This is a genomic window from Candidatus Pantoea multigeneris (genome assembly GCF_011752615.1).
GTDB lineage: Bacteria > Pseudomonadota > Gammaproteobacteria > Enterobacterales > Enterobacteriaceae > Pantoea > Pantoea multigeneris.
Genome location: NZ_VWXF01000004.1, coordinates 230,687 through 288,357, shown reverse-complemented (window position 1 = coordinate 288,357; position 57,671 = coordinate 230,687). Strand labels below are relative to the sequence as shown.

Here is a 57,671-nt window from a genome sequence, read left to right as displayed (position 1 = left end):
ACGTACGCCTTCACGGCCAGCGGCGCTGGTTCCGTTCTGCGCTTTGTTGATGTCGTAGGCATCGCCATCGGTTTTGTTGATGTTGCCGTACATACGCATCGTTAATACATCTTTGACCAGCGGACCGCTTAAGCTAAAGGTCGAGCGCTTAGTGGCACCTTCTTTGTCATCCTCGGGCTGGCTGGTAAACAGTGACAGTGAGCCATGCCAGTCATTGGTTGGGCGTTTGGTGACGATGTTGATTACGCCGCCCATCGCGCCTGAGCCGTAATGCGCCGCCGAAGGGCCGCGCAGAATGTCGATATGATCCACCATCTCCGGGGGTACCCAGTTGGTATCACCACGGGAATCACGCTCACCGGTCCAGGCATAGCGAACTGACGCACGCGACGTGACCGGTACGCCATCAATCAGAATCAGGGTATTTTCCGGACCCATGCCGCGAATATCGATCTGCCGATCGTTGCCGCGAGCACCGGTCCCGCCGTTACCGGTGTAGTTAATGCCGGGCATCTTGCGGATGATCTCGGACAGATCATTCACCGGAGGCTGTTTTTCAATATCCTGCTGGGTAATTAGCGATGCGCCCGCTTGCTGCTTGAGGGCTTCTTCAGGCTTTGCGGTAACCAGCAGCGTCCCTGCATCCTCTTCGATAAGCGCTTTTTTATTGTTTTTGTTGGTGTTGGTCGTGGTTTTTGCTGGCGCAGAATCCACCAGACTCAGTGTTTCGGCGGCAGGGGTGCCAAAAGATGATCCATACAAAACAACGCCAACCGCGACGGCCAGACTGGTTTTTACCGGTCTGGGGGTGAAGCAAACACGCATGAGGTATCCTTGAGTAAACGCTTTACAAGCAAATGAGAATCATTATTATCGCTTTGCACAGGGGCTAAAGATTGGACTTTTGTGCAGTCGTCAGTTGCCGCCAATTTGGGTAGGCTATTTAGCAGTCAATATTAAAAATAAAAATCATCATCAGAATGAATTGATGCCGTCTGGGGAAGGGAAATGATAAAAAGCAGTATTGATAATCTGGTGGAGTGGATTGAAGAACATAAACATCTGCCACTCAGAATAGATGACATCGCTTCACGTTCCGGTTATTCAAAGTGGTATTTGCAGCGCGTATTTACAGAAGTAACTGGGATTAATATTGCCACCTATTGCCGCCGTCGCAGGCTCGCACTGGCCGCGCAGGTGGTTAAATACTCTTCTATGCCGCTGGCTGAAATTGCCTCATGGTTTGACTATGACTCACAGCAAACGTTAAACAAAGAGTTCATGAAACACTTTCGATTAACGCCGGGGCAAATCAGACAGAACAGTACGATGAACTGGGAAATACTGTATCCCACGTTGCAAAAGTATGAGCCAGAATTTAATCATCCCGTCACGCTGACGTCAGTGCCTGTCGCCAACTTACAGGGGTTGTATCATAGCTATACGCTCAGTCCTGATGAGTTGGACAAGCACCCAGTGGCACAACGAAAAAGCAAATGGGACAATTTTCTGGCGCAGTTTTCGGTAAAGCCTGACAAAGTCTATTGCCTCACTGGACCAGAATTGTCAGGCTTTGAACTGTGTGGCGTAAAATATGGCTATATTACCTGTGTCTCTCCGGAGGCGATGGCGAGCTACACCGGTTCAGCCACCTCCGAAATTCCGCTGATCGTGGAGACCTGTTATGCGAAATTCACCTTTCATGGCCATTACTCGCGAGTGGAAAGCTTTATTAAGCATATTTACAATGTCAGATTACATGATATGCAATTAAATCGCGTCGATGGCATGGATATCGAAGAGTTTATTTTACAGGGCAGGGCGCGTTTCGGTGATGAGCAGGGGAACGTCGCGTTAAATTATTATGTACCGGTAAAAACCGTGTTGCAGGGCTAGCCTGTAACCGATGCGGAAGAATGATCCGCATCGGTTATCGGTGCATGCATTTTGACCCATATATTCTCGCCTTGGTGTTTATGACTTGCGCAGTGCCGCCATATCGATGCCCCATAAATTCAGCTTGTTATACAACGCGGTGCGTGAAATGCCCAATACCTGCGCGGATTGCCGTAAATTGCCCTGCATCTGGGCGATCACCGCGAGGATATGCTGACGCTCACTGTCTTGTAATGAGGTGAGGGTGTGTTCTGACGAGCTAACATGCCGGTGCTCGGTCATCTCTTCCGGCAAGTCCTGTAGCGTGATTTCCGTCTCCTGGCAAAGATTGACCATGCGTTCAATCAGGTTCTCCAGTTCACGTACGTTACCCGGCCAGTGCCACGCTTGCAGACACTGCATCGCTTCGGGGGACATCTGTGGCGGCATGCGCTTCAGGCGGGTACAAAGGGCATGAATAAAGGTATTCACCAGTGGCGCAATGTCCTCCTGGCGCGCGCGCAGCGGCGGAATTTCCAGCGAAATCACGTTGAGGCGATAGTAGAGATCGCGACGAAAAGCGCCTTTTTCCACGGCATCCAGCAGGTTGCAGTGGGTTGCGGCAATAATGCGTACGTTAACCGCAATGGGTGTCGCAGCACCGATGCGTAATACTTCGCTCTCCTGTAGCACACGCAACAGGCTGGTTTGTGCTTCCAGCGGCATTTCACCGATTTCATCAAGAAACAGCGTGCCACCATCGGCCAGCTCAAATTTCCCTGCGGCACCGCCGCGCCGTGAGCCGGTGAAAGCGCCATCAACGTAGCCAAACAGCTCACTCTGCACCAAATCACGTGGCAACGCGCCGCAGTTGAGCGCGATAAAGGGTTCGGCGTGACGTGCGCTGGCGTTGTGAATCGCCTGGGCGAACAGCTCTTTGCCCGTGCCGCTCTCTCCGTTCAGTAACACGGTACTGTCACTCCGGCTGCTGGCTCGCGCTTTCTGAATCGCCTGTAACAGCCGGGGGGCGATGCCCTGAATCATCTCAAAGGTATAGCTGGCACTTGAGCCCATCACTTTGCGGCTAATTGCCCGAATGCGCTGCACTTCGCGCAGAGAAAGAACCCGCCCACCGTCCGGTGCCGGGATCAACGAAATCAGGCAGGCAACCGGAGCCATGCCTTCCGGATGGAACAGCAGTTCGCGATCGTTGCAAAACGGCAGCGTAAGGAGAGAAGCATTTTGTGGCTTGAGCAGAACATCGATTGGCCCCGCTTGTGGGTCGAGGCCACCAAAGAGCTGACGGGCATAGCGGTTCAGGGTTTTGATCCTGCCGAGGCTATCACAGACAATCACGCCTTCATTCAGGGTTTCCAGAATCGACTGCTGCTCGGCCAGCAAACGGCGCAAGATGAGCTGCTGCCCAACAGCTTCAGCTGCCGCCTGCACGGTACCCAGAGTATGCGCATTAAAGTTATCTGGCGTAGCCGTCAGGGTTAGCACGCCAATCAGTTTCCCGTTGGCCGCACGCACGGGCGCGGCCGCACACTGGAAGTGACGTTTACGCAGATCGAGTTTCCAGTTTTCCCCGCTCAATACATAGACCAGCCGCTGTTCGATCAGGCAACGCGCGGTGCAGTTCGTTCCGAGCACATCTTCGCGCAAAATGCTGCCAACCGGGGTGAGATCAGCGCCGCAGTAGTGCAGCGTCACGCCTTGCGCATCCGTCAGATTAATATGGCCATCCGGGTTATAGGCCAGCAAATTTTCCATGATGCTGCGTGCCACCAGCACCAGCTCGGCGTTGTATTCCAGGATAGCTGCAAGCTCCTCGGCGGGCGGGGAGATGTAGCTAAAATGCGCCGGATCGATTTGTCTCTGCTGTGAACGTTGCCAGGAGTGGAGAATACTTTGTCGCATCCAGCCTGGGTGCTCACCCCGTTGGAAGCTTTGCCACCCCTGCCACAGCAGGCTGTGCCACTCCGCAGCCTCAGCGGAATCAGGCAGGCTGAAAATCGGATCGCTTTCATCTTTGACCGGAAGTCGAATTTGCGTCTGCATAACGGATCCCACTGGGCGAGATATGTTCATTATCTTTACATGTTAAGTTGACATGTAAAGTTTACTGCCAATCCCACCTCTGTTCCTGCGCCTCTCGTCACAGAAAACCCCGATATAAACCTGGCATCGGGTTTGCAATTTCATCTCCAGACAGGTGTTTAAGCCAACCTGAATGTGGACAACACCAACCCTACCGCTGCATAACGCTTAAATAACAAGGAGTAACGATGACATTATCTACTCAACCTGTTCGTGTTGGCCTGATTGGCGCGGGCCGAATGGGCAGCTTCCACGCAGAGAATCTGGCCTGGCGTATTCCCGGTGCAGTGTTAGCGGCTGTAGCCGATCCCGTTGCCGGTGCGGCGGAGAAACTGGCTCAGCGGCTTGGCGTAGCGAAGTTTTACAGCGATCTCCATGCGTTGTTGCAGGATGCCGATATTGATGCGGTGGTGATTGCGGCCCCGGCGCGTATCCACGCGGAATGGGTCATTGCCGCTGCACAGGCGGGCAAACATGTGTTTTGTGAAAAGCCAATGGCGGTGACGTTAGAGGAGGCGGACCGGGCAATTGCGGCGGCCAAACAGGCGGGGGTGGTGTTGCAAGTCGGTTTTAACCGTCGCTTCGACAGTGGTTTTGCTGCGGCTATCACCGCCATCAAGACCGGTGAAAATGGGACGACGCAGCTGAGCCGTTCATTGACGCGCGATCCTGGCCTGCGCGATCCGGCTCCGATCCCGCAGTGGACCATTTTCCTCGAAACCCTCATTCATGACTTCGATACTTTGCTGCACTTCAACCCCGGAGCCCGTCCAACGGAGGTCTATGTACTGGCCGATGCCTTAATTCGTCCAGACTTCAAAGATAAAGGGCTGCTTGATACTGCGGTTGTCACCCTGCGCTTTGACAACGGCGCGATCGCTATCGCGGAAGCCAGTTTCCAGGCGGTCTACGGTTATGACGTACGCGGTGAAGTGTTTGGTAGCAAAGGGATGTTGCAGGCGGGACATATCAATGCCAATCACTGTGTGCGCTATCACCAGGACGGTATTGCTATCGAAACCTCACGCCTCGATTCCGACCTGCTGCATGCGGCTTATGTCGCGGAGCTCACGGAGTTCGCACGCTGTATTCGCAGTGGCGAGGTGCCACGAGCAACCGGCGAAGATGCCCGCAATGCGCTGGAAATTGCCCTGGCCTGCATTGAATCAGCCCTCCAGCAGCAACCGATCAAGCTGGGAGAGCGCTAATGGCCAGCTATTCTCTTTCGGTTTGTGCCGAAATGGTGTTTCTCGATCTTCCGTTCGTCGAGCGGGTAAAACGTATTCACCAGCTCGGATTTGGCGTCGAAATCTGGGGATGGGCAAATAAAGACATTGATGCACTGGCAGCAACCGGGGCGCGCTTTACCTCAATGACGGGCTATCTCAGCGGCAATTTGACTGACGACGAGGAGATTGCACAGCTATTGCATAGCGCAGAAGCGTCACTGGCTGTGGCTGAACGTTTAAATTGTCCTGGCCTTAACCTGCATGGCACCGGGCTGAATGACAAAGGCTTGCCGGTGAAACCCGTAGAGGCCGTCACGGGTGCCATGTGGCTGAAAGCGGCTGAGACACTGCGTCAGGTTGCCAAACTGGGTGAAGCGGCGGGGCGCGTATTCACCCTGGAAAACCTCAACTTGCCGGTCGACCATCCGGGCACACCTTTTGCGCTGGCGGCGGATACCCTGGCGCTGGTGGAAGCCGTCAATAGCCCGGCACTCAAAATGAATCTGGATCTTTATCACGCACAGATTGGTGAAGGGAACCTGATTGAATTACTTCGCCGCGCGGGGTCGGCCATCGGAGAAATTCAGGTGGCGGATGTCCCAGGTCGCCAGCAGCCAGGGACAGGAGAAATTAACTACCGTGCCATCGCCCGAACCCTGAATGACATGGGTTACCAGGGCACGGTCGCGATGGAAGGCTGGGCCAGCGGGGACAGCACGGCTGCACTGGAGCAGTTCCGCGATCATTTTACGCTGTAAATCTGTGGCCGCCGGGTATTTGCCTGTTGCCAGGCGGACTGCATGGTATTGAAAAAAATAATATCTCACCCCTACAGGAATACCTTATGAAAACCAGAAATCTGATGATTTTGCTCTGTTCGCTGCTGCTTAGCTTGAGTGTGAGTGCCAAGACCTTCACCGTGGGTGTCGCACTGGCGAACTTTGATCTTAACTTTGTCTCTATTCTCCGTACCCAGATGGAGAAGGAGTTAAAAGACAACCAGCTCAACAGCCAGTTTGTTGATGCCAAGGGGGACGTTGCCGTTCAGGTTCAGCAAATAGACGATTTTATTAATCAGGGTGTGGATGCAATTATCCTCAACCCGGTGGATACCCAGGGTGTTCAGCCGATGATTGCTGCGGCAAAAAATGCCGGTATCCCGCTGGTGTTCGTGAACCGTAAACCTGAGGTGAAACTGCCAGAAAATATGGCGTATGTCGGCTCTGATTCTGCGCTGGGTGGTCAAATGCAGATGGAAGCCCTGGCGAAGAAAATGAATTACAAAGGTAATGTCGCGATTTTAATGGGAGCGCTGTCAAATGAGGAAGCCCGTGAACGTACCAAAGCGGTAGAGGCGGTTATCGCTAAGTATAAAGACATGAAAGTGATCGAAAAACAGAGCGCCAAATGGCAGCGCAACGAGGCGGTGGACGTGGTCTCTAGCTGGCTGTTGAATCAGCGCCCGATTGATGCGATTGCGGCCAATAATGATGAAATGGCGATCGGGGCCATCATGGCATTAAACCAGGCGAAGAATGAGAAGGTTCTTGTGGCAGGTATCGACGGCACGCCAGATGGTCAGCAGTTTGTGAAAAACGGCAAAATGACGCTAACCATTTTCCAGGATGCCAAAGGGCAGGCGACCGGGGCCGTGCAGGTGGTTAAGGACTTACTGGAGAAGAAAAAAGTGGAAACCTATAACTGGGTGCCTTATCAGACCATTACGCCAGAAAACTACACGCAGTTTGCGGCGAAAAATTAACAGCGCGTGCCTGGATGATAAAAACCCCCACTGCTGTGGGGGTTTTCTTTAGTCACGGCTGTGACTCTTCAGCATGACCTGCCCAGGGCTTCGCATGCGTGGCTGCTCGGGCTTTCGCAACGTCCTGCTCCGAAACCGCTGTGGCAGCATTACCCCAGCTATTGCGAATATAGGTCATTACATCAGCAACATTGCTGTCAGACAGCTTCCAGTCAAAGGCCGGCATCCCCGCAGCAGTCGGGTTAGCATGGGTTAACGGCCCTTCGCTGCCGTTAAGCACGACATTTAACAGGCTGGCTGGGTCTGGCGCATTGACCTGACTGTTTCCGGCGAGGGTCGGGATCATCTGGCGGATGCCTGAACCGTCTGAAACATGGCAGGCGCTACACTGTGATTCAAAGACCTTTTTACCCACCATCATCGGCTCGCTGGTGCTGGCGACGGCGGCTGGAACCGGCGTAGTCGACGCAGGCAGTGATTTGAGATAGCTGGCGATAGCGTGCAGATCGGCATCTGTCATGTATTGCGTCGAGTTCTCAATCGCCTCGGTCATCGGGCCAGAGGAGGCCGTTTCACGGTTGGTGCCAGAACGCAGATAGCTGACGACATCTTCATTACTCCACTTACCCAGACCCGTGTGTGGATTTGAGGTGAGATCTGGCGCATTCCAGCCCTGCAACGCACCACCCTGCAAGTAAGCGGAAGAGTCACCACCCAGCAGGTTCTTCGGCGTGTGGCATGAGGCGCAGTGACCTGGACCATCAACCAGATAAGCCCCACGATTGATCTCCGCCGTGGATAATTCCTGCGGCTGGAACACTTGATCGTGGAAGAACATCAGGTTCCAGCCTGCCAGCGTCCAGCGCTGGTTGAACGGGAACGGCAGCTGGTTTTCAACCACCTTATTCTTCACCGGGGCAATGGTGCGGATATAGGCCCAAAGATCGGCCAGATCCTGATCGGTCAGTTTGGCATAGGCATTGTAAGGCATGGCCGCATACAGATAACCGTGCGAGCCAACCCCATGGCGCACCGCGCGATCAAACTGCTCCTGATCCCAACCGCCAATCCCGGTCTCTTTGTCCGACGTAATGTTGGAGGACAAAATGTCACCAAACGGCGTATGTAAGGTATAGCCGCCGGCAAACGGTTTGCCGCCTTCCTGCGTGTGGCAGGCCGTACAGTCCGACAGACGGGCAACATATTCGCCCCGTTTAATTTGATCGGCTGAAGCCGTGTCAGCCACCTTAATGGACTGCGGATAGCTTTTGTGTAATCCGTACTCGACCAGCGCGGTGTAACCGAGGGCACCGGCCACCACTACCGCGCCAACCGCCAGAGCAGCGCTACGTAATTTAATCGCCATTTTTTTCTCCTCAGCTCACCATTGGACCTGGATTTTTCAGGTAGGTATTCACGATGGCGTGAGCCGTCCACAACGTCAGCGCGCTCAAGGTAATCGTCGGGTTATAACCGCCATTATTTGGGAACGATGAGGCACCCATGACAAACAGGTTGTGGGCATCCCAGTGTTGCTGATAGCGGTTCAACACGGACGTGGCAGGATCTTTACCCATTACGGCACCACCAATGGTGTGCGAGCTGTCGTAGGCGCGGAACGGAGAGTTATGTTTATCCGGGAAAGACTCAGTCTCCCACGAGGTCGCGCCAGATACCTTCGCAATATCTTCGATGCGATCGCGGATATAGCGCGCCATCAGGCGATCGTTCTCGTTGTAGTCAAAGGTCAGGCGCAATAATGGCTGGCCATTCTCGTCGCTGTAGTTAGGGTCAAGGGACAGATAGGAGTCACGGTGGGAGTAAGATGTTCCCTGGCCCTGGATCTTGGCGTAGTTCTGGTAGCTCTTCTGGAAGGTTTTTTTCCATTCTGAACCCCACATTTTGCTGCCAGGTGGCAGGCGATCGGTCATGCCCAATGGCGTTCCCTGATCGGACAGCGCCTGAATGCCAGCACCGCCCAGGAAGCCAAGGCCGGTGTGATCAAAGTTATCGCCGTTGAAATCATCAATCTGGGTGGAGAGCGCGCCGGTAGAAATGAACGGGTTCATCTGTTCATTTTCATAGTAGAGGTAGCCCATGGACATGGTCTGGTAGTTATAGGCGCGTCCCAGCGTCCCTTTACCGGTTGCGTGATCATACGCTTTACCAATTTTGGAGAGCAGCAGCAGACGGACGTTGTCCAACTGGTAAGCGGTGAGACAGACAATATCTGCCGGTTGGAAACCGGTATTGCCATCGGAATCCAGGAAGGTCACACCCGTGACGGTTTTACCGTCTTCAGCTTTATCGATATGCAATGCGGTGCATTCAGTCAGCAGGGTAAAATTGGTGCGATCCATCAGTGCCGGAACTACGCAGATGTTAGGTGATGATTTGGACCAGTTACCACAGCCGTAAAAACCGCAATAGCCACAGTAGGTGCAGGGGGCTAAATTAATTCCCAGTGGGTTGGTGTAGGCTGCGCCAATGGTGCCAGCCGGGATCGGGAAGGGGTGGTAACCCATTTTTTCGGTGATCTGGTGGAATTTGTCGTTCCAGTGGGAGCGAATTAACGGCGGTGTGGGGTATTCGCTGGTGCGGCTTCCTTCAAAGGGGTTTCCGCCATCTTGTTTCTCACCGTTGAGCACGCCTGCTTTACCTGAAATACCGGCAATTTTTTCGATGCGATCATAGAACGGTTCAAGATCCTGATACGTGACGCCCCAGTCCTGAACAATCAGACCGTCTGCCAGTTTCATGTTGTGATAGCGTTCGCGCAGGCGGGTTTCCATTTCGAAATCTGAAGGGTTAAAGCGCCAGGCGTTTGCAGCCCAGTGCTTGCCCGCGCCACCGACGCTGTAGCCCATCTGGAAGGCGTTCCAGTCTCGTGCCGGCAACGCCTTTTGGCTGCTGTCGTTACGGAAGGTCAACGTTTCCACGCGGGTGGGCTTGAGGATTTCGCGGCGTACACCGTAGCGTAATTCATCGGCAGCAATCGCCGGGGAAAAGTTAGTTTGGGTTTGTTCCCACGGGCCGCGTTCAATGGCAACCACGTTTAATCCTGCTCGGGTCAGTTCTTCAGCCATGAGTGAACCGGCCCAGCCGAGGCCGATAATAACGGCATCCGCTTTTGGTCTGGTGTAATTCATAATATTCTTCTTATTAAGCTTTCAGGAGTTGAATAATGCTGATAGGTTCAATATTAAGTTTCTGTCCCTTGAGCGGGGCGTAATCGCGATAATCATACCGCGCGCCAGGGAAACCAATCATGCGCCAACCCACCATATTACGATTGCCACCGTAAACAGGATCGGCGAGGAAGCCTTCCTGAACATTCGTTAAGAACTGACTAAATAGTTCTTTTCCTGAAATTGAAGGATAACTGAAGTTATTTGCTTCCATTTGTTCGAGGTAATGATCTTTCGCTGCATCATCGAGGTCGGTGAAAGATTTACCGGTCAGGCTCTTACAATGCGTATCCAGTTCGCTCAACCCGTGGCGATAAATTTCAGCCGGTGTTAAAGGAGACTGGTTACCTTGAGAATCCGTTCCTTTTTCAAATGGCCCGGTATTGTAGCGCCAACTGGCTTTGCCATAGCTACCAGCCAGTTGGTTATCAATGAAGACCACACAACCCGCCTGAGAGGCGCTAATACTCAATTCATCTGCTGGGATCAGGCGATCAAAAATAGCCGTGACTAGTTCATATTCACGCTGGTTGAGGTACATTTTTTTTGTAGGATCGGCCGGGGTAGGCGGCAGTGTTTCTTTTGCTCGCCATAGCTTGCCACCGTTATAAATTTTCTCTGCCGCCCCTGCCGGTTTAAATACCGATGCGGCTGTCCCTGTTGTTGCCAGAACCAAACCTGCTTTAATGAAACTACGACGTTCCATACGATGCTCCATTGAATAAGAGTCACCGACTACATGGAAACAGCCTCGCTTAAATAAAATTCAGGCGAAGTAATCCACTAGACAGTGTTAATTATGAGTTTTTTAATCTGGAGTGAGCTGCTATTACTGGGGTGTGAAATATTCTCCTTATATTAAGGCTCGCCATTGGAAACAATGGCGAGCAGGACGTCAAATTTTAATATGCGACTTCCTGGCGTGTAACTCACCGTTTTTCCATCGCTGGTCAGCGCCCGGTTTATTATCGAGCAACCGGCTGAGCGCTTCGCTAATTTGTAAGTCAGCGCGTTGATTCCAACTGGTCAGATTCCAGGTTGAGGTACGTGCTTCATCAATATCATCAAAGCCAACAACACCAATATGTAACTGTGGGTCAAAATCACGTATTGCTTGCATGGCACCAAACGCCAGTACATCGTTTTCACAAAACAGCGCATCGATGCGTTGAGACGCCGGAGTCGTGCGCAGATACTGCAACATCTCTTCATATCCACGATCGCGGTCGTAGCTTCCGGCGACTAAAACGGTATCAAGCTGCTGACCACCTTCTTCTAATCCCGTCGCGTAGCCTTCCATGCGCATCAGATGGCTGGATGAGGTATCCGGTCCTTTCATGTAGCCATAGCGCTGATATTTTTGCTCCATCAACAGCTGGCTTAAACGCTTGCCTGCGGCAAATCCATCTATATTCACGACTTCAACATCTGCGGCGTTGGTATTTCGGAACACATGGACTGCCCTGATGTGATGAAGCGATTTCGTAATGGTCAAAAACTCTTCACTTACAATGGTGGCAAAATAAATCAGCCCATCCACCTGCAACTGACTGGCCATCTGTAATACCGAATCATAATTCTCAGCGGATTCAATGTTCAGCAACATTGACATGTACCCACGCTGGTTTAGCTGCTGTGTAGCCTCTTTTAACATTCTCAGGGTATGCGGATTACTGAATTCATCGGCCACGATCCCCACGATGTTGGTTTTGCTCTGTTTCAGGCCTCGTGCCAGCAGGTTGGGTCTGAAGCCCAGTTCATTTGCGGCGGCCATCACTTTTTCTCGTGCTTCAGGCGAAATAGAGGCGCCTGGTTTAAATGCACGCAGCACGGTCCATTTGGAGACTTCAGCAATACGTGCAACATCATCAGCTGTGGCTTTTTGTGGTTTTTTTTCGTCGTTATTCGTCATGAGCACATTACGCTGTGTAGGGAGACATCGAACCCCACAGCATAAAGCAGTCACTGCATATCCCCAAATCTGAAACCGTCGGTGTGGTCACAAATCATTCCCACAGCAACTGTGCTGATACCAGATGTTGCGATTATGTTTAGTGATGCCAACGTTGGCAATCACTTTTGCCAACGTTGGCAAAGATATCATGAGGAAGAATTAAGCAGGGGAGGGATATTTTTTGATTTAAATCAACAAATTGGTAATCCCTTCGGTTGATGTGTGCTAATTGTTACCAAATGTGACTCTCCGGGTAACAAAGAAGAAAAAGTCAGTCGTGATGGCGTTTTTGGCTAAAAATCAGCCCGGACAGTGCTGCCCGGGCTGATAGCGGCGTTAAATTCAATCAGTGGCGCGGAATATCGTAGGACGAGGCGTTCTGTGTCACCGTGGTCTCAGGTAACTCAGCTTCAACATTGAACTTTTCCAGCACCAGACCATGAATCTTCTCTAGTGAAACACCTGCGGTCTCCGGCAAATAGCGGAAGGTGAAGAAGTACATGCCCAGTGAGAAGATGGCGAACAACAGCAGCGGGAAACCACCGTGGAACACTTCCAGCAGGAAGGCATTGCTGTTGAGCAGCGGGAAGGTGGTGCTGATGATAAAGTTCGCCATCGACATGGCGCAGATTGAAATACCGACACATATTGAGCGAATTTCGGTTGGGAACAGTTCACCCAATACGGTCCAGACCAGTTGTCCCCAGCTGATACCGAAGAACACCATGTAGGCGAACAGACCGATTACCGCTAAAACGCCAGGCAGGTGATAGTAGAACGCAAAGAACGAGTAGGTTAAAAACAGACTAGAGGTTAATGCGCCAATCAGCAGCAGCTTACGGCGGCCAATTTTATCCACAATCGACATGCCGATCAGCACGCCAGCGAACTGACAAACCGACAACCAGAATGTCTGAATCAGGGCTGAATCTACGCTGCCAGTAACATTTTTCAGCAGTGAAGGACCAAAATACTGAATCACGTTAATACCGCTGATTTGGTTACCTACTGCCAGCCCAATTCCAAGTACCAACAAAGGAATTGTGGTTTTATTCAGGCTGAAGCTTTTCTTTGGTCCTGAATTACTGGTTTGGAAAGATCCTTTGATTTCGTTAAATACCACCTCGGCGTGGGTGCTATTAGAAATCTTCGCCAGGGTTTTCATCGCCTCTTTATAGCGACCTTTTAAGACATCCCATCTTGGCGATTCGGGAATAAACGCAATCAGTAGCATGAACAGTGCGCAAGGGATCAGCGCGGTGGCAAGGATGTAACGCCAGCCCATGGCGACCATTGCTTCCGGGAGCAAAGATTTGGTAATAAAATAGTTGGTCAGTAAAACCACTGACTGCCCGCCCACACAGCATACAGAGTAGAGCGCAGTTGTTCTCCCACGGTACTTGGACGGGGAAAGCTCAGCCAGATAGATCGGTGAAATCACCGATGCCAACCCAATCGCCAGCCCGCCAATGATGCGGAAGATAACAAAGGTGGTGAAGTTGTGCGCCAACGCGGTGCCAAGCACGGAGATGGTAAATAGCAGTGCCGTAATGGCGAGGGAGCGTTTACGGCCGAATTTATCGCTAAGGCGAGGTGCAATAAAACACCCGACCAGACTGCCGAGCAAAATATTGGCGACAGCCCATCCTGTTTCAGCGGGGGATAAAAGAAAATACTCACTGAGTGGCTCAATGGCGCCAGAGATGATCGATGAGTCGTAACCCATTAATAATCCGCCAAATGCTGCGACGGTACAGCATAACATTACATACTTCAGGTTATACCGGTTTTGCCTGTTTTCCATAGAATATCCTTACCTCTAATACACAGACATTACCTGTCCAGTAAGAGGAGTGGTGTAGGGACAGCGGTTAGGGGTATTCGCAGTTGAACGCTTAAATGGAATATACTTTCTAAAATTAAATATTTGGATTTTATGATTCAAAAGTGTGACGTAAGTTGCGTATTTTTTCGAACCTGCAAAATGAATGATCATGTAATATTCTGATTATAAAGAATAATTTATATCATCCTAATACAACTCTGAGAATTCAGATTACATGCATCTTATTTTTGGAATATAAATTTCATTTTAGTGTGATGATGTAGCGGATTAACCAGCAACCCGGTTTGTCTGCTGGTGGGCGATCATCGGGCAAGGCATTCCATGCTCTTCTTTATGAGAGCCGTAACGACAAAAGTGGATTGTGTGTCCAAAGGCGGCGGATTGTTGTTTAAATGTTAAGTAATGGTTGTGATTTAAAGTGAATTACTTAAGTGATCCTTAAATGTTTTTTCTGCGCTCCCCTGGAGAATTAGCAGGCGAGTAGTCTCTTTCTGCAATAGTAACGTGTGGTATTACCTGCCTGTTTATGGCTTATTAAAAATAGGGATAATGCATAGTTCACAGATAGATATAGGTTTTTCTTATCAAATTCTGTGGGATTATTTACGTATGTATATAAAACTTTAGCTTTTATTGCATTTATCGTCACGATTAAAATGATTAATAAAAAATGTCCTTTTTTCTTAACGAAATCTTCTTATAGCTGATGTAACTTTAAATCTGTTTATCTATTTTTGATTGAGGTGTCTCATGCTGATTAAACTGAAGCGTACCCGCACCCATAGCGAGGACAGGAATCTTGCTATCTGGCTGGCTACTGCGGCGGGGATGCTAAATGCTATTGCACTGGGGGCGTTTGGATTCTTCCCTTCACACATGACCGGTAATACGTCACAACTTTCCAACGAGCTCTCTAACGTTGACCTTCGCAACATGCTCTTTCTCGGCACCACGCTGCTGGCCTTTGTCGGCGGGGCGATCACGGCGCGGATCGCGGTCATTAGCGGTCTGGCTAATGGAAACCGTATCATTTTTTGCCAGGTCTTACTGATTGAGGGATTTGCTCTGGTGGCACTCTCCTTATTTGAGCTGTTTTATTATTCCCCTGGCAATAACAGGGAGATTATTGTTCTGTTGGGCTTTTTAATGGGATTACATAACTCAACCTCTACCCAGCTTTCGAGTGGCCGCGTACGCTCAACCCACATTACCGGCACCCTCACTGATGCCGGGATTGCGTTAGCCTCGCTGTTCGCGGCAATGATCAGACGCGATCACTCTAAGGAAGTGGTAGCCCAGAGAAAACAGTTCCTGACCCACATCATCACCATTCTCTCGTTCCTGCTAGGCGGTGTGGCGGGGTTGATGTTGTTTAACCGTTTCGGCTTTATGGCAATGTGTGCTATTGGGGCGTTGATTATTTGCCTGTCGCTGGCCTCGATGATCACCACTGTGGTGCGGGTTAATCGTATCGCCAGCCCCTTATAAATGAGCAGCCCAGGTCACTGGGCTGTTCGTCTGTCAATTCATCACCCTTTGGACCTTCTTCTCTTTCAGCGTGGCATAACAAAAAACCAGTGTGAACAGCACGGCATACAGCACCACAATGGTGGGGCCGGGCGCGCTATCGATGAAAAATGAGAGATAAACACCGGCAAAACCGGTAACACTTGCAATCAACATGGCGACTAGCATCACCTGCCAAAAACGCCGCGCCAACAGCAGGGCGATGGCCCCAGGTGCAATGAGCATTGAAACTGACAAAATCACACCTACTGCTTTCAAGGCGGCGACAATGGTCAGCGCAATCAGGCACAACAATCCGTAATGCATCAGTTTGCCATTGATGCCACAAGCGATAGCGTGTTGCGGATCAAAGGCATACAACAGTAAATCGCGCCATTTCACCCCAATCACCATGCAAACCAGCAGCGCAATCAACAGGGTCTGCACAATATCAGCCAGGGCAATTCCCAGCATGTCGCCAAACAGGATATGGTCGAGATGGACTTCCGGCTGTAATTTCAGGTACAGCACTAAACCCGCGCCAAACATGCCTGAAAAGACAATCCCCATCACCGTATCGGGCTTAATCCGGCTATTGTCACTGACATAGCCCGTGGCAACTGCGCAGAACATCCCGGCAACAAACGCCCCGATCGCGTAGGGCAGCCCCAACAACCAGGACAACACGATCCCAGGAAATACCGCGTGACTCATTGCGTCGCCCAGCAGTGACCACCCTTTTAGCACTAAAAAAGCGGAAAGCATGGCGCAAGGCAGGGATAACGCCAGCGTCACCATAAACGCCAAATTCATAAATTCGAACTGGAAAGGCGCGAGTAACTCATTCATGGCGTACCTCCTGCACTTTCTGTGCGCGACGACGCGCAGCCAGAACACCGTGTTTTGGGGCAAATAAGAACGCAGATAAAAAGACCAATGTCTGGGCCACCACAATGATGCCGCCCGTTGCACCGTCAAGATAATAGCTGCCCCATGCGCCTAAAAAGCTGGTAATACTGCCAATTGCCACCGCTATCAGTAACAAACGCGGAAACCGGTCAGTGAGGAGATAAGCCGTGGCTCCCGGCGTGACGAGTAGACAGATCACCATAAAAGCCCCCACGGTCTGTAACGCCGCCACGGCCGCTGCCGCGAGAAGGGAAAAAAACAGAATTTTAAGTCGCGTCGTGTTCAGGCCAAGGGTTCTGGCGTGGCTTTCATCGAAAAAAGTCACCATCAGATCGCGCCACTTCAACAGCAGAAGAGTCAACGTCACCGCACCAATAATGCCAAGCTGCCAGATATCTGCGGGTGCCACCGCAAGAATATTACCCAGGACAATGGTTTGAACATTGATCGCCGTAGGGTTGAGTGAGACCAGAAACAGGCCAATACCAAAGAATGAAGAGAAAATCAGACCTATTATCGCATCCTCTTTCAGGCGCGTACGTTGGTTGAGAAACAACATGCTGGCCGCCGCCAGCCCACCCGAGAGGAAAGCACCGAGTGAGAAGGGCAACCCCAGCATCGCGGCACCCGCTACGCCCGGAACAATGGAGTGGGATAAAGCATCCCCCATCAACGACCAGCCTTTCAGCATCAGGAAGCAGGAAAGAAAGGCGCAGAGGGTGCCTACCATGGCCGCGATCCACATGGCATTGAGCATGTATTGATAACTGAATGGCTCAAGAATCCAGGACATGATGGGCCTCACTGCGCTTAACCCTATGCTGAGAGGTTGGGTGGGCTGCGTTGCGAGTACCTTCAAAGGCCCTGGCCAGATTTGCCGCCGTATAGGCTTCTTCGAGTGTGCCGCTGGCTAACACCGTATTTCTAACCAGTACGCAGCGGTCGCAATAATCCGGGATAGCATTCAGGTCATGGGTGGAAACCAACATTGTGCGTCCTTCCTCGCGCATTTCCTGTAAAAGCTGGCGGATGGCGGTCTCCGTCTGGATGTCAACGCCGGTAAAGGGCTCATCCAGCAAAATCACCTCGCCACTCTGTGCTATCGCCCGGGCAAGAAAAACCCGTTTTTTTTGCCCACCGGAGAGTTCACCAATTTGGCGGTGGCGGAATTCACTCATCCCCACGCGGGCTAATGCCTCATCAACCCGTTTTTTATCTTCGGCTCGCGGTATTCGTAGCATCCCCATGTAGCCATAACGGCCCATCATCACCACATCTTCGACCAGAACCGGAAAGCTCCAGTCCACCTCTTCCGCTTGCGGCACGTAAGAAACTTTGTTCTGTTTAAGAGCCTGGCGTATCGGCTCACCGCTGAGATGTACTTCGCCGGTCGTCAGCGGCACGAATCCCATGATCGCCTTAAACAAGGTGGACTTACCGGAGCCATTGACCCCAATCAGTGCTGTAATGCTGCCTGCTGGCAGGGAAAATGTTGCCTGTCGCAACGCCGTATGGCCGTTGCGATAGGTCACGCTGAGGTCGTTCACGCTTAAAGGAAACGTACTCATGGCTTAACCCCCGCTTCAATGCCCCGAATCACGGTTTCCGTGGTGACGCGCAGCAAATCAAGATAGGTCGGAACCGGGCCATCTGGCGCGCTCAAGGAGTCGACATACAAGACGCCACCATAATGAATTCCCGCTTCACGGGCCACCTGCTGAGCAGGTTTGGCTGAGATGGTGCTCTCACTGAAGATGGTCGGGATATGGTTGGCTTTCACCGCATCAATCACTTTGCGCACCTGTTGTGGTGTGCCTTGCTGATCGGCATTAATTGGCCAAAGGTATAATTCGTGCAGGGAGAAATCCCGGGCCAGATAGGAAAAAGCCCCTTCACTGGTGACCAGCCAGCGTTGCTGCGGGGGTAACTTATCCATTGCGGCGCGAATCGGCGCCAGGGCTTGTTGAATCTGTGCTTTATAACGCTCCGCGTTTGCCTGATAGATGGCGGCGTTTCGCGCATCATACTTTTGTAGCGCATCACGAATGTTATCGATGTAGATCAGCGCATTTTCAGGGGACATCCAGGCGTGTGGATTCGGCTTGCCGTTGTAGGGGCCGGCATTAATGCCCATGGGTTCAATGCCACGCGTCACCACCACTTCCGGGACACCTTTAAGGCGTTGATAAAAACGGCTAAACCACAGTTCGAGATTAAAACCGTTCACCAGAATCAGATCTGCCCCCTGTGCCCGTCGAATATCCCCTGGCGTGGGTTGGTATTCATGGATCTCCGCGCCAGGTTTGGTGATTGACGTCACCTCGGCGGCATCTCCGGCAACGTTTTTCGCCATATCTGCGATCACGGTGAAGGTGGTGACAACCTTGAATTTTTCAGTTGTAGCACTAGCGGGCAAGGAAGTAGACAGCAAAAAACTCAACAAAAGGCTGAATATTACGCGGGTAGGGAACATGGTGGACTCCAGGTTATAGCACTTGCTATACAATATAGCAGTTGCTAATTAAGAGTCTCTTTTTTACACAGGTTTTGTCTGGATATTACAAAATTTTACACAGCTAGCGGAAAGGATCGCGGTATGCGTGGACACAGGGTCTGGCAGTATCTGTGATGAGAACGGGCATCGATTAAATCTAAAGAACTGTCCAGAGATGCTGTTACATTTATCCCCCCCCTGACACTAAGGCATGAGTGTCAGGTTTTTATGCGTATATGACGTGCTTTCTCTGCCTAACCCCCTCAAAAGTGAAAATGTCGCCTGTTTTTCGCACCTCACCAGAATGAGAAGGATTATTAATCTCATTCTTTTTTACATTTGGTCATAGATGTGTAAGATTGCATTTCGAAATCCTTACACATTGCGGCGAGTGCTGTGTTGCACCGCATCCGTCGACAGATAATCCTTTGCTTAATGGAATAACGTATGTTTCGCATCAATCTTCTGACCGCCTCGCTACTAGTGACACTGTCACCTTATCTGCAAGCGGAAGACCAGCAGCCACTGGTGGTCACCGCCACGGGATTCGCACAAAAAATTCAGGATGCTCCGGCATCGATTTCAGTGATTACTCAACAGCAGATTGCAGACAAAGCCTATCGTGACGTGACGGACGCACTCAAAGATGTGCCGGGCGTAGTGGTAACAGGCGGTGCCAGCAGTAGCGATATCAGCATTCGTGGTATGGCGTCGAAATACACCTTATTCCTGATTAACGGCAAACGGGTGAACACCCGCAGTACGCGACCCAACAGCGATAACGCCGGAATAGAACAAGGATGGATGCCGCCACTGGAGTCCATCGAACGGATCGAGGTGATCCGTGGCCCGATGTCGTCGCTGTATGGATCTGATGCCATGGGTGGCGTGATTAACATCATCACCAAAAAAATCTCGAATACCAGGCAGTGGGTAGGGTCGCTACATGCGGATGCCACGATTCAGGAGCACCGTGACTCCGGTGACCTGTACCAGACCAATGCTTATGCCTCTGGACCATTGATTGATAACCTTCTGGGAATGAAGGTCACTGGGCTATTTTCACGTCGTGCAGAAGACAAAATCATCTCCGGGTACAACGAGCAGCGTATGCGTAACGGTGCGGTGGCTTTCAACCTGACGCCCGATGATAAAAATGATTTTGATCTGGAGTTCTCCCGCGAATTACAGGACAGAAAGAGCACTCCGGGTAAATCCTCAGAGAGTGAAGTTTGCCGCAACGGCACTTGTTCGCCCAATACGCTGACGGATACTCGATATGAACACAATACTTACTCTTTGACGCATAACGGCTATTACGAAGCGTTAAATACCACCAGCTATATAGAACATGAAATGACCAATAACCCGGTACGCGACATGCGTGCCGAAAACACCACGCTGAACACGCAAAACCAGCTGTTCCTTGGCGATCATACTTTGACCCTCGGTGGTCAATATCTGTATGAAAAGCTGGTGGACAATGGCAACCAGCTGGAAGCCGCGAAAGACCTGAATAAACTCACGCGCTGGAGCTGGGCACTGTTTGCGGAAGATCTCTGGCAGCTCACCCCAGATTTTGCCTTCACCACCGGGCTACGCATGGATCGTGACCAGAATTACGGCAGCAACTGGACACCGCGTGGCTATGGCGTTTGGCATTTGGCTGAACACTGGACGTTAAAAGGCGGCGTGTCTGCTGGCTATCGCGCCCCGGATTTGCGTCAATCCAGCGCCAGTTGGGGACAGGTCACCGGCGGTGGGCGTCAGAACGGCATTATTGTGGGTAATCCCGATCTGAAACCAGAAAAAAGCCTGAGCCAGGAAATTGCCCTGATATGGGATAACAATCAGGATCTGAATGCCGGTATTACACTGTTCAACACGGAGTATAAAAATAAGATCACCGAAGTGCGCCGTTGCAACAGCAGTGCCGATCCACTCTGCCAGATTGGCGGGCAGCGTTACGACTTTATCAGCGATCGAATGAACGTCGATAAAGCCAACACGCGTGGCGTTGAGTCTACCTTTGGCTGGAAAATTACGCCTGACCTCAACTGGACCGCTAACCATACCTTTACCCAGTCCGAGCAAAAAAGCGGCCCCTTCGCCGGTAAGCCATTGAATGAGATGCCTAAGCACATGTTCAATACCACGCTTGACTGGCAGGCCACGCAAGATCTGGGCGTGTGGACGCGGCTCAATTTCCGCAGCCGCACTTCGGAGTATCTGAGCCGCACGTCAATGGCAGAGGGCGTGCCTTCATACAGTATGCTGGATGCGGGTGTTCGATATAACGCCACCAAGGCGCTGATGCTCTCAGCGGGCGTATATAACCTGCTAGACAAACGGATTGACTACACAAGTTACAGCACCGTATTAGACGGGCGACGCTATACGGTTGGAATGACGTATAACTTCTGATAGCAGCACTAAAACCCGTTTGATCTCAATTCGTTGAGCTACGCTAACCGCCGCCTGCGCAAATGACCCATCAGGCGGCGGTTAGCGTGGCAAACACGGTTTTTAAAGCCAAAAACGTGATGTTCCGCTAAATAAGAACATATTTTTTAGACCGCAGGCTCCCCGTCTGTGGTAGAAACCTTTACATGGTCTACACTAATCCCATCTCAATACATCCTTTTGCCTTGAAAACCCTGGCTTTGAGTGCCTGAATCATCGACCAGCGTCTAAACTGATTACCCAAAAAAACAATGATTGTTATAACACACGGTGCTTAGCTGGATTGCCAGTAAGTCAGTTATTTATTCGGAGAATGGAGCATGATTTTATCTATTATTGTTCCTGTTTTTAATGAAGAGTCCAGTATCCCTCTATTTATTAATGAGGTGCGAAGCCTGTCTGAAATCTATGATCAATTTTCCGTTGAGATAATTTTCATCAATGATGGCAGCACTGACAAAACCGCTGAAGTCATCCGTGAAATAAAACCCCATAATGATACTATTACCCTGATTAATTTTAGCCGGAATTTTGGCAAAGAAGCTGCTTTGTTTGCTGGGCTAGAGTTCTCTTCTGGCGATGCTGTTATCCCTATGGATGTTGATTTGCAGGACCCTGTTTGCATTATCCCTGAAATGATAAAGCTCTGGCAGCAGGGCGCGGATGTGGTCCTCGCAAAGCGGACTGACCGCAGCACTGACGGAGTGATAAAAAAACTCTGCGCCAATAGTTACTATTTTATTTACAACCTACTGACAAGAAATAAAATAGAGAGTAATGCGGGTGACTATCGACTACTGTCCAGGAAAACAGTAGACAGAATTATCAGCTTGCCCGAGAGTTCGCTGTTCATGAAAGGGCTCATGTCGTGGGTGGGGGGGAAGACTGCGGTTGTTGAATACAGCAGGCCAAAAAGAAAAAGTGGGCATTCAAAATTCAACGGTTGGCGGCTCTGGAACTTCGCGCTTGATGGCATCACTTCGTTTTCAACGCTTCCGTTAAGAATATGGACATATATAGGGCTGGCTATCTCCATGCTGTCTTTACTCTATGGCGTGTGGATCATTATCTCAAACTTAACCTGGGGAAATAACGTTCCAGGCTATTCTTCTTTAATGGTTGCCATTCTTTTCCTCGGCGGGGTGCAACTGATAGGAATTGGCGTGATGGGCGAATATATAGGGCGTATTTTTATGGAGTCTAAGCACAGGCCTAAATATATCCTTGAAGAAATACAGGGGTCAAATAAAAAACTAAAAAGTGATGAAAAGCAATGATGAAAGAACCGAACATCCTGGTATCTAAAGATGACTGGAGAGTCATAAGAGTCAATTTGCTGATTGTGATGATGTTTGTCTTGCTGATCGCCTCTCCGATTATCACGGGAAATGCTTACTATGTTGATGATTATTATAGATTATTAAATGGAAGGGTGGATTACTGGTTTTCAAATGGCCGTCCTCTGGCTGTTTTTCTGACATGGATACTGGATTTTTCCACTATAACAACGAATTCAGCACCTTTGCCTTTGCTGATTGGGTTGATTTCCTGTTCCACACTTCTGATTCTGAGCTTTAGAAAATTACCGAACATGCCAGATAGTATGAGTATATTACTCAGCTTATCTGTAATAATCAGCCCTTTTCTGGCTCAGGGGATGTTGTATGCTTTTGATTCTATGGCGATACTGACATCAGCAGGATTAGCTATCTATGCAATTTATGTAATGAACAGGTTAGATATCAGGTCATGTCTGTTTGGTTTTCTGATGATAATCTGCACGTTGAGTCTGTATCAGCCATCGGTTAATTACACTATTATGCTGATACTTATCTTTTTCGTCGTTAACTGTAAAGAAGATGACGCACTGAAACTATTGGTAATGCGTTTTGGCGTGCTTTTGTTAGGGCTGTTTTTTTATAAATTTTTGATCATTCCATTATCAGGCATGGATGCATACAATTTACATCGAGCGGAATCGATACCTTTCAGCTTTGCTGGGCTATATCACTTATATGATAACCTTCTTTCCGCATTTAAAAGTGTAAACCTGGCCTTTTCAGGGTTGATTAAGATCCCCGTCTTTATTTTACTTTTATCAGGAACCATTTCCTGTGTGCTTATCTCAAGGCAGTTAATCAAAGAGAGGAAGTACATTCATAGCTTAATCATGCTGATCAGCCCATGCGTGATACTCATTTTCATTCCTGGATTTCTTCTGCTTTTGGATAATGCCAACTTTGATCCAAGGGTGCTGGGCGCATGCTCCACGGCTATCATTTTCTTTTTTTGTGCCAGCTATTACACGTTTAGTTGGCTCAGGAAGATTTTTGTTTCTTGTATTGTGCTATATATTGTCTTCTCATCAGTATTTATGTGCACGTTATTTCGTGCGGCGGTTAATCAGAGCCGATTTGACGAAGACGTATTAGTCAGCATACGAAACGCACTTTCTCTTTACCCAGAAGGCTCAGTTACAGGTGTGAGTTTTATTGGGGCTTTACCTTACTCTCCGGACATTTTACCTGCCTTACGCCGTTATCCCTACCTGACTAAATATTTCACGCCTGCTCTGATTGAGAATAATGAATTCAGGTATTACGGCCCAGCCAAAAGAATTATGCTTTATGCACATTTATATCCGACCACTCAGGCAATGAGAGATTTCGTGCCCAGTGAAAAGCTGGTCTCTGGATGCATTTACCATCTTTATAAGTATGAAAGTATAGCTGTCGTGAATTTCAAAATGCCAGCCTGTGATATACCACAACAATATGTAAAGCAGGCTCCGCGGGTAAAATAGCCACTTAGACTTTCATCAAAGTTATATTAAGTCTACTCCAGCTTATGCTGGAGTAGACTGGCAAGAACAATACCTTAACCCCACCATGGTGGGGCTTGATCTGCGATTAGTCTTGTAACAACGCACTGGCCGCAATCAGCTTATCCTGATAGGGCGCACGTAAACGCAGATTTGTTGTGCCGGCCGCATCCTGAATCACCACTGGCTTTGCATGGCTAAAACGGCGGAAGCCATGAATACCGTGGTAAGCGCCGATACCAGAAGCGCCTACACCACCAAAAGGCAGGCTATCCAGTGAGGCATGGGTCATGACATCGTTGATCACCAGCGCCCCCGATGTGGTCTGGTTTGCCATCTGTTTCTGACGAGTCTCATCATAGCCAAAATAGTAGGCTGCCAGTGGGCGCGGGTGCGCATTGATGTAATTGATTGCTTCTTTTACATCACCAGAATAGGTTTTAATCGGCAGCAATGGCCCAAAGATCTCTTCCTGCATTACGCCCATGCCATCATTAGCATCCAGAATCAGATGCGGGGCAATTTTACGGCTCAGCGCATCAAAATCAGGTTCTCCAGCCGGGGCCAGACTCACTACCCGTGCACCTTTAGCCCGCGCGTCCTCTATCAGCTGAACCAATCTTTGGTAGTGACGGTCACTCACGATCGCGGTGTAATCACTGTTCTCTTGCAGGGTTGGGAAAGCCTGCTGCATAAACGCCTGTGCGTGCTGCACAAATTCAGCCTGAGCTGCGGCTGGTAGCATCAGGTAATCCGGAGAGATACAAATTTGTCCGGCATTAAACGTTTTGATGGTCATCGTCCTGGCTGCTGCAAGGGCAACATCCGCATCTGAATCCAACACAACAGGTGACTTGCCGCCCAGTTCCAACGTGACTGGCACCAGGTTTTCTGCCGCTGCACGCATAACATGTTTACCCACGGCGGTACTGCCGGTGAAAACGAGGTGATCAAATGGCAGGGCGCTGAAAGCCTGACCAACTGCAGCATCACCTAACACCACGGTAAGTTCGCTGGCATCAAAGTAGCGCGGGACCAGCTCAGCCAGTAATTGAGACGTGTGCGGTGTAAGCTCAGAGGGTTTGAGCATCGCACTGTTACCGGCAGCAAACACCCCCGCCAGCGGGCCGAATGCGAGGTTAATCGGGAAGTTCCACGGGCTGATAATACCCACTACGCCCAGCGGCTGCGATTCGATCCACGCCTGCATACCTTCAACAGGCACTTCTGCGGCTTCCGGTTGCATCCACGCTTCAAGATTCTCTGCCGAGTGCTGCAACATATTCATGGTAGTCAGTAAGTCAGCGGCCAGGGTTTGATAGGCACTGCGATGACCAAAGTCGGCATTGATAGCTGCGTTAATTGCCTCATGGTTATCACGAATCAGCGCAATACTACGCTGTAAACGATCGCGACGAAGTGCTACTGAAGCGGGGCCAGCCTGCAAATGTGCCTGCTTCATTGCCTGTAAAACCTGTTGTAACTCTTGCTGATGCGACATGATTTTTACCTGTCTGATTGCGATACAGGAAGCTTACGCGCACTGGTCTTCTGGCGCTAACAAGGCTATTTTAGTAGGGGTATAAATAAATTTATGGGTAGATATGTCTCTGGTTCGCTTACATACATTTATCGAAGTTTATCGCCAGCGCTCTATCTCTGCCGCGGCAAGAGCCCTGAACCTGACTCAGCCTGCCGTTTCGCAGCATATTAACGGGCTAGAAGTGGCGGTGGGACGCCCGCTGTTTGAGCGACAGGTGCATGGTGTCGTGCCGACTGCGGCGGCTGATGACCTGGCGGCCGATATTGGTAGCTCACTGGATATTGCAGAGTCTGCACTCTCGTCGGCCCGGGCACGATCGATGGATGTTAGCGGCACGCTGCAAATCATTGGCCACGCCGATTTCATGGCGGAAAAGCTGTCGGGCGAGTTGTTGCCCCTGTTAGAGAGCGGCATCCGCGTTCATATGCACACCGGAGATGGCTCATTAGTGGCTCAAATGGTGCTGGAAGGCCATTGTGATTTGGGCATCACTGCCCACGCGATAACTGATGAACGCTTAAAAGGTGAGGTGATCTTTCGCGATCGGGTGATTGCTGTCGCCTCACCCCAGGTTGCACATCGCTTACAGCAAGCTACCGATTTTGCCAACGGATTAATCAATGAGCCACTGCTGGCTTATGATCTCAAACTCTCATTGATCGACCACTGGCTAGACAAAAACCGTATTCCCTATCAAACATTGCTGCCAACTGTGGTAGGGCAAGATCTGCGTGGGCAGCGTAGTCTGTTGTGTCGTGGATTTGGTTGGACGGTAATGCCCGAATTTCTTTGTCGCGAACAAATCGCACAGGGCGATTTGGTGACGCTGCCTGCTCCCGTGGGTGATACTGAAATCCGCTACCATCTGTTGTGGCTGCCCAGTGCGCTGCGCCAACCGCGTATCGCCCATGCAAGGCAGGTTTTAATACGGCAATTAAAATCCTCTGCAACAGATGATTAATTTAGCGGAATTATAAGCTATTTAATGATAACGGCATTAAATAGCTCGATCAGTTATTAAAGTATTAACAAATATGAATGGGAGTTCTTTACCCTTAGAAATAATAATGGCATCGTATTTTCGCGGCGCGAATTTAAAGATGTTACACCCGCAGAATTAAATAATTATTAAATCCTGACGTTGTAATCAATAATCATTCTCGTTATAGTGCGTTTTTTCATTTTTCTTACAATCACAGGCAGGTGATTAATACCCTTATGAAAATTGCAACTAAATACAGCTTACTGGCTTCGCTTATCGCCTGTAATCTCGGGATGTCTTTGGCATTGGCCGCCGATACCAGCCCTGAATCAAAAACCACTAAAGTTAATAACGACGAAAAACAGCAGACCCAACCCCTGACGGTAAGTGATAAAAAAAGCAGTGGCGAAAACGAAATGGTAGTCACTGCGAGAGAGCAAACACTCCAGGCTCCCGGCGTTTCGATTATCGACAGTCAGGCAATCAAAAAGCACCCTATTCAGCGTGATCTCTCTGAAATTATTCGTACCATGCCCGGTGTCAACCTGACGGGTAACTCCAACAGTGGCCAACGGGGTAATAACCGTCAGATCGATATTCGCGGTATGGGACCAGAAAACACCCTGATCATGATTGATGGTATGCCGGTCAGTAGCCGTAACTCAGTCCGTTATGGCTGGAGTGACGAACGTGACACGCGCGGTGATACCAACTGGGTGCCACCAGAAATGATTGATCGTATTGAAGTTATTCGTGGTCCTGCTGCGGCCATGTATGGCAGTGGTGCGATGGGTGGTGTCATCAACATCATCACGAAACCGGCGGAAAAGGCATGGCACGGGAGTTTTAATACTTACTTCAATGCGCCGGAGCACAAACAAGAAGGTGCAACCAAACGTTATAATGCCAGCGTAAGCGGTGCGTTAACGGATAATCTGACACTGCGCTTATACGGCAACTGGAATAAAACCCAGGCCGATGGTGAGAATATCAATGCAGGCCATACCGCGGGGCGCACCGGTACTTACGCGGGAACATTACCTTCTGGCCGTGAAGGTTTTATCAATAAAGATATCAATGCGGTATTACATTGGGAATTTATCCCCCGCCAGGCGCTGGAGCTAGGATTAGGCTATAGCCGCCAGGGTAACTTGTATGCGGGTGATACGCAAAACACCAACAGTAATGCGCTGGTGAAGGCCAATTATGGCAAAGAAACCAACATTTTATATCGTCAAACGTTAAGTCTGAAATATACCGGCGCATGGGATAACGGTGTCACCACCAATAACTACATTCAGTTTGAGAAGACGCGAAATACCCGAATGAATGAAGGGTTATCTGGCGGCATTGCCGGTATCTTCAGTAGTACCAATGAAGGCTTCTCCACCATCAATCTGAATGACACCAATCTGCATTCTGAAGTGAATATTCCGTTCGATCTCTGGGTCAGTCAAAATGTGACCTTCGGTGCGGAGTTTAATCATCAAACCATGAAAGACCCAACATCAAATACCGAAGCCACGTCTGGCGGATCTGTTGCAGGGATTTCTGATACGGGACGTAGCAAGTACAGCTCGGCAGATATCTACGGCGTTTATGCTGAGGATAATATCGACCTGACTGACAGCACTCGCCTGACGCCAGGATTGCGCTACAACCACCAGAGTATGAGCGGTGGTGACTTCAGCCCGGCACTTAACCTTTCGCAAGAGTTGGGTAACGACTTCACGCTGAAGCTCGGAATTGCACGTGCCTGGAAAGCGCCGAACCTGTATCAGACTAACCCTAACTACCTGCTGTACAGCAAGGGGCAGGGCTGTTACGCCAGTTCTGGTGCCTGCTATCTGCAAGGGAACCGTGATCTGAAGGCTGAAACCAGCATCAATAAAGAGATCGGCATTGAGTATAAACATGATGATGTGCAGGCTGGCCTGACCTGGTATCGCAACGATTACCGCAATAAGATCGAGGGCGGTTACTCGGCGGTTGACCATACCGGTACTACAGACATCTATAAATGGGAAAACGTGCCAAAAGCGTTGGTGCAGGGGATCGAAGGTACGCTGAACTTCCCAATCAGTGATACCGTGACCATGAACAACAACTTCACCTACAACATTGAGAATAAGAACAAAACTACCGGGGATTATCTGTCGATCATTCCGAAGTTTACCATCAACTCAACGCTGGACTGGCAGGCGACCAACGATCTCGCAGTTCAAGGGACGATGACCTGGTACGGTAAGCAAAAACCGAAAAAATACAATTACAAAGGTGAGCCAACGTCTGGCAGTGAGACCCGCCAGGTTACGCCTTACGTACTGTTTGGTGCCAGTGCAACTTACACCATCAACAAAAATGTCGACCTGACCGCCGGTATCGATAACCTGCTGGATGAACGTCACTACCGTGCCGGTAACGCACAGACAACCGGTAATGCCACCACTGGTGCCTATCTGTATGGTGCGGGCGCATATACCTATAACGAACCAGGCCGCACCTATTATATGGAGCTGGGTGTGCATTTCTGATCGTTGTATGACACTGCTGCAGGTGTTTGATCACCTGCAGCCCTTTCCATAGCCCCACCATTTTCACCTCCAAAGCGACAAATAATTGCCACTTCAGGCTGAAAGCGTCCGCAAAATTTTATTGCCTTATTAAGGTGTTTTTTCGTGATTTTTAGCGGCAGATAGCGCCTTTTTCCCATCAATTTTCAGGATCAATGTCAGGATCAAGTCACGAACAAAACTCTCTAAACTTATATAATTGTGTTTATATTAGTTTATAAATACAGAGTGTTGGGCCGTAACGGCGTGAGGATCTCACGGAGATCGAACAGTCTGGAGAGAGGGCATCCAAAATAGCCGGTTATGGGCGAAGTAAATGTTCAAAATACCGGCAGCGTCTGGCGAATTCTGCTGGGTAATCCCCCTGATAAAGTCTCAGAATTCACGTAGCGCGATCATCATCAATCGCGCATTTTGTCAGCATCATGAATACAACAGGTCTCTCCGGTGCCGTCATATAGTTGAACACCGGGCATCAGGCGGTGGGTAGCATTCCTGGTATTACAATGGCTTGAATCGAATGTCAGTTGTACGTCATAGTAAAATTAGCCGTGGCGTTAGCCAATCCACCCCTTACTCTAGTTGCTGTTTGATAATAACGAGCTTCCAGGGGAATAGTGTATTTTCCTGAAGTAGATATGGTGCCAATTGGTAGTACCGTACCCAGCGATACTGGACGACTCTTGTGTAATACCTGTAAACCTACACCACTGGCGACAGTATCTGTTGATGAGGTGGTTAGAGCAATGACTCCGGGTCGCGCTGAGCTATCAGCAATACCATCTAAGGTAATATTAACACGAGTGTTAACATCACAGTCGAGTGGAATACTGAATGTCGTGCTTGCTGCTGTGCTTCCAATCCCAGTAAATTCACTACTTAACACGCGTTTCATAGGCACAATGATACTGGAGTTTGTAACGGAACATGCGAGAGGAATAATTCTATTAGTTCCTGTTAAGTTTATGTAAAATAATTCAACGTTATCGGCTAAAGTAGTCACTAAACGGCCATTAGTTAACGCTCCGCTACCCACTGCGCCAGTTTTAGTTTTAATGAGTTCAGCGGTAATTATTCCAGTGCTAGTCCATTTCCCCCACGCGAGAGATTTTGCAAATGGATATGGACCATTAACCTGGTCACCATGTTTAATTCTTATTCCAACACCATTAATATTTGTATTATATACATTATTTCCATATGAGCTAATGGTAGGAAAATTATTTATACGTCCTCGATAACTCCAGGTTGTAGTACAAGTCCACGTGGCAAGTCCTTGACTGTTTGCTGTAGTCCTTGCTATAACGCTGCCCACTGGAGAATCACGCTGTAGAGTTATTGACCCAAAACTAATATTTCGGGTCCCAGGCCCCGCATTTCGGGTGCAAGCGGCCATTGCATCTTCAGGTATTAGCGATATAAAAAACAATAATGAGGATATATAAATAATTTTTTGCTTCATTGCATTTACCCTAATACTTAAAATCATTGATTGTGAGTGAAATCTATATCTAAATTTATTTTTATATTAAAGCAAATAAATCAAATGGTTATGTAAGTAAATGGACTCATATTTCACATTATAACCCTCTGCTTTATTTTTTATTAAATAAAAAGACTGGCACTTCTTGTTTGTCATAGCACATGCAACTGAAAACACGAAGTTGACTTCAAGTTGATAACTTATAAAGCTGGCCATATAAACACAATATAAAATAAAACACATGCTATGTATATGAGACTCGTCTCTATCATTATAGAGTGGCTATATACTACACGGATTTTTAATTTAACTAGATATGTATGTAATAAAGGCCATCAATGTCGAGACTTATAAATCCATGAGTAAAATATCTTTGTTGTACATTTTTAAATTTGTCGGCGCTTCCAGAAAATCGTCTTCACTTATTGTACGTTGCCACTTGAGTATTGTGTTTATATTGATTTGTAAACCAGAGTGTTGGGCCGTAACGGCGCGAGCATTTCTCTGATATCGATTAGTCTGAAGAGACAGATATCAAAAAACCGGTTCTGGACGAAGTAAATGTTCAAAATACCGGCAGCTCCTGGCGAATTCTGCTGGGTAATCCCTCTGATAAAGTCTCAGAATTCACGTAGCGCGATCATCATCAATCGCGCATTTTGTCAGCATCATGAATACAAAGTCGCCATACCAGGTCATGATTAACAGAGTTGCCATTGATTCTACAATCACGCCCCGCATTCGCAGGTACATTATCTGCCAGTTAGGGTGGCTTCATTTTTTATTGGGTTGAAGTGTTCATGCGTACAACCGATCATCTTGGCGGTATAACCGATTTTGTAACTACTGCTCAGTTAGGTAGCTTTACTGCGGCTGCGGAGCGTCTTTCTCCTTAGGGTCTGAGTAACCATAAATTCCACAATAGATTTAAAATCGCTGTGGTTTACTGATGCACGTCCGTTCCATGAGCTTTGAAGACGCCACGCGCCATCACTAATGCTGTCATCCCTCGAGCACTATCGGGGCCAGGGCCAATAATATTCAAACTGTGATCCAGACTGAGGAATCCTTTTTTGTAATCGATTACTTTACGGGTCAGAAGAAATGTAATCGATTACTTTGTTGGTGAGAGGCCACTATGGTGACAACAGTAACGCGTACCGAGAGCATGGAGAAACAGCACCAGATGTTGATCCCAAGACTCTCTTTAATGATGTTCATGCAGTTTTTCATCTGGGGTAGTTGGTCGGTCACGCTCGGTCTGGTGATGACGCAACACAACATGTCCTTATTGATCGGCGATGCGTTTTCAGCCGGGCCTATCGCCTCGATCCTGTCTCCCTTTGTGTTGGGTATGCTGGTAGACAGGTTCTTCCCGTCGCAGAAAGTCATGGCCGTCATGAACCTGGCAGGAGCGGTTATCCTCTGGTTTGTGCCTTCGGCGCTGGCTTCAGAAAACGGTGCACAGCTCATCGCCTTACTGTTTGGGTATACGCTGTGCTTTATGCCGACGCTGGCGTTGGCAAATAACATTGCCTTCCACAGTCTGGCGAAAAGTGACAAAAGTTTCCCGGTGGTGCGCGTGTTTGGCACCATTGGCTGGATAGTGGCGGGGATCTTTATCGGCTTCACCGGTATTGCTTCCAGTGCTTCTATCTTCACCCTCGCGGCCATCTGCTCGGTGGTATTGGCGGTTTACAGCCTGACGCTGCCGCATACGCCCGCGCCTGCGAGGGGGATGCCGTTAAAAGTACGCGATCTATTCTGTGCCGATGCCTTTGCTTTGCTCAAGGTGCCTCACTTTTTCGTCTTCGCATTGTGCGCCACGCTGATCTCCATCCCTCTGGGCACCTATTACGCCTATACCGCCTCCTGGCTGGCGGATGCAGGCGTGACAAACATCAGTACCGTAATGTCCTTCGGCCAGATGTCTGAGATTTTCTTCATGCTGGTGATCCCCTTGCTGTTCCGGCGTTTGGGCGTGAAGTACATGCTGCTGGTCGGCATGTTGGCCTGGTTTGTACGCTATGCGCTGTTTGCCATCGGGATGGGCGATGAAGGGCGTGCGCTGATCTATCTGGGCATCCTGCTACACGGTGTCTGTTATGACTTCTTCTTCGTGGTGGGCTTCATCTACACAGACCGTATTGCAGGTGAAAAAGTAAAAGGGCAGGCGCAAAGCATGGTGGTCATGTTCACCTACGGCATCGGCATGTTATTGGGTTCGCAAATCTCCGGCGCACTCTACAACCAGCTGGTTGCCGGGCAAGGCACGGCTGAAAACTGGGCAACTTTCTGGTGGATCCCCGCCATTGCGGCGGCAGCGATCGCCATTATTTTCCTCTTCACCTTTAAATATCGGGATGAAAAGGTTTGATTAACTGGAGGTGTACGTGAAAACGTTAAAAGGACCTGGTATTTTTCTGTCGCAGTTCATCGGGGAGCAGGCCCCGTTTAATACCCTGGAAGGACTGGCGCAATGGGCATCGGCTCTGGGCTATAAAGCATTGCAGATCCCCTGTCATCACCGGTCGATCTTTGATTTGGACCTGGCGTCCACCAGCCAGGCCTACTGCGATGACATCACGGGATTACTCGGCACATACGGGCTGGTGGTAAGCGAGTTATCGACGCACCTTGAGGGGCAGCTGATTGCTGTCCATCCGGCGCATGATGTGGCGTTTGATGGCTTCGCACCGTCTGAGGTACGTGGTGATAATGCGAGGCGAACAGCATGGGCCATTGAAAGCGTAAAAAAAGCGGCGGCGGCATCGGCAAAGCTGGGGCTGCGTGCACATGCCACTTTTTCCGGTTCGCTCGCCTGGCCGTATGTCTATCCCTGGCCGCCACACAATCCGGCGCTGCTTGAAGAAGCCTTCGCAGAACTGGCGCGCCGCTGGCTGCCGGTGCTTGAGGAGTTTGATCGTTACGGCGTGGATGTGTGCTATGAGCTGCATCCGGGAGAAGACCTGCATGATGGCGTGACATTTGAGCGTTTCTTAGCGGCCGTAAACCATCATCCACGCTGCAATATTCTGTTTGACCCCAGCCATCTGCTGCTGCAACACATCGATTATCTGCAATTTATCGATATCTATCATCAGCGTATCAAAGCCTTCCATGTCAAAGATGCCGAATACCAGCTTAATGGCCGCAGTGGCGTATACGGAGGTTATCAGCGCTGGATTGAGCGTGCCGGACGTTTTCGCTCACCCGGTGACGGTCAGGTCGACTTCAAAGGGATCTTCAGCAAGCTGGCTCAGTACGATTTTGACGGTTGGGCGGTGCTGGAGTGGGAATGCTGTCTGAAAGACAGTGATGTCGGGGCGCGTGAAGGTGCCGAATTTATTCAGCATCACATTATTCCTGTCGCCAACCGCGCGTTTGATGATTTTGCCGCGCAGCACGATGCTGCATCCAGCGTTCGCGCGCAGCTTGGCCTGAAACAAGGAGCCTGAAGTGATCAATGTAGGAATTATTGGCACGGGATTTATCGGGCCGGCACATATTGAAGCATTACATCGCCTGGGCAACGTTAACGTTGTTGCCCTCTGTGATTCAAACCAGAGCAGTGCTGAATCCCGCGCGGCCAAGATGAATGTGCCGCATGCCTACAGCGACGTCACCGCATTTTTACAACATCAAGGATTGGATGCGGTGCATAACTGCACGCCTAACCATCTGCACGCGGCGATAAACCGGCAAATCATAGCGGCGGGCAAACATGTGTTTTCGGAAAAACCGTTGTGTATGACGATGGACGAAGCCAGGGAACTGGTGGCACTGGCAGAGCAGGCGGGGGTGGTGCATGGCGTGAGCTTTGTCTATCGCCAGTTTGCCATGGTACAACAGGCCGCGAGCATGGTGTGTTACCAGCAACTGGGACGGCTTTTTTCAGCACAGGGCAGCTATCTGCAAGACTGGATGCTTGAAGAAACCGATTACAACTGGCGTGTTGATGCCACAAAGGGGGGAGCCTCGCGTGCGGTTGCGGATATTGGCTCTCACTGGTGCGATACCATCCAGTTCGTGACTGGACGAAAAATCGTGGAAGTGATGGCCGATCTCTCCATCGTCTGGCCTACACGTAAGGCAAGTCTTGCTGATACCGGTACTTTTGGCGCACAGGTCAACGAAACACAGTATGAGTCCCGCGAAGTGACCACGGAAGATATGGGCTTTGTGCTGTTCCGTTTTGATGATGGCAGCAAGGGAAGCTTCAGCGTGTCGCAGGTTTCAGCAGGGCGTAAGAACCGGCTGAGCCTTGAGGTGAACGGCAGCCTCGGCTCACTGGCCTGGGATCAGGAAACACCACAGCAGCTGTGGCTGGGTCACCGGCATAAGGCGAACCAGTTGCTTTCTGATGACCCTACGCTGATGAACCCGGATGTGGCTGGTAGAGCACGTTTCCCGGGTGGGCATATTGAGGGTTGGCCAGATGCGTTCCGTGCCATGATGCAACAGTTTTATCAGGCTGTCGCGCAGGGTGAACCCTCGCCAAACGCCAACTTTGCCACGTTCCAGGATGGTGCGCAGGTGATGGCGATTTTTGATGCCATTATGCAGAGCCATCAGCAGCAGCGCTGGGTGCGCGTAAACCCGTAATATCCGGCCCGATCGGTTACCAGCCGATTGGGCTAACTTATTGTTCACGCGGAATTATGGTAGCCTGCGTAACATCTGATTCAGTATGAGTTGCTGCCATGTCCATTCAAAAAATCGCTCGTCTGGCGGGGGTTTCCGTCGCGACAGTGTCACGCGTGTTGAATAACAGCGACACGGTTAAAGATAAAAATCGTGAGAAAGTACTGCAGGCGATCAAAGAGAGCAACTATCAGCCCAATTTGCTGGCCCGCCAACTGCGCACCGCGCGTAGCTCAATGATTCTGGTGATGGTCTCCGACATTTCTAACCCTTTCTGTGCCGAAGTGGTGAAGGGCATTGAAGAGGAAGCGGAGAAGAACGGCTATCGTATTCTGCTGTGTAACTCCGGCTCTGATATCGAGCGTTCCCGTTCCAGCCTGCAACTGCTGTCCGGCAAAATCGTCGACGGCATCATCACCATGGACGCCTTCAGTAAACTGCCGGAGTTAAGCCACTTGATCGCCAACACCCCCTGGGTGCAGTGTGCCGAGTACGCGGATGCGGGAGAAATTTCCTGCGTAGGTATCAATGACAGCGATGCCTCACAGGAGGTGGTGCGATATCTGGCGGATAAAGGCCGTAAGCGCATTGCTATCATCAATCATGATCTCAGCTATAAATATGCACGGCTGCGTCAGGAGGGATATCTGGCGCAACTTAAGCGCGATCGGCTCGCGTGGCAGGCGATAAGCTATGCCAGCGAACTGAGCTTCAGCGCCGGTAAAGAGGCCATGATTGCATTACTGGAGAGAAAAGAGCGGCCAGATGCAGTATTTGCGGTGTCAGATACGTTAGCCGCTGGTGCGATGGCCGCGATTCAGGCGGCGGGATTACGCGTCCCGGAGGATATTGCCGTGGCTGGCTTCGATGGTACCGAGTTGGCGGAGATGGTGACGCCACCGCTGACAACGCTGGCGCAGCCATCGCGTGATATTGGTCGTCAGGCTTGCAGGTTGGTACTGCAAAAAATTGATCAACCGGAATCCTCTCCTGAAAGGGTGATCCTGCAAGGGCACCTGATTGAGCGTGCCAGTGCATAAGCGGGCTTAGTGCGGCAACTTTTGCAGTGCCGCGCGTAGGTTTTTCAGCGAAGTAGTGATGATGCTCCAGGCATCCTTCGGCTTGTCATGTTCTATGATGAACCATCTCACACCATTTGCTTTCGCCGCTGGCAGAATGGCTGACCAATCCAGCAGACCCTCACCCAGCGGCGCAAAGTTCATTTCATCGTCCCGAATGCCGATGGAGGCGTTATCCTTGGCATGGATGGCATAGATTCTACCGGGATATTCCTGCAGAAAGCGAACCGGATCCTGACCGCCACGCGACACCCAGGCGGCATCCATCTCCAGCTTCAGGTTGTCTCGTGAGGTGTGATTCATCAGAATCTCCAGCGCGGTCACGCCGTTGTACTTTTTCATCTCAAAGTTGTGGTTGTGATAGGCCAGTTGTATGCCGTCATGACGCAGTTTCGCACCCATCGCATCTAAACGCCTGGCGTAGTCAATCCAGCCGCGGGTACTGTCCGGGCGATCTTTTGGTTCAATCCACGGAACGATGATGACCCTGTTACCGACGGATTTATTGAATGCCACGGTAGGTGCGTAGTCATTTTCCAGTGCCGAGAGCTGGACGTGGGCAGAGGTCACCGTCAGCGCATTTTTTTCCAGTAAAGACTTCATCTGTTGCGCACTGAGATCATGGGTTCCCACGATTTCAACATGTTTGAAACCGGCGTCATGCGCCATAGCGAACTGTTTTTCCGCCGTACCGACGTTTCTCAGGGTATACATCTGTAGCGCTATTTCATCATCAATCTGTGCCGCCGACACGGCCATTGAACTCAGCGCAGCAGAAGCAAGCAGACAGGTACTGAACAGTAATCTGGCAAGCATAATATTTCCTTAAATGAAAAGTAATCGATTACAAAGAAGTTAAAAGTAATCGATTACTTTTAAGGTGGCTTAACTCTTTCTGAGAAATGTGATGCGTTTCATACAATTTCGGCGTGGCCGTTATAGAGTTGTCCGAAGACTCTGAGTCAGAGAAGTGGAGGGTGCATCAGGCGGCCGGTAGCATCGTCAACATGGACAAACAGACAGTGCTTCAGCGCGAGATCCTCAAACAGGTCATGCTGTTAAATAACTTTTCACCAGCAAAATTAATTCACTTTTTAGTTCTGATGACAGCAACTGTTCACGCCGTAAGGCATCATGTACCACGCCCTCAATGGCTGAAGCCAGCACCTGACTGGCGATTTTAGCGCGAGCTGTGCCCACCTGTCGGGCGGCAAACGTCAGGTAAAATTCGGCATAGCGGCACTCAAACTCCTGGTGTGCATCGCGCCCGGAGAGCGGTACTTCATCAAGCAAGATGCGGTGCAAACGTGGATTAATGAGGTGGGCGGCAATAATGCCATCAATCATACGTTCAACGTCGGCACTGAAGGTGTCAGTCTCAGCCGGTTTGTTAACTTTGATCGTGTCAAAAACAGCGAGTATCGCCGCGAGGTGCTGCTGCCGGATCGCCTCTGCCAGCGCCAGTTTATTGGGAAAATACTGGTACAGCGAACCAATGCTGACGCCAGCGGTGCGAGCCACGTCATTAGTATTAAATTTCGCCCACCCTTTTTCAGCCAGAATGCGAGTAGCAACATCCAGGATGATGCCGACCAGAAATCGCGAGCGGCTTTGCTGCGGCATTTTGCGCATGGTTTGCGGCGTCTCTGGAACACGAGTATTCACGTAATGGCTCTCCGATTGATAATGCGAGTATTAACTCACATATCAAAAAGGAAATAAAATGGTGTCTCCATCTCAGCGAAATCGAAAAATTAACCTACTTAAACGCTCTTCAGGTATGCCTGGCCCCGATAACTTCGCCATCGTTGAGCAGGATGAACTGGCGTGGGGTGCAAATCAGGTATTAGTGCGCAATCGCTGGTTTCGCGTCTCCATCTCAACCCGCCTGATGATGAGTGAAGAGGCTGTGAGCGTGAAAGGCATCCCGTTTCCGCCGATTAACGTTGGCGATACGCTGGCCGACGCGGCCATCGGTCAGGTTGTTTCAGCACCTGCGGACAGCGGTTTGCAGCCGGGTGAATTTGTGCTTCATCCATTGGGATGGCGGGAATATGCCGTTGTTAACGTCGGCGATTGTACCCGGTTAGGCACCCGACAGCCGAATCCCGTGGCCTGTCTCGGACACGGATGGACGGCGTATGCGGCCCTGACGCGTGCAACCCAGGTTAAACCGGGTGACGTGGTCTTTGTTTCCAGTGGTGCCGGAGCCATAGGCTCTATGGCCGGACAAATTGCCCGTAAGCTGGGTGCCAGTCGCGTTATCGGGAGTACCGGCACGCCTGATAAAGCGCTGTGGATGAAACAGACGTTGGGCTACGACGAAGTCATCCTGCGAGGTGAGGGGAGCATCAGCGAGCAACTGCAACGCTATGCGCCTGATGGCATTGACGTGTTTATCGATATTGTCGGGGGTGAACAACTAGAAGCTGCGGTTTCGCATACCCGTGAAGGTGCGAGACTGGTACTGCTTGGGGCGTTATCTGCTGAACTGGCGAATGCAAAGTCGACTAAATATGCCCCGGTGGAAATCGATGCTTTTGCCTTGATCGTTAAAGGCGTGACCCTGCGTGGCTACAGCGCGGATGAAAATCCCGAAGTCTTTGCTGAATGGCTAGCCTGTGTATCACAGCCTTCATGGGCGGACATCGAATTTCCTGTTACCCGGTTTGCAGGACTGGAAACCGCACCGCTGGCGCTGGAAGAGACCTGTTCCGGCAAGGCGCGTGGATTGGTTTTGGTTGAGCTGTAATGTTCCCCGCGTGAAGACCTGAAAAATAATCTCGCTGGTAAACAATGGGGCATCATTAAGGTGTGGCCCGCTTTAACGCGCCACACCTCTCTGTATCAGAACATCGTGTTGTTATTCGCCGATTTTTCTGGCACGTCCTGGATAACATCCCAGTGCTCGACGATCTTTCCATCCTTAACGCGGAAAATATCCAGCACGGCCTGGCCCCGATCGTGAGCACCGTTGGTCGAGTGAACCTGCAACCAGACCAGATCGTTATCTACTGAGCTGCGTATCACCTGAGCCCGGGAGTTGGGGTTTGCCCGGAAGAAGTCTTTGAAATAGTTAACAAACGGCGCTTTGCCATCCGGCACATCCGGATTGTGCTGGCGGTAATTCTCCGCGATTACGCCTGCGGCTTTATCAACATCATGATGATTAAAGAAGCTGTCATAGAAATGCAGCACCAGTTGGCGGTTTTGCTCGGTATTCACTGTTGGGGTTTCGGCGGCGGCGGCCACGGTATTCACTGTTGCAAGCAGAATACCTGCCAACAGAACGCGCTGAATGATTTTTTTCACTGATATTCCCTCTCTTTTAATGCCAGGTCACAAAAATAGACTGTTTGAGATCCGGATGTTACATTCAGCCAGAACCTTCAACAAGAAGTCAGGATTTATTCACCTGGTCACATCGGTGTGACTATTGGAGAGCACAAATGTCAGTTGAAAAGTGGGAAGGCAGTGAAAATGATATTGCAGAGTTCGGACAGGCCTGCCCAATACGTGATGTGCTGGATAAAATTGGCGATCAGTGGAGCTTACTCATTCTTGAAGCGCTGACCGAAAGAACCGTACGTTTTAACCAGCTTAGCCGGGAGATCGAAGATATTTCCCGCCAGATGCTGTCGCGTACGCTCCGACGACTGGAAGCAGATGGCTATATTAGCCGTAAAATCTATGCGGAAGTTCCCCCTCGCGTCGAGTATGCGCTGACGGACCTGGGTCGATCTTTTCTGGTACCGATGCAACAGCTGGTGCAATGGGCAGACGATAATCATGCCCGTATCTGTCGGGCTCGCCGGTTACAACATGAAAAAATCCTGTCTGAAAAGGGTGATGAGTAACCTAAAGCGCTCCGACGAGGGTTGTGAAAATTCTGGCGCGAATCCATGATGCAATGCTGACAGTGTCTGAGAACGTCCTCAGACTTGCTACACCGTGCGTTAGCAACCCGATTCGCGATAGCGTTTCACCAGCCGCTGAACCTCACGCTCAGTGATATCAAGCTGAGAGGCCGCATCACGACGACGCAGGCGTTTTTCAATCACAGCCTGAATGACGGGAGGACGGTGCAGTTCTTTGTTCGACATGGTCACCAGCATCAGCAGAAATCTCCCAGAAAAGGTGGCAAACGCGCCGCATCTGGGTGACATTATGAACTAGCTAAAAAGTGACATTATCAAATTGGACTCTCACCCAATGTCTATCCATTATTAAGATGTCGCCTTCCTGGCTAAGTTAAAGTGTCATCTGTGACATGGACAGAGTCTGGCTGGTCAGAGTCTATCTTTCGGATGGGCTACCCAGGTCTTCTCGGCAATCATCAGCTTCCTGACGGTTTCCTTTGAGATGCTCAGCCCGAAGCCTGCGTTGAGTAAGCGCCATGCTCCGGTCGGGCTCATGCCCCGGCAGCGGGTACGAATAAGCTTCACCACCTGAAATTTCAGCTCTTCGTCCAGCTGATAGTTGCTGGGTTTTCCCCGGCGAAGATTTATCACGCCTGTCCGGCCGGATTCTCGGTAGCGGCTCACCAGGCGCCGGCATTGTCGGGTAGAGACTTCCATGGACTGCGCAGCTTCTGCCGCTGTGATGTCGCCCGCCAGATACATTTCAATGAGGTCGGCCCGGAGTTGCTCCTGCAGGCTCATTACTTTTTTTCCTGAGTCATTTTTCCTCCCTTAGGCGCCGTGCTCGTGGAAGCGGGCAGGGTGAGGGCGTCAGCGTTTGATGTCTGAGACAAAGTCCGCAGGGTTCACCAGCACCGGATTGATTGCCCTCAGCGCTTCAAGTGCACGCTCCTGAGCCACCCGGCGCGGCATCTTTTTACTGCGTGAGCGTTTCCCGGCCGCTTCCTGCTCATCCTGTTTTTCCTGCGCGAGCCGCAGCACGGCACCGAGGCGTTTGTTGTCGACGATCTCGCCCTGATCCACACAAGCTAGCTTGTCAAAAACCTGATAACTCAGCTCCCGGTGAGCATAACGGAAGCTGATCCTGCCGTCAGGGTATTCATACACGTTGACTTTTTCACCGGCAATACGGGTGTTCGCATCAGAGGGTTCGATGAGATAGAGCATTTTATCGTACTGAAAAGTCAGTGATTTTGATAATTTCCGCTGGCCCTGCCACGCAAAAATATCGTCCAGTTCATCCGGAGATAAACCGGACGGGCGATGCAGATCCTTCGGATACTTGGGCGGTCGCGCAAAGCGGCGGTTAAAGTCATCGATAAAGCCGGTAACCCAATAGTTCGCCTCACTGATGGAGCTGATATTATGCAACCGCATCTCCTTGACCAGTCGATCCTGCAACGTCTTGTTAGCGCGCTCAACGCGTCCCTTAGCCTGACTGCTGTTAGCACAGATAAGCTCAATGCTCAGATCGCGTAGCGCCCGGCCAAACTGCGTGGTTCCGCTGCGGCGTGCATCCGTTCCGTTAACGCGGAAAACGGCGTGCTTGTCGCTGTAGAACGCAACGGGTTTTCCATGAAAATCAATGTACTCTCGTGTTGCCGTCATATAGTCGAACGCTGACTCTGAATCACAAAAACGCAGGTGCATCAGGCGGCCGGTAGCATCGTCAACATAGACAAGCAGGCAGCACCTCGGTGCGCGATCCTCAAACCATGCATGATGAGAACCATCCAGCTGTATCAGTTCACCAAGACAGTCGCGCCGGTGTCGAGGCTGATAAATATGAACCTGACGACGTGAGTGAGGTCGCCAGAGTCCGTCAGAAATCATCCAGTTGCGGACAGTCTCAACCGAAAGCGGGATGCCATGGCGTTTTAAAAGCTTCTCCGTGGCCAGAGTTGGGCCAAAATCCACGTAATATTGCCGGATCAAATGCAGAGCGGCACAGCGCAGCTCATCGGGAATGCGGTTGTTGCCGGGGCGCCCGCGACGTTCTGATACAATCGATGCCGCGCCGTGTTCACGATAACGGCGCAGGATACGTTGAACTTGTCGGACGGTGAGTTCGAGAAGGCGCGCAGCCTCACGCTGCAGCAGAGTGTGGTCGTGAACGCGCTGAATGATGCCGAGCCGGTATAGATCTTTATCTGTCATAGTCACCAACATAAAGTCTGCATCCTGAGCTAAGCCTGTGGAGATCTAAGGTTAGTTCAGGGACGACATCTGTGAATTGCTCCGTACGACATTAGCGTTTTGGAGTAACAACATTAATGCGCACAACGTTGATTATGTTAAATATGGCATGGGCACATTCGGACACAGGTCTTGTCTGTAAACACCTGTGCACCTCCTCTGGCAGATCTTGCCCTTCAGCATATGATTAACATATGCAAATTTTCCTCTTCTGGCCTATACTCACCCTATGTGGGAATAGACCCTCTCATTCAGACTATGAGGAAACACTATGCGAACCGTTTCTATTTTTAAAAATGGTAATAACCGCGCCATCCGCCTTCCCCGCGATATGGATTTTGAAGGTGTGAGCGAACTTGAGATCGTCCGTGAGGGTGATAGCATCGTCCTGCGCCCCGTCAGGCCTACCTGGGGGTCATTTGCTCAACTGGATAAAGCTGACGCAGATTTTCTGGTAAATCGTGGGGATGTTGTCAGCGACGAAGGACGATTTGATCTGTGAATAAGACGTACATGCTCGACACTAACATTTGCTCGTTCATCATGCGCGAGCAGCCAGAGACGGTGATCAAACGCCTGGAACAGGCGGTACTACGCAATCATCGTATTGTAGTCTCGGCTATCACCTACGCGGAGATGCGCTTTGGGGCAATAGGTAAAAAGGCCTCTCCGCGACACGGCCAACTGGTTGAGGCATTTTGCGCGCGACTTGATGCCGTTCTCCCCTGGGACAGAGCCGCCGTGGATGCGACAACGTCAATTAAGACTGCCCTCGCCGCTGCGGGTACGCCAATTGGCCCAAATGACACAGCTATCGCTGGCCACGCAATTGCAGCAGGCTCCGTGCTTGTAACCAACAACACCAGAGAGTTTGAGCGAGTACCGGGTCTGATGCTGGAAGACTGGGCCAGTTAGCTGCACACAAAAATTCCCTACAGTGGTATAGGCATCCCAGAACTACTTCATCATGTTGCCCGGCATCCAGCATGCGCTGCGTTTCTGCCAGGCCATAATTCCAGATGAAACGTGCGCAGCCGCACATCTGGCGCAGTCGTTGCGCCTGTGCGTCCGTGGGTTTCAGTCTGTATTTATACGCCTTTACGATAAGCATGAGCATTCAGTGTCCCGTAAATGAATGCTGGATAAATAACCATGTGTTTTATCTTAAGTTAAGAAGTGCTGGCGATTTTAAAAAAAACAGACATAGCGCATTTTTGCTGCATGCTCACTGCGTTTTATGACGAAATGCCGTCAATGTATCTTTGGTGAGTAACACCGTACGCGCATTAACCAGCGTGCAGCTGAAATGTGCGGTGACTTCGGGGCGAAACTGAAAGCGTGTGACGTCGATGCGGCTCATGTTCACGTGCTGTTCGAACACCCGTCAACAGTGTCGCTATCAAAACGGATTAACAGTCTGAAAGCGGCGGCTACAGCATGCGTTTCTGGATTTACGGATGGCGTACAGTAAGCCCGTGCTTTGGCCGCGCAGCGGCGTTGTCTGCTCATGCGGTGGAGCACCGCCTGACGTCGTGAAGAAGGACATTCAAGACCCGCGAAGCTGACGAATACTTGACGCTACTGCGTCAACTCAAATCCCCCTCCCACCTCCTTCGGTGGGAGTACCCTGACAGTCACTTACCCCACCTCACCAGCTCGTTTCTTTGATGTTGGCTGGTTGAGTAAACCCCCGGATAAAAAAACTGCCTTGAATTTCCAGCGGGATAACAAATTCTGCCTTACAGCCCCAGGTCTGACAGGCCTGGATGATCGTCCGGACGACGGCCCAGTGGCCAGAAATATTTCCGCTCGCTTTCTTTAATTGGCATGTCGTTGATACAAGCAAAGCGGCGCTCCATCAGACCATCAGCACCAAATTCCCAGTTTTCATTTCCATAAGAACGGAACCAGTTGCCGGAGTCATCGTGCCATTCATAGGCATAGCGGACGGCGATGCGGTTACCGCCAAACGCCCACAGTTCTTTAATCAGGCGATATTCATGCTCTTTTTTCCATTTACGGTCCAGGAAGCTCTGCGCTTCTTCACGATTGTTTGCGAACTCAGCACGGTTACGCCATTTGGTATCCAGCGAGTAAGCCTGAGCTACCTTTTCAGCATCGCGGGTGTTCCAGCCATCCTCAGCCAGCCGCACTTTCTCAATGGCCGTTTCCAGAGTGAAGGGAGGAAGCGGTGGGCGTACTTGTGAATCAGTCATGGTAAAACTCCTGTAAATTTCGGTTTAGGTTAAAAATTATTCTCGTCACACAGAGATGAGTTGAGGCCCTGTTCCAGCAGAACTTGCGCAACATATTTCGCTATTTCGATCCCCTCACCAGAATGATCACGCCGGTGGCATAAATGCTGTTCTGATCAGTAAGTCGTTCGCCAGATTCTGTCACTCTTCCCCGCTATCGCCGGGTGCCTTGTCTGTGGCTTAAAGGTAGAACGATCGTTCTACATCGTCAACGATTTTTTCTAAAAAGAATTTCAGGATCAGAAATAGATCGTCCCTGAATTCATTTAAGATATTGTTTTAAATGGATTAATATTTATTAAAATTCGCGAGTTTCAGATACAAAAAGGACAGGTGTAGGCGCGAAACGGAAATTCACCGTGAACGCAAACGGCGAACAAGCCACACTGACGACAGAGCTATTTGCCATCCTGCAGGGAGCAGAACAGTCGGTTGAAGATCGAAAAAATGGCCGCAACAAAGTGGCACGGTGGAGGGGTTTTAAATGAGATATCTGTTACTGATGGTTGAAGAACTTGCCAGCGAACGTCGGGTGAACCATGAAGCCAGAAAAGAGAAATTTCGGAAAACCAGTCAAACGGAAAGCCGTTCACCCAACGTAAAATGTCGGGTGAATGGCTGTAAATTAATTTGCCTCAACAAACACTCGTGACCATCAGTTCCCAGGTGAGGTTTGTTCCAGCATGAGTTTAGCCATTTCCTGTGCGTTGTCAGCGGCACTGCTGTCACCCATTACGTAGGCCATTGTGATGGCACCTTCCAGCAGAATGAGTAACTGCCTGGCGAGAATCTCCGGACGCTCATTATTCAACTGGCCGGAAAGTTCCAGGGCGTAATCCAGTAGCTTTTGCTTGTGCATCTTTGCTATCTGGCGAACGGGATCATCAGGATCTCCAACCTCTCCGGCCGTGTTAATAAACGCGCAACCCCGGAAGCCGTCAGACTCAAACCAGCTCTTCAGAACGCTGAACATATTCAAAATACGTTCCTGAGGTGTCTTACCTTTGTCAGACTCTGTTCTGAACCATTCCATCCATCGTTCGTCACGCTCACACAACGCGGCTGAGGCCACGTCTTCCTTGTTCGCGAAATGGCGATAAATACTCTTTCTTGCAACACCAGAAGTCTTGACCAGCAGGTCCATGCCCATGGCGTGGATCCCATTCTGGTAGATAAGCTGCTCGGCGGTTGTCAGGATTTTTTCGCGTGTGTCATTTGTTTTCTTGTTCATGCGATAAAGGTAGAACTGCCGTTCTACACAGTCAACTTTTTTTAAAAAAGACAGCAGCGCATCACCTATGTGGACGGCATTGTCACGAATACCCCTGACCATCAACCTGCTCAGGGACGGCAGTTGGGACAGAACATTGAGACAGGTCATAGGTGGAAGCTCCATGCGCGGGTCAATGCCAGTGAGAAACCGGGCAGCTTCCAGGTAACAGAAGTGCTTCCGCTCCCTCACCTTTACTTCTGAACATTTCGCCAAATAACGATCAAATTATCGGGTTTCTTTAATGTGTTTATACAGGGTCGCTCTGCCCATACCTAACACCTTCGAAACATAGTCAGCGGAGTTCCTGACATTGAACACACCTTGCTCATACAGATTTTCCACCAGCGCTTTTTTCTGATTTCTGTTAAGCACGGAAAGTGAGGTGTTATTTTCAGACACCCATTTGTGAATGCATGTGTTGATTTTTTCCTGCCAGTCATTTTTAAAAAGCTGCACTGGCTGCGGTTGTAACCGGTTTACTGACAAAAAGAGCTCAAGAGCATTCTTTGCATCTTCAAGAAGCGCCATACTAAAATTTATGCAAAAAACATATCCAGCCCCCTCCTCTTGCGGTACCCGGATACTGACAGAGCGCATTTTTCTTCCATCCCAGTTGAGCTTTTCATAAGGACCCGTCAGTGTCTCAAGTCCTTCCAGCTCTTCAAGACCGGCATCATCACCAATTTGTCGCTTAGATAAATTGTTTGCTAGATAAGCGATTTTACCGGTTTGGGCATCATGCACAGCGACTTCAACGGAGGGGAAAAAAAGTGCAGCGATCCCATCCGCTAACGACGTGATTGTACTTAATTTAAGCGGCGAACCTGCTTGCTGAATTTCCATACATACTCCTGCTCACTCTATTCGTTAAATCTAACGAATATGCATGTTCCTGTCGCTGGTTTCTGTATCTCATGAAGCCGGAACTGGAAAATTCGACGAAGAATATGGCCCTGTAATACACAAAGCCATGGAAAGCTATCAGCGCCCTAATATACTGGCTGATATTTGTGCATCCTGTACGCCAAGCCCCGTTAAATCAGCGATAGTAATGTCCATTGGATCGCGTGAATACAGTGCAGGCTCTGCCAGTAATGATCCCATTTCAATTATCTTTTTCCCGTTTCTCATCCCGTCAGACAACTGGCTGAGTTCACCATAACGACTGCACTGCTTAATTGAATCAACGAGTATCAAATCTGCACTGGCAACCAGAGAAGATTCCAACTCATTTTTACCCGGAGCATCTGCACCCACTGCCGTGATATGTGTTCCCTTGCTGATCCAGTCTTTCCGGATAAGCGGAACGGTAGAGGCCGTCGCGGTAACGATAATTGATGACTGACGTGCGGCCTCTTCCTGATTCAGCGTTACCCGAATATCCAGGCTTAAGTCTGAAAGACGTTGCCTGAAATGCTTAAGCGAATCCTCGCTGCGTCCCCATAGAATCACATTGTTGCATGTGGTTAAGTCTGCCAGTTGGCGCAGTTGTAATTCAGCCTGGAGACCGGTTCCAAAAATAGCGATCCTTTCAACTTTTTCTGGGGCCATGAGTTCTGCGGCAATTCGTCCGGCCAGGGCGGTTCTCATTCCCGTCAGCCATCCATGATCGTTAAGCAGAACTTCTGGCTGGCCCGTCAATGCGGAGAACAGGATATTGAGCCCATCATTACTGGGTAATCCCCTCTTTTCATTCTGATAGAAACCGTTTGAGATCTTTACACAAAACGTCTCTGTACCTTCCACCCAGGCGGATTTAATACAAGAGTCTCCCTGCACGTTTTTAAATGAGAACTGCTGGACGGGGGGCATCTGGACACGGTTTGATGAGAAAGCAATGAAACCTTCGCGTAATTTTGCAAGCGCAAGAGTCTCTTTATAACGCGTCTGTATTTCATCCAGCTCAATGATTTTCATGAAATAACCTGCGCGAATTTTTCGAGGGTAATGTTTCGCCCGCAAATGACAATCGCCACGCGTTTGCCCTTCCATTTATCGGCTTGCTGAATAAATGCGGCCATAGCGACGCCTGCTGCCCCTTCAACCATTTGGCGTTCGTATCTGGCAATAACCTGGATTGCATTTTTAATCTCTTCTTCACTGACTAATACAGATTCATCAATGACTTGCTGGCAAACGGGAAAGGTGATTGTTCCTGGTTCAAGGCCTCCGGCAGTCCCGTCGGAAAGCGTTTCATGCTCTTCGGATTCGACTATTTCTCCGGCCTTGAGAGATGCATACATCGCCACGGATGCTGCCGGCCAGCAGCCGATAACACGGGTATCTGGAGAATGCGTCTTTAATACAGCGCCGATTCCGGAGATCAGTCCACCACCGCCGACGGCAACAAACACGGCATCAAGCTCAGCTTGCTCTTCGAGCATCTCAAAGGCCACTGTACCTTGCCCTGCAATGATATCGAGATCGTTATAAGGCGAAACATATGCAACGCCTTTCGCATTGGCAGCCTGTCCCGCATCGAGTTCGACCTGTAAAGGGTCTTTATCCAGGGTGACTACTTTAGCGCCATACGTTCTGATGGCTTCAAGTTTCAGAGGTGAAGCGGTTGAGGCGGCATAAACAACCACAGGAACACCTGCGATCGCTCCGGCAAGCGCCATTCCCTGCCCGTGATTACCGGAAGAAGCCGTAATAACACCTTTATTTTTTTGCTCTTCGGATAGCAGGCGGATTTTATTACTTGCGCCACGAAACTTGAACGAGCCGGTGTGTTGCAGGTGTTCTGACTTGAGGAACAACTCGCATCCATACTGGGCAGAAAGCGAGTAACTGCGGTCAAAAGGGGTGTGTTTTACCTGCGGGCGTAATGCCGAATGTGCTTCCCGGCTACGGCGACAGATGTCTGAAATGATGGTCATAGCTTTCTCTCCAATGATACATACAGTCTAATATAGACAAATAGTACATAATGTCTACCGACAATGCAGGAGAGCCAGAAATCTTTTGGAGAGGACAGTTTTGAAGGTGCCAGATGACGCCGCATCTGGCACCGATGTTAGCCGGTTCCGGGACAAAGAATGGCCTGTTCGCCCCGTCAGTGGCTTAAGCTCTGTGGAATGTAACTAAACTCGCGGTAACTTCCTCAACGTGTCGGGCCTTATCCTGATTTTTCGGGAAGACAGTTACCACGTTATTCGCACCCAGTAACGCCATCAGCTCTGAGGCGCGGCTCTCGGGATGGATAACATCCTGAGCGTTACTGATAATCTGAACCGGGATCGCCTGACGCCGGATAACCTCCGGGCGGAGTCCGGTCTGGCTGCATAGCATTCTGTTTAACAGGGCTACCGTCTGCGCCGGATCTAAAGCGAAAAGATTCAGCATAGAGTTCGCATTGTCCTGAGAGCTCTGTTGCAACGCGTTGAAGACTTCGCTCTCCACAAATCTGGCTTTCCCCTCTATGGCACCGTAGAGGTTAAGGTAGCCCGCGGCGACGGAGAAAATCTGTAAATTTTCCGGCGAGCTTCTCAGCCCCCACGCGGGACGCACCAGAGATAACGAAAGCACGCGATCAGGCACCTGCGACGCTATACAGGCACAAACAGCCGCTCCCATGGATATTCCAGCCAACGGGGCTTTATCAATTTCAAGGTGATCGAGTAAGGCGAGGAGATCTTGCGCATAAGTCAAAATGCCGAGCTCTTCAGGCGGACCCATGTCTGATCCCCCGTGACCACGGCACTCCAGCGTGATCAGACGCCAGCTTCGGTTGGTAAACGTCCCCCGGGTCTGCTCGGCATTACCGGTTAAGCCGTGCTGGAAAACCAGCACCGGCCCCTCTGCCTGGTTGTCGTAGTAGCGCAAGCTGACGCCTTGATGGTTAAACGTCCTGATCATGCCACACTCCCTTCGAGCAGCTTCAAATGCTTATCGAGCATCAATGAAACCTCCGCAGCATCTTCAGCTTCCAGCCCGTGCGTCACCACACAGCCCGTGAAGCCTGCGTGACGAAGTTGCTGAAGGTAGTAGTGATAATCCAGCACGCCTCGCCCTGCGGTGGTAAAGGTTCCATCAGGGTTTCTGTCCTTCGCATGAGCGATAGCAATCTCATCGGCCAGCAAGTCAAACGCCTCTGCTACCACACGGTGTTGCTCGTGGAGTGTCGCAATCTCAAAAAGATTGGCGGGGTCCAGAATCACCTTGAGAAAACGGCTCTGCATCTCATCAATCAGCTGTCGTGCTTTCATCGATGAATTAACAACGTTTGCCAGCTCGGGTTCAATACCCAAAACAACATCATGTTTTTCGGCGATTTTTAGTGCATCTTCCATTGTTTTTTGCAGGATTTTCCAGCTTTCTGGCAGCAGATTATCTGGATGGAAACGCCACTGATCGGCAGGATCCCGCGAGCCGGTACACAAAGTGACAACCGGGCAATGCAGCCTCCTGGCTGCCTGGCAAACCGTTTCCAGCGATATCAACCCCTGCTTAATCACGCGAGAATCAGGATGAGTCATGTTAAAAGTGGCGGAGATAGCCTCCAGGCACACCCGGTGTCTCTGGCTGGCCTGTTTAACATCTTCCAGCACGCTATCAGGAATGAAGTGTGGTAACGCGTTCAGCCCTGCACTGGAAAAATTGAATTGTGTCCCCTGATAGCCTAAGGCGTGGATCAACTGGAAATTCTCATCCACAGATTGCGTGGGAAAGGTTTTAGAGAAAATACCTTTATTCATCAGATCGCCCCTTTTGCCGCCGCCACCTGAACAGATTTACCGGTGCGCACCGAAGCCTGTATGGCCGCCATTGCTTTGACGATGAGTAATCCCTCTTCAATGCCCGTTCCTGCCACTTCGCTTTCACTCAGTACGGCATTAGCAAATGACTCCAGTTGGCGACGATAGAATTGGCCATCCGCCGCCAGGGCGCGGCTCCATGATGCGGTTTTCTCATGGAAAATATCCACTTCGCTTGATTTGTACAGCCAGGGATTAAACGTTTTGCCCAGGATACTGCCGTTTTCCCCATAGATCTGAAACCCTTCATGCCAGTCCATTCTGACACCCACACTGAGGTCGAGATGGCCGAGCGTCCCATTCGCAAATGCAACGTCCATATACCAGCAATGCACGCCACCGCGATGGAGAAAACGCGCTTCAATTTCGGTGATCTCCCCGGCAAGGAACATGGCGGTGTCGATAAGATGGCTGCCATGCGCCAGCAGATAATATTGTTGCAGGTCGGCTTTAGGGTCGATGGCCGGTTTACGGCGAGATAAGCTTTTAACGATCTGCGGTTGTACGGCATCCGTCACCGTATAGCGATGGCTGTTGTCACAATACCAGCCTTTATAGGCTACCAACTCTCCCATCTCCTGCTGAATGAATTCCCGCGCCGACTGAATGCCGCCATCAAAACGCTTCATATGGCCAATCTGAAAGACGCGACGGGTTGAACGGGAAATCTGCAGCAGTTCCTCGCACTCTTCTACCGTCACACCCAGCGGTTTCTCGCAGAGCACATGTTTACCGGCCCGTAACGCCATGATGGCTAACTGAACGTGAAACGCATCCGCTGTGGCAATGATGACGGCGTCAACGTGTTCATCGTCCAGCATCTGCTGATAGTCCGCATACGCTTTTTGCGGAGCCCACATTGCCGACATACGCTCGCGGAGATCGTCGGCGCTGTCACAAATTGCGTAAAGCTCCGCATTACAGGCCTTCGTGCACGCTTCAAAGTGCCCTGCCTGCGAGATTGGCCCGCAGCCTAAAACACCCACTCGTAATTTTTTCTGTACTTCAGGCATGGTAAAACTCCTTAGAAATAGGCTGATTCAGCGCGTAATGGCTTTTTGACTGATGGCGGAAGGTTGGGTTGTGGCCCCGTTTTGTTTGCGGCTGCGAATATATTTCAACGAGATAGCGACAACAGCGGTAAATACCGCGCCCAGCAGCATGATTGAGAAAGCAAAAATGGGTTTATTCATGGCACCCAAAAGCGCCACTACCGGGCCACCGTGCGCCACGTTATTGGTGATCCCAATCTGGAAGGCCAACACGGATGCCAACATACTGCCCACCACATTCGCCGGGATCACCGTGAGCGGATCGCGGGCGGCAAAGGGAATTGCCCCTTCTGAGATCCCCATCATCCCCATGGCGATAGCGGCTTTCCCGGCCTCATGCTCTTCTGGCGTAAACAACCCGCTTTTTCGCGCAACCAGGCTGGCAATCCCCATACCCAACGGCGCAACGGGTATGGCGCAGGCGATGGCACCCAAATATTCAGGATGGCCGGAAGTCATCATGCCGAGACAGAATAGAAACGCGACCTTGTTAAAGGGGCCTCCCATATCAAAGCCCGCCATCCCGCCAATCACGATCCCCAGCAGCACCAGGCTTCCGCCGCTCAATGAAACCAGCATCTTGTTGAGTGACTGCATCAAATCAGCAATAGGAGCGCCAATCACGAATATAAATAAACCGGAAATCAGGATAGTGCCGAGCAAAGGCGCGATAAGAATCGGCACTAATGGCTGAATCACCTTGTGCCATTCTCGTCGCGCCAGCCAACGCACCGCGTAGCCCACAATAAATCCGGCAAGAATGGCACCAATAAACCCGGTCCCCGCCGCCGCGCCATAAAAGCTGCCGGTGTTCGCAATCCATCCGCCAATAAAACCGGGCGCCAGACCGGGCCGCTCAGCGATGGCATAAGCGATGTAAGCGGACAGCACCGGAATCATGAGCTGAAACGCAACCGCCCCGACGCTGAGTACGGTGTTCCAGATACTCCCTTCCGGAATCACCAGCCCGTGGGGGCCGGGCACACCACCAATCGTCAGCGAAAGCGCAATCATCAGCCCGCCCGTAACGACAAAGGGGATCATGTGAGACACGCCATTCATCATGGAGCGATAAATATTTTTTCCCGCACCGGCCGAGTCCATCAGCGAATTTGTACGCTTACCCGGCTTACTCTCTGGTTGCCAGACCGGGGCGGCCAGAGCCTGATTAATCACTTCCCGTGCGCCGCGAATAGGTGCTTTGACGCTGGTGTAAATCACTTTTTTGCCGGCAAAACGATCGGTATCAATCGGTTTGTCACTGCTGACAATGATCGCTTCTGCCTGTGCGATTTGCTGATCTGTCGGTGAGTTACGCACCCCGATAGAGCCATTTGTCTCCACCAGGATGTCATAACCCAGTTCTCTGGCCCCTTTCTCCAGCGCTTCAGCAGCCAGATAGGTATGCGCGATGCCAGTGGGACAACCGGTCACACCAATCAGGAATCCCCGGCTTTGCTGCGGAGCAACAGCCTCTTCTTCCTGCCCCTGGAAAAGCGCCAACACCTCTTCAGGAGAAGCGGCTGAAGAGAGCTGCTTAATAAAACGCTCTTCAACAAAGCGTGAAGCAAGCTGAGCGAGTATCTGAATGTGCGTGTCATCTGCGTTGTCTGGCGAGGCAATCATGAAAAAGTAGTGGCTCAGTTCACCGTCTTCTGCGCCGTAATCGATACCGCTGCGGCTGACGCCAATCGCAACTGCAGGCGCAGTCACGGCACGGCTTTTCGCATGAGGAATGGCAATCCCCTCCTCAAAGCCTGTACAGCCTTGTTCTTCACGGGAGAGCACGTCTTTTAAAAACTGGTTTTCATCTGCAACCTTGCCCGCATTGCGCAGGATAAGTGCCATCTCGCGCAGGAGATCGGCCTTGTTTTGCGCTTTCAGGTTCAGGTGAATCAGTTCTTTACTCAGCAATGTATTTATCATTCTGTTGCCTCGTTTTTGTAGGGTTTAACGCATCGAAAGGCGATTAACGCAGCGCGCGAGACCAGAGCATCGTTTCGCGGTAGTCAGAGGCGTTGAATGCCAGCGATCCCATCACTACGGTGTCAGCCCCGCTTTCGCGCAGTGCGGGCACGGTGTGGCTTCGAATCGCTCCGTCGGCAGCCAGCAGGATTCTATGTTCCGCACCGCAACGGCCAATCAGCTGGCGCGCTTCATGCAAACGGCCACAGGCTTGCTCGCTGAGGTCCTGACCTTTCACCCCCATCAAGGTGCCAAGCAGGGTGAGAATGCCTACGCGGGGCAACCACGTTTCAGCCGCTGAAACCGGCGTCGGAAGCTGAAGGACCAGACCCGGTACACATCCGTACTCTTCAATGCGTGTTAAAGCCTGATCAAGCCGCTGGTTTTCTGCATGGACTGAAATGATGTCGGCACCGGCTTCGGCGAACTGGTCTATTTGCTCCAGCAGAATGCGATCGTCAACCATCAGATGCACATGTAGCGGCTTGTGAGTGAGCTGACGGATCTGCGCGACAACATCAGGGAAAAACAGAAACGCAGGGGAAAAGTGACCATCGGAAACGTCGATGTGGTAGATGTCGGCGTACTCATCAACACGGGTAATCTCATCGGCTAAGCGGGTCAAATCCGCTGACCACAACGAGAGTTCTGCCATCAGTCGTTCAGCAGGAAGGGTTTTCATATCAAAACGAACTTTTGCATGCGGCATACAGATTCCTGTTATTGAAGGAGATTATGTTTTCAGGATTTATACTGGCTCGCCTACGGGGCGATAAAAAGCCGCCTCAGAACGGGAAAATAGCTTCCGCCATTGCATAAAATAGGAAGCAAAGTTGAAAAAGATCACATTTTGGTTACATTCAGAGGCACTAAAAGCGGAAAAAATGAAAAGCGGAAACTTATGCCCAGTGTCGATCATCACTTCCAGCGCATCTATCTGCTGTTTGCTGGCAATGAAGCGCAATCGTTAAGAATCGATGACATTGCGACCGCTATCAGCAGCAGCAAGTGCAATGCCCGAAATGTTCTGAGCAAGATGAGTGACAGAGGCTGGCTGGAGTGGGTTCCGGCACGCGGGCGGGGGAAAAAGTCGACATTACGCTTTCTGGTCACGCCGCAGAAAATCGAGCAAAACCGGCTCGAAGAATATATCGATGATGATCGCGATGTGTTTCCAGCGAAGCGGCTTGAGTCCAGTCAAAAACGGCTCAAGGAACTGGTGCGGGAGAATTTTGGCACCTTTGTGACCAGTCAGGGAGTCAGCATTCGTATTCCCTACTACCGTGCCGTGGATACGCTTACGCCGCTGTCGCCCCAAAGACGCACCGAAAGGCATCTTATTCGGCAATGCTTCTGTGGTCTGTCACGCTACGATGCCTTCCAGGCTCAGGCGGTTCCCGACCTGGCCCACTACTGGCTCAGCCATAATGGCGACACGGAATGGCACTTCTTTTTACGCAAAGGGCTGCATTTCTCTGATGGCAGCGCGATCACGGCGGTGCACATCAAACGTTGTATTGATAATGCGCGCATGTCGCTGGTATTCCGTGGGATGTTCACTGATATTCGTGAAATAACCACTGAAGGCGATCTTAAGGTTATATTCCAGCTCAGACATCCACTGAATCATCTACCCGAATTACTGGCAACCATCCCCGCCAAAATTTTCAAAACGCAAATGGCAAGCTCATTAGCACCGGCCCTTTTTCGATTGCCGAGCATTCAGACAAGCTGCTTTGCATCCGTAAAAACCGACATTACCATCTTGCTGCGCCAATGATAGATGAAGTCAATGTGTATCGGTTTGATACCCAGGATATCAACATGAGCTTCATTCCTCTGCTGCGCACCACCCAACCGGAAGCGATCAACAAACCCAGAGAGCGAAAACTCGAACAGGGTGCCAGTTTCCTACTGATCGACGCTGACGGCCAGTGTGCCGACACGGCGTGGCGTAAATTCCTCAACGACCTCCTCCAGCCCGTGGATATCTTGCGGCGCAGTGCGCTAAAGCAAGATTATGCCCGCGCACTGTCATTTTCTGCCGGTATGTTGCCGGGGTGGAACCACCGCGAAATTGACTACAATATGACCAATCCCGCTTTTGGTCTTAACCGCCCTGTTGTCCTGGCGACCTTCAGGCAACCCGAACTCAGTCAACTTGCGGCGGGCATTGCCACGCTATTGCATGAGAAAGGCATCGAATGCCGGGTCGAGGAGTTTTCATATCTGGCGTACATGACATCCTCTGCCCCCGGCGTTGATCTGTGGCTCACCAACTTTATGGTTGATTTTGAGGACGTCGGTGCATACAAAAACTGGCTGGTTGTTGATCCAACACTGCAAAGACTGCCCTATGCGTTACGTCACAATCTCGATGTGTGTATCGCCGCATCAGCACAACAACCGTTCAACACCTTCCATCAGGCGTTGGAAACCTGTTTCGGAAGTATTACCCGTGGAAAGTGGATCATTCCCCTGTTCCACCACTGGCTGGATTACGAATCTGATTCAGCTTTTACCTGGCGGGATTCCAACACCCTGGGGTGGCCAGACTTTAGTCAGGTGTGGATTGAATAATGCCTGTTCTCTTCAGCACATCCCGTAGCCTATAGTTAATGGTATTCACTTTACGCAGGAGGCAGTTATGGCAGGCGGCTGGTCTGAAGATGGTGCAGTACAGAAACAGATCGATGCAACGGTCGATGATGCAATAGCACGCGCCCGCAGCAATCTCCGTCACGGCGAGAGTGCGGAATTCTGCGAAGACTGTGGCGAACCGATACCCGAAGCGCGACGTCGCGCTTTGCCGGGTGTGCAATACTGCGTCAACTGTCAGGAGAAAATCGATAAGCGCGAAGCCAGCCACAGCGGATATAACCGGCGCGGCAGCAAGGACAGCCAGTTGCGTTAGTCCGCGTTCAATCGCCCATGGATAAAATCAATCAGCGCTCTTGTTTTGGCAGGTAAGAAGCGACGACCTGAATAAATAGCGAATAATTGCAGTGGGGCGACCGCCTGTTCAAACGCAACCTCAATTAAACGCCCATCGCTAATGAAAGGCTGGCAGGCTTGCTGCGAAAGAATGGCAAAACCGACACCCGCAATCGCAGCCCTTCCCGCCATCTCCCCGCTGTTTACCCGATAATGTCCATTCACCTTGACGGTGTCGAATCCTCCCCTGGCATTGACGAACTGCCACGGTGCCCCTTTCAGTGCACTTACGGTGGTGATACAGGGTAATGCTTCCAATTGACGGATATGCGTGGGAGTGCCATAGCGCTGAATAACGGAGGGTGCGGCCACAACCGTGCAAGGGATAGTCACCAGATGGCGGGCGATATAATCACTGTCATCCATCTGACCTCGGGTAACTATAATCGCTAGATCCAGGTCATCTCTTAGCGATTCAAAGCCGGACAAATTTGTAACACAGCTGATCTCCAGATCAGGATACTGACAGGCGAAGTCAGCGATGACAGAACCCAGTAATGCCGGTCCTATTTCATTGGGGATACAGAGACGTAAGGGGCCCTTGAGTTGCATTTGCCGCAAGGTGAGCTCAGTTTCGGTTTGCTCCAGTGCCTCCAGTAGTGGCTTCGCCCGGCGATAGAGCAACTGCCCCGCAGCGGTAAGTTTCATATGTCGCGTGCTGCGCTCGATAAGCTGGAGGTGCAGCTTTTCTTCTAACTGAGAAATACAACGACTGACGTTGGATGTCGGCATTTCAAGGGCTTTCGAAGCCCCAACAAAACTCTCTTTTTCAACGACAGCAACAAACACTTTAAGGCTATTAAAATCC

At 50.5% G+C, this 57,671-nt stretch carries 51 protein-coding genes and 3 pseudogenes (2 of these 54 running past the window's edge); 23 read left to right on the top strand and 31 right to left on the bottom strand.

Translation table 11 applies throughout. The features are described from left to right. On the bottom strand, positions 1-825 hold the beginning of the coding sequence (locus F3J40_RS12145; RefSeq protein WP_167014941.1) for a FepA family TonB-dependent siderophore receptor. It extends 1,446 nt beyond the left edge of the window; the window shows 825 of its 2,271 coding nt (coding positions 1-825); it begins with the start codon at positions 823-825; the stop codon falls past the left edge of the window. Between the two features lie 183 nt (positions 826-1,008). Here F3J40_RS12145 and F3J40_RS12140 point away from each other — a divergent pair, with 183 nt between their 5' ends. Continuing rightward, entirely contained in the window at positions 1,009-1,896 is an 888-nt protein-coding gene (locus tag F3J40_RS12140; protein WP_167014939.1) for a helix-turn-helix domain-containing protein, read from the top strand. 78 nt (positions 1,897-1,974) lie between these two features. Here F3J40_RS12140 and F3J40_RS12135 read toward each other — a convergent pair whose 3' ends face one another. Continuing rightward, positions 1,975-3,936, bottom strand: coding sequence for a sigma-54-dependent Fis family transcriptional regulator (locus F3J40_RS12135; protein ID WP_167014937.1), 1,962 nt, complete (start codon positions 3,934-3,936; stop codon positions 1,975-1,977). A gap of 227 nt (positions 3,937-4,163) precedes the next feature. On the opposite strand from F3J40_RS12135, the gene F3J40_RS12130 reads away from it, so the two are divergent. From F3J40_RS12130 to F3J40_RS12120, 3 genes are all read left to right on the top strand, one after another. Then, the gene (locus tag F3J40_RS12130) at positions 4,164-5,183 is read left to right on the top strand and encodes a Gfo/Idh/MocA family oxidoreductase (protein ID WP_167014935.1); all 1,020 of its coding nucleotides are present in this window, start codon (positions 4,164-4,166) and stop codon (positions 5,181-5,183) included. Further along, complete coding sequence (locus F3J40_RS12125) at positions 5,183-5,962, top strand: TIM barrel protein (protein ID WP_167014933.1); 780 nt, start codon at positions 5,183-5,185, stop codon at positions 5,960-5,962. The genes F3J40_RS12130 and F3J40_RS12125 overlap by 1 nt, the downstream gene beginning before the upstream one ends. A gap of 86 nt (positions 5,963-6,048) precedes the next feature. Next, on the top strand, positions 6,049-6,966 hold the full coding sequence (locus tag F3J40_RS12120; protein WP_167014931.1) for a substrate-binding domain-containing protein: 918 nt from the start codon (positions 6,049-6,051) through the stop codon (positions 6,964-6,966). Positions 6,967-7,018: 52 nt separating this feature from the next. On the opposite strand, the gene F3J40_RS12115 is transcribed toward F3J40_RS12120, so the two are convergent. The 5 genes from F3J40_RS12115 to F3J40_RS12095 all read right to left on the bottom strand — a co-directional run bounded on the left by F3J40_RS12115 (position 7,019) and on the right by F3J40_RS12095 (position 13,912). After that, on the bottom strand, positions 7,019-8,332 hold the full coding sequence (locus tag F3J40_RS12115; RefSeq protein WP_167014929.1) for a c-type cytochrome: 1,314 nt from the start codon (positions 8,330-8,332) through the stop codon (positions 7,019-7,021). Between the two features lie 10 nt (positions 8,333-8,342). Then, entirely contained in the window at positions 8,343-10,115 is a 1,773-nt protein-coding gene (locus F3J40_RS12110; RefSeq protein WP_167014927.1) for a GMC family oxidoreductase, read from the bottom strand. A gap of 13 nt (positions 10,116-10,128) precedes the next feature. Continuing rightward, positions 10,129-10,860: a gluconate 2-dehydrogenase subunit 3 family protein gene (locus F3J40_RS12105; protein WP_167014925.1), complete on the bottom strand. Its 732-nt coding sequence runs from the start codon at positions 10,858-10,860 to the stop codon at positions 10,129-10,131. A 189-nt stretch (positions 10,861-11,049) separates the two neighbouring features. Continuing rightward, a complete protein-coding gene (locus F3J40_RS12100) occupies positions 11,050-12,066 on the bottom strand; it encodes a LacI family DNA-binding transcriptional regulator (protein WP_167014923.1) in 1,017 nt (338 codons plus the stop codon). 388 nt (positions 12,067-12,454) lie between these two features. Next, on the bottom strand, positions 12,455-13,912 hold the full coding sequence (locus F3J40_RS12095; RefSeq protein WP_167014921.1) for a sugar porter family MFS transporter: 1,458 nt from the start codon (positions 13,910-13,912) through the stop codon (positions 12,455-12,457). Between the two features lie 792 nt (positions 13,913-14,704). On the opposite strand from F3J40_RS12095, the gene F3J40_RS12090 reads away from it, so the two are divergent. Further along, entirely contained in the window at positions 14,705-15,442 is a 738-nt protein-coding gene (locus tag F3J40_RS12090; protein ID WP_017346750.1) for a YoaK family protein, read from the top strand. 33 nt (positions 15,443-15,475) lie between these two features. On the opposite strand, the gene F3J40_RS12085 is transcribed toward F3J40_RS12090, so the two are convergent. Genes F3J40_RS12085 through F3J40_RS12070 form a run of 4 tightly spaced genes read right to left on the bottom strand, consistent with a single transcriptional unit; the run spans position 15,476 to position 18,842 of the window. Beyond that, on the bottom strand, positions 15,476-16,309 hold the full coding sequence (locus tag F3J40_RS12085) for a metal ABC transporter permease (RefSeq protein WP_167014919.1): 834 nt from the start codon (positions 16,307-16,309) through the stop codon (positions 15,476-15,478). Then, the gene (locus F3J40_RS12080; protein ID WP_167014917.1) at positions 16,302-17,162 is read right to left on the bottom strand and encodes a metal ABC transporter permease; all 861 of its coding nucleotides are present in this window, start codon (positions 17,160-17,162) and stop codon (positions 16,302-16,304) included. The genes F3J40_RS12085 and F3J40_RS12080 overlap by 8 nt, the downstream gene beginning before the upstream one ends. After that, on the bottom strand, positions 17,146-17,937 hold the full coding sequence (locus tag F3J40_RS12075; protein WP_167014915.1) for a manganese/iron ABC transporter ATP-binding protein: 792 nt from the start codon (positions 17,935-17,937) through the stop codon (positions 17,146-17,148). Before F3J40_RS12075 ends, F3J40_RS12080 begins: the two co-directional genes overlap by 17 nt. Next, positions 17,934-18,842 carry a metal ABC transporter substrate-binding protein gene (locus tag F3J40_RS12070; RefSeq protein WP_167014913.1) on the bottom strand — a complete coding sequence of 303 codons (909 nt, stop codon included), beginning with the start codon at positions 18,840-18,842 and terminating at the stop codon, positions 17,934-17,936. The genes F3J40_RS12075 and F3J40_RS12070 overlap by 4 nt, the downstream gene beginning before the upstream one ends. Positions 18,843-19,310: 468 nt before the next feature. Between F3J40_RS12070 and F3J40_RS12065 the strand changes: the two genes are divergently transcribed. From F3J40_RS12065 to F3J40_RS12055, 3 genes are all read left to right on the top strand, one after another. Beyond that, positions 19,311-21,287, top strand: coding sequence for a ligand-gated channel protein (locus F3J40_RS12065; protein WP_167014911.1), 1,977 nt, complete (start codon positions 19,311-19,313; stop codon positions 21,285-21,287). A gap of 359 nt (positions 21,288-21,646) precedes the next feature. After that, complete coding sequence (locus tag F3J40_RS12060; RefSeq protein ID WP_167014909.1) at positions 21,647-22,603, top strand: glycosyltransferase family 2 protein; 957 nt, start codon at positions 21,647-21,649, stop codon at positions 22,601-22,603. Further along, a complete protein-coding gene (locus F3J40_RS12055; protein WP_167014907.1) occupies positions 22,600-24,129 on the top strand; it encodes a glucosyltransferase domain-containing protein in 1,530 nt (509 codons plus the stop codon). Before F3J40_RS12060 ends, F3J40_RS12055 begins: the two co-directional genes overlap by 4 nt. Positions 24,130-24,235: 106 nt before the next feature. Here the strand turns inward: F3J40_RS12055 and F3J40_RS12050 are convergent, their stop codons facing one another. Continuing rightward, positions 24,236-25,648 (bottom strand): coniferyl aldehyde dehydrogenase, encoded by a 1,413-nt coding sequence (locus F3J40_RS12050; protein ID WP_167014905.1) that lies wholly within the window; start codon positions 25,646-25,648, stop codon positions 24,236-24,238. A 103-nt stretch (positions 25,649-25,751) separates the two neighbouring features. Here F3J40_RS12050 and F3J40_RS12045 point away from each other — a divergent pair, with 103 nt between their 5' ends. Together F3J40_RS12045 and F3J40_RS12040 are read left to right on the top strand one after the other, a co-directional pair. After that, positions 25,752-26,651 (top strand): LysR family transcriptional regulator, encoded by a 900-nt coding sequence (locus tag F3J40_RS12045; RefSeq protein ID WP_167014903.1) that lies wholly within the window; start codon positions 25,752-25,754, stop codon positions 26,649-26,651. Positions 26,652-26,908: 257 nt separating this feature from the next. Beyond that, a complete protein-coding gene (locus tag F3J40_RS12040; RefSeq protein WP_167014901.1) occupies positions 26,909-29,206 on the top strand; it encodes a TonB-dependent siderophore receptor in 2,298 nt (765 codons plus the stop codon). A 562-nt stretch (positions 29,207-29,768) separates the two neighbouring features. Here F3J40_RS12040 and F3J40_RS12035 read toward each other — a convergent pair. After that, positions 29,769-30,707 carry a fimbrial protein gene (locus F3J40_RS12035; RefSeq protein WP_167014899.1) on the bottom strand — a complete coding sequence of 313 codons (939 nt, stop codon included), beginning with the start codon at positions 30,705-30,707 and terminating at the stop codon, positions 29,769-29,771. Positions 30,708-31,866: 1,159 nt separating this feature from the next. On the opposite strand from F3J40_RS12035, the gene F3J40_RS12030 reads away from it, so the two are divergent. The 4 genes from F3J40_RS12030 (at position 31,867) to F3J40_RS12015 (ending at position 36,412) form a co-directional block, all read left to right on the top strand. After that, positions 31,867-33,105 (top strand): MFS transporter, encoded by a 1,239-nt coding sequence (locus F3J40_RS12030; protein WP_167014897.1) that lies wholly within the window; start codon positions 31,867-31,869, stop codon positions 33,103-33,105. Positions 33,106-33,121: 16 nt separating this feature from the next. Continuing rightward, the gene (locus tag F3J40_RS12025; RefSeq protein ID WP_167014895.1) at positions 33,122-34,186 is read left to right on the top strand and encodes a sugar phosphate isomerase/epimerase family protein; all 1,065 of its coding nucleotides are present in this window, start codon (positions 33,122-33,124) and stop codon (positions 34,184-34,186) included. A gap of 1 nt (position 34,187) precedes the next feature. Beyond that, the gene (locus F3J40_RS12020; RefSeq protein WP_167014893.1) at positions 34,188-35,333 is read left to right on the top strand and encodes a Gfo/Idh/MocA family protein; all 1,146 of its coding nucleotides are present in this window, start codon (positions 34,188-34,190) and stop codon (positions 35,331-35,333) included. Positions 35,334-35,431: 98 nt separating this feature from the next. Beyond that, positions 35,432-36,412 (top strand): LacI family DNA-binding transcriptional regulator, encoded by a 981-nt coding sequence (locus F3J40_RS12015; protein WP_167014891.1) that lies wholly within the window; start codon positions 35,432-35,434, stop codon positions 36,410-36,412. 6 nt (positions 36,413-36,418) lie between these two features. Here the strand turns inward: F3J40_RS12015 and F3J40_RS12010 are convergent, their stop codons facing one another. Both F3J40_RS12010 and F3J40_RS12005 read right to left on the bottom strand, forming a co-directional pair. Further along, positions 36,419-37,267 (bottom strand): sugar phosphate isomerase/epimerase family protein, encoded by an 849-nt coding sequence (locus F3J40_RS12010; protein ID WP_017346767.1) that lies wholly within the window; start codon positions 37,265-37,267, stop codon positions 36,419-36,421. A 234-nt stretch (positions 37,268-37,501) separates the two neighbouring features. Further along, a complete protein-coding gene (locus F3J40_RS12005) occupies positions 37,502-38,116 on the bottom strand; it encodes a TetR/AcrR family transcriptional regulator (RefSeq protein ID WP_167014889.1) in 615 nt (204 codons plus the stop codon). 58 nt (positions 38,117-38,174) lie between these two features. Between F3J40_RS12005 and F3J40_RS12000 the strand changes: the two genes are divergently transcribed. Next, entirely contained in the window at positions 38,175-39,203 is a 1,029-nt protein-coding gene (locus tag F3J40_RS12000; RefSeq protein WP_167014887.1) for an MDR family NADP-dependent oxidoreductase, read from the top strand. 95 nt (positions 39,204-39,298) lie between these two features. Here F3J40_RS12000 and F3J40_RS11995 read toward each other — a convergent pair whose 3' ends face one another. After that, entirely contained in the window at positions 39,299-39,763 is a 465-nt protein-coding gene (locus F3J40_RS11995) for a nuclear transport factor 2 family protein (protein WP_167014885.1), read from the bottom strand. Positions 39,764-39,900: 137 nt separating this feature from the next. Between F3J40_RS11995 and F3J40_RS11990 the strand changes: the two genes are divergently transcribed. Further along, positions 39,901-40,308 (top strand): winged helix-turn-helix transcriptional regulator, encoded by a 408-nt coding sequence (locus F3J40_RS11990; protein ID WP_167014883.1) that lies wholly within the window; start codon positions 39,901-39,903, stop codon positions 40,306-40,308. Positions 40,309-40,413: 105 nt separating this feature from the next. Here the strand turns inward: F3J40_RS11990 and F3J40_RS11985 are convergent. From F3J40_RS11985 to F3J40_RS11975, 3 genes and pseudogenes are all read right to left on the bottom strand, one after another. Continuing rightward, a pseudogene (locus F3J40_RS11985) lies at positions 40,414-40,554 on the bottom strand (helix-turn-helix domain-containing protein); the annotation flags it as partial. A 186-nt stretch (positions 40,555-40,740) separates the two neighbouring features. Then, positions 40,741-41,112 carry a helix-turn-helix domain-containing protein gene (locus F3J40_RS11980; protein ID WP_167014879.1) on the bottom strand — a complete coding sequence of 124 codons (372 nt, stop codon included), beginning with the start codon at positions 41,110-41,112 and terminating at the stop codon, positions 40,741-40,743. A 69-nt stretch (positions 41,113-41,181) separates the two neighbouring features. Further along, a complete protein-coding gene (locus F3J40_RS11975; RefSeq protein ID WP_167015155.1) occupies positions 41,182-42,528 on the bottom strand; it encodes an ISNCY family transposase in 1,347 nt (448 codons plus the stop codon). 310 nt (positions 42,529-42,838) lie between these two features. Between F3J40_RS11975 and vapB the strand changes: the two genes are divergently transcribed. Further along, positions 42,839-43,069: a type II toxin-antitoxin system VapB family antitoxin gene (vapB, locus tag F3J40_RS11970; RefSeq protein WP_167014877.1), complete on the top strand. Its 231-nt coding sequence runs from the start codon at positions 42,839-42,841 to the stop codon at positions 43,067-43,069. Further along, entirely contained in the window at positions 43,066-43,482 is a 417-nt protein-coding gene (locus tag F3J40_RS11965; RefSeq protein WP_167014875.1) for a type II toxin-antitoxin system VapC family toxin, read from the top strand. The genes vapB and F3J40_RS11965 overlap by 4 nt, the downstream gene beginning before the upstream one ends. 55 nt (positions 43,483-43,537) lie before the next feature. Here the strand turns inward: F3J40_RS11965 and F3J40_RS25185 are convergent. Then, a pseudogene (locus F3J40_RS25185) lies at positions 43,538-43,678 on the bottom strand (helix-turn-helix domain-containing protein); the annotation flags it as partial. A 43-nt stretch (positions 43,679-43,721) separates the two neighbouring features. On the opposite strand from F3J40_RS25185, the pseudogene tnpA reads away from it, so the two are divergent. Next, positions 43,722-44,132 (top strand): annotated as a pseudogene (gene tnpA / locus F3J40_RS11955) (IS200/IS605 family transposase). Positions 44,133-44,306: 174 nt separating this feature from the next. Here the strand turns inward: tnpA and F3J40_RS11950 are convergent. Continuing rightward, the gene (locus tag F3J40_RS11950; RefSeq protein WP_167014873.1) at positions 44,307-44,783 is read right to left on the bottom strand and encodes a nuclear transport factor 2 family protein; all 477 of its coding nucleotides are present in this window, start codon (positions 44,781-44,783) and stop codon (positions 44,307-44,309) included. 523 nt (positions 44,784-45,306) lie between these two features. On the opposite strand from F3J40_RS11950, the gene F3J40_RS11945 reads away from it, so the two are divergent. Continuing rightward, positions 45,307-45,474: a hypothetical protein gene (locus tag F3J40_RS11945; RefSeq protein ID WP_167014871.1), complete on the top strand. Its 168-nt coding sequence runs from the start codon at positions 45,307-45,309 to the stop codon at positions 45,472-45,474. Between the two features lie 3 nt (positions 45,475-45,477). On the opposite strand, the gene F3J40_RS11940 is transcribed toward F3J40_RS11945, so the two are convergent. From F3J40_RS11940 to F3J40_RS11900, 9 genes are all read right to left on the bottom strand, one after another. Continuing rightward, entirely contained in the window at positions 45,478-46,053 is a 576-nt protein-coding gene (locus F3J40_RS11940) for a TetR/AcrR family transcriptional regulator (protein WP_167015154.1), read from the bottom strand. A gap of 267 nt (positions 46,054-46,320) precedes the next feature. Continuing rightward, a complete protein-coding gene (locus F3J40_RS11935; RefSeq protein WP_167014869.1) occupies positions 46,321-46,938 on the bottom strand; it encodes a helix-turn-helix transcriptional regulator in 618 nt (205 codons plus the stop codon). A gap of 138 nt (positions 46,939-47,076) precedes the next feature. Further along, complete coding sequence (locus F3J40_RS11930; RefSeq protein ID WP_167014867.1) at positions 47,077-48,012, bottom strand: Rossmann-fold NAD(P)-binding domain-containing protein; 936 nt, start codon at positions 48,010-48,012, stop codon at positions 47,077-47,079. Continuing rightward, positions 48,009-48,974: a threonine/serine dehydratase gene (locus F3J40_RS11925; RefSeq protein WP_167014865.1), complete on the bottom strand. Its 966-nt coding sequence runs from the start codon at positions 48,972-48,974 to the stop codon at positions 48,009-48,011. The genes F3J40_RS11930 and F3J40_RS11925 overlap by 4 nt, the downstream gene beginning before the upstream one ends. Before the next feature lie 184 nt (positions 48,975-49,158). Further along, positions 49,159-49,953 (bottom strand): alpha/beta fold hydrolase, encoded by a 795-nt coding sequence (locus tag F3J40_RS11920; RefSeq protein WP_167014863.1) that lies wholly within the window; start codon positions 49,951-49,953, stop codon positions 49,159-49,161. Further along, positions 49,950-50,792: a sugar phosphate isomerase/epimerase family protein gene (locus tag F3J40_RS11915; protein WP_167014861.1), complete on the bottom strand. Its 843-nt coding sequence runs from the start codon at positions 50,790-50,792 to the stop codon at positions 49,950-49,952. Before F3J40_RS11915 ends, F3J40_RS11920 begins: the two co-directional genes overlap by 4 nt. Further along, a complete protein-coding gene (locus tag F3J40_RS11910) occupies positions 50,792-51,865 on the bottom strand; it encodes a Gfo/Idh/MocA family protein (protein ID WP_167014860.1) in 1,074 nt (357 codons plus the stop codon). The genes F3J40_RS11915 and F3J40_RS11910 overlap by 1 nt, the downstream gene beginning before the upstream one ends. 27 nt (positions 51,866-51,892) lie before the next feature. Further along, a complete protein-coding gene (locus tag F3J40_RS11905; protein ID WP_167014858.1) occupies positions 51,893-53,830 on the bottom strand; it encodes a PTS fructose transporter subunit IIABC in 1,938 nt (645 codons plus the stop codon). Positions 53,831-53,873: 43 nt separating this feature from the next. Continuing rightward, complete coding sequence (locus F3J40_RS11900; RefSeq protein ID WP_167014856.1) at positions 53,874-54,578, bottom strand: ribulose-phosphate 3-epimerase; 705 nt, start codon at positions 54,576-54,578, stop codon at positions 53,874-53,876. A gap of 192 nt (positions 54,579-54,770) precedes the next feature. Here F3J40_RS11900 and F3J40_RS11895 point away from each other — a divergent pair, with 192 nt between their 5' ends. The 3 genes from F3J40_RS11895 to F3J40_RS11885 all read left to right on the top strand — a co-directional run bounded on the left by F3J40_RS11895 (position 54,771) and on the right by F3J40_RS11885 (position 56,783). Further along, positions 54,771-55,649: an SgrR family transcriptional regulator gene (locus F3J40_RS11895; protein WP_167014854.1), complete on the top strand. Its 879-nt coding sequence runs from the start codon at positions 54,771-54,773 to the stop codon at positions 55,647-55,649. Between the two features lie 44 nt (positions 55,650-55,693). After that, entirely contained in the window at positions 55,694-56,449 is a 756-nt protein-coding gene (locus F3J40_RS11890) for an SgrR family transcriptional regulator (protein ID WP_167014852.1), read from the top strand. A gap of 67 nt (positions 56,450-56,516) precedes the next feature. Next, positions 56,517-56,783, top strand: a complete 267-nt coding sequence (locus F3J40_RS11885; protein ID WP_167014851.1) for a DksA/TraR family C4-type zinc finger protein — start codon at positions 56,517-56,519, stop codon at positions 56,781-56,783. Here the strand turns inward: F3J40_RS11885 and F3J40_RS11880 are convergent. After that, on the bottom strand, positions 56,780-57,671 hold the 3' portion of the coding sequence (locus F3J40_RS11880) for a LysR family transcriptional regulator (RefSeq protein WP_167014849.1). The gene runs 14 nt beyond the window's last position; the window shows 892 of its 906 coding nt (coding positions 15-906); its start codon lies beyond the right edge, outside the window — the gene reads right to left on this strand; the stop codon is at positions 56,780-56,782. The genes F3J40_RS11885 and F3J40_RS11880 overlap by 4 nt on opposite strands.

What these genes read in the sequence shown, in the direction of transcription:
- F3J40_RS12140 (WP_167014939.1), top strand. Translation starts at nt 1,009, where the DNA reads ATGATAAAAAGCAGTATTGATAATCTGGTGGAGTGGATTGAAGAACAT.
- F3J40_RS12135 (WP_167014937.1), bottom strand. Translation starts at nt 3,936, where the DNA reads ATGCAGACGCAAATTCGACTTCCGGTCAAAGATGAAAGCGATCCGATT.
- F3J40_RS12130 (WP_167014935.1), top strand. Translation starts at nt 4,164, where the DNA reads ATGACATTATCTACTCAACCTGTTCGTGTTGGCCTGATTGGCGCGGGC.
- F3J40_RS12125 (WP_167014933.1), top strand. Translation starts at nt 5,183, where the DNA reads ATGGCCAGCTATTCTCTTTCGGTTTGTGCCGAAATGGTGTTTCTCGAT.
- F3J40_RS12120 (WP_167014931.1), top strand. Translation starts at nt 6,049, where the DNA reads ATGAAAACCAGAAATCTGATGATTTTGCTCTGTTCGCTGCTGCTTAGC.
- F3J40_RS12115 (WP_167014929.1), bottom strand. Translation starts at nt 8,332, where the DNA reads ATGGCGATTAAATTACGTAGCGCTGCTCTGGCGGTTGGCGCGGTAGTG.
- F3J40_RS12110 (WP_167014927.1), bottom strand. Translation starts at nt 10,115, where the DNA reads ATGAATTACACCAGACCAAAAGCGGATGCCGTTATTATCGGCCTCGGC.
- F3J40_RS12105 (WP_167014925.1), bottom strand. Translation starts at nt 10,860, where the DNA reads ATGGAACGTCGTAGTTTCATTAAAGCAGGTTTGGTTCTGGCAACAACA.
- F3J40_RS12100 (WP_167014923.1), bottom strand. Translation starts at nt 12,066, where the DNA reads ATGACGAATAACGACGAAAAAAAACCACAAAAAGCCACAGCTGATGAT.
- F3J40_RS12095 (WP_167014921.1), bottom strand. Translation starts at nt 13,912, where the DNA reads ATGGAAAACAGGCAAAACCGGTATAACCTGAAGTATGTAATGTTATGC.
- F3J40_RS12090 (WP_017346750.1), top strand. Translation starts at nt 14,705, where the DNA reads ATGCTGATTAAACTGAAGCGTACCCGCACCCATAGCGAGGACAGGAAT.
- F3J40_RS12085 (WP_167014919.1), bottom strand. Translation starts at nt 16,309, where the DNA reads ATGAATGAGTTACTCGCGCCTTTCCAGTTCGAATTTATGAATTTGGCG.
- F3J40_RS12080 (WP_167014917.1), bottom strand. Translation starts at nt 17,162, where the DNA reads ATGTCCTGGATTCTTGAGCCATTCAGTTATCAATACATGCTCAATGCC.
- F3J40_RS12075 (WP_167014915.1), bottom strand. Translation starts at nt 17,937, where the DNA reads ATGAGTACGTTTCCTTTAAGCGTGAACGACCTCAGCGTGACCTATCGC.
- F3J40_RS12070 (WP_167014913.1), bottom strand. Translation starts at nt 18,842, where the DNA reads ATGTTCCCTACCCGCGTAATATTCAGCCTTTTGTTGAGTTTTTTGCTG.
- F3J40_RS12065 (WP_167014911.1), top strand. Translation starts at nt 19,311, where the DNA reads ATGTTTCGCATCAATCTTCTGACCGCCTCGCTACTAGTGACACTGTCA.
- F3J40_RS12060 (WP_167014909.1), top strand. Translation starts at nt 21,647, where the DNA reads ATGATTTTATCTATTATTGTTCCTGTTTTTAATGAAGAGTCCAGTATC.
- F3J40_RS12055 (WP_167014907.1), top strand. Translation starts at nt 22,600, where the DNA reads ATGATGAAAGAACCGAACATCCTGGTATCTAAAGATGACTGGAGAGTC.
- F3J40_RS12050 (WP_167014905.1), bottom strand. Translation starts at nt 25,648, where the DNA reads ATGTCGCATCAGCAAGAGTTACAACAGGTTTTACAGGCAATGAAGCAG.
- F3J40_RS12045 (WP_167014903.1), top strand. Translation starts at nt 25,752, where the DNA reads ATGTCTCTGGTTCGCTTACATACATTTATCGAAGTTTATCGCCAGCGC.
- F3J40_RS12040 (WP_167014901.1), top strand. Translation starts at nt 26,909, where the DNA reads ATGAAAATTGCAACTAAATACAGCTTACTGGCTTCGCTTATCGCCTGT.
- F3J40_RS12035 (WP_167014899.1), bottom strand. Translation starts at nt 30,707, where the DNA reads ATGAAGCAAAAAATTATTTATATATCCTCATTATTGTTTTTTATATCG.
- F3J40_RS12030 (WP_167014897.1), top strand. Translation starts at nt 31,867, where the DNA reads ATGGTGACAACAGTAACGCGTACCGAGAGCATGGAGAAACAGCACCAG.
- F3J40_RS12015 (WP_167014891.1), top strand. Translation starts at nt 35,432, where the DNA reads ATGTCCATTCAAAAAATCGCTCGTCTGGCGGGGGTTTCCGTCGCGACA.
- F3J40_RS12010 (WP_017346767.1), bottom strand. Translation starts at nt 37,267, where the DNA reads ATGCTTGCCAGATTACTGTTCAGTACCTGTCTGCTTGCTTCTGCTGCG.
- F3J40_RS12000 (WP_167014887.1), top strand. Translation starts at nt 38,175, where the DNA reads ATGGTGTCTCCATCTCAGCGAAATCGAAAAATTAACCTACTTAAACGC.
- F3J40_RS11990 (WP_167014883.1), top strand. Translation starts at nt 39,901, where the DNA reads ATGTCAGTTGAAAAGTGGGAAGGCAGTGAAAATGATATTGCAGAGTTC.
- F3J40_RS11980 (WP_167014879.1), bottom strand. Translation starts at nt 41,112, where the DNA reads ATGAGCCTGCAGGAGCAACTCCGGGCCGACCTCATTGAAATGTATCTG.
- F3J40_RS11975 (WP_167015155.1), bottom strand. Translation starts at nt 42,528, where the DNA reads ATGACAGATAAAGATCTATACCGGCTCGGCATCATTCAGCGCGTTCAC.
- vapB (WP_167014877.1), top strand. Translation starts at nt 42,839, where the DNA reads ATGCGAACCGTTTCTATTTTTAAAAATGGTAATAACCGCGCCATCCGC.
- F3J40_RS11950 (WP_167014873.1), bottom strand. Translation starts at nt 44,783, where the DNA reads ATGACTGATTCACAAGTACGCCCACCGCTTCCTCCCTTCACTCTGGAA.
- F3J40_RS11945 (WP_167014871.1), top strand. Translation starts at nt 45,307, where the DNA reads ATGAGATATCTGTTACTGATGGTTGAAGAACTTGCCAGCGAACGTCGG.
- F3J40_RS11940 (WP_167015154.1), bottom strand. Translation starts at nt 46,053, where the DNA reads ATGAACAAGAAAACAAATGACACACGCGAAAAAATCCTGACAACCGCC.
- F3J40_RS11935 (WP_167014869.1), bottom strand. Translation starts at nt 46,938, where the DNA reads ATGGAAATTCAGCAAGCAGGTTCGCCGCTTAAATTAAGTACAATCACG.
- F3J40_RS11930 (WP_167014867.1), bottom strand. Translation starts at nt 48,012, where the DNA reads ATGAAAATCATTGAGCTGGATGAAATACAGACGCGTTATAAAGAGACT.
- F3J40_RS11925 (WP_167014865.1), bottom strand. Translation starts at nt 48,974, where the DNA reads ATGACCATCATTTCAGACATCTGTCGCCGTAGCCGGGAAGCACATTCG.
- F3J40_RS11920 (WP_167014863.1), bottom strand. Translation starts at nt 49,953, where the DNA reads ATGATCAGGACGTTTAACCATCAAGGCGTCAGCTTGCGCTACTACGAC.
- F3J40_RS11915 (WP_167014861.1), bottom strand. Translation starts at nt 50,792, where the DNA reads ATGAATAAAGGTATTTTCTCTAAAACCTTTCCCACGCAATCTGTGGAT.
- F3J40_RS11910 (WP_167014860.1), bottom strand. Translation starts at nt 51,865, where the DNA reads ATGCCTGAAGTACAGAAAAAATTACGAGTGGGTGTTTTAGGCTGCGGG.
- F3J40_RS11905 (WP_167014858.1), bottom strand. Translation starts at nt 53,830, where the DNA reads ATGATAAATACATTGCTGAGTAAAGAACTGATTCACCTGAACCTGAAA.
- F3J40_RS11900 (WP_167014856.1), bottom strand. Translation starts at nt 54,578, where the DNA reads ATGCCGCATGCAAAAGTTCGTTTTGATATGAAAACCCTTCCTGCTGAA.
- F3J40_RS11895 (WP_167014854.1), top strand. Translation starts at nt 54,771, where the DNA reads ATGCCCAGTGTCGATCATCACTTCCAGCGCATCTATCTGCTGTTTGCT.
- F3J40_RS11890 (WP_167014852.1), top strand. Translation starts at nt 55,694, where the DNA reads ATGAGCTTCATTCCTCTGCTGCGCACCACCCAACCGGAAGCGATCAAC.
- F3J40_RS11885 (WP_167014851.1), top strand. Translation starts at nt 56,517, where the DNA reads ATGGCAGGCGGCTGGTCTGAAGATGGTGCAGTACAGAAACAGATCGAT.